At 34.2% G+C, this 54893-nt stretch carries 46 protein-coding genes; 22 read left to right on the top strand and 24 right to left on the bottom strand.

From position 1 onward, the window contains the following. The first annotated feature begins 123 nt into the window (after nt 1-123). Nucleotides 124-762 carry a hypothetical protein gene (locus B0E44_RS04090; RefSeq protein WP_077370928.1) on the top strand — a complete coding sequence of 213 codons (639 nt, stop codon included), beginning with the start codon at nt 124-126 and terminating at the stop codon, nt 760-762. 2 nt (nt 763-764) lie between these two features. On the opposite strand, the gene B0E44_RS04085 is transcribed toward B0E44_RS04090, so the two are convergent. Both B0E44_RS04085 and B0E44_RS04080 read right to left on the bottom strand, forming a co-directional pair. After that, the gene (locus B0E44_RS04085) at nt 765-1334 is read right to left on the bottom strand and encodes a GNAT family acetyltransferase (protein ID WP_077370927.1); all 570 of its coding nucleotides are present in this window, start codon (nt 1332-1334) and stop codon (nt 765-767) included. A 90-nt stretch (nt 1335-1424) separates the two neighbouring features. After that, nucleotides 1425-1817: a DUF2809 domain-containing protein gene (locus tag B0E44_RS04080; RefSeq protein ID WP_077370926.1), complete on the bottom strand. Its 393-nt coding sequence runs from the start codon at nt 1815-1817 to the stop codon at nt 1425-1427. 183 nt (nt 1818-2000) lie between these two features. On the opposite strand from B0E44_RS04080, the gene B0E44_RS04075 reads away from it, so the two are divergent. The 5 genes from B0E44_RS04075 (at nt 2001) to B0E44_RS04055 (ending at nt 6839) form a co-directional block, all read left to right on the top strand. Further along, the gene (locus B0E44_RS04075; RefSeq protein ID WP_077370925.1) at nt 2001-2678 is read left to right on the top strand and encodes an SDR family oxidoreductase; all 678 of its coding nucleotides are present in this window, start codon (nt 2001-2003) and stop codon (nt 2676-2678) included. A 77-nt stretch (nt 2679-2755) separates the two neighbouring features. Continuing rightward, a complete protein-coding gene (locus tag B0E44_RS04070; protein WP_077370924.1) occupies nt 2756-4009 on the top strand; it encodes a hypothetical protein in 1254 nt (417 codons plus the stop codon). A 93-nt stretch (nt 4010-4102) separates the two neighbouring features. Further along, entirely contained in the window at nt 4103-4702 is a 600-nt protein-coding gene (locus tag B0E44_RS04065; protein ID WP_077370923.1) for a SprT-like domain-containing protein, read from the top strand. 38 nt (nt 4703-4740) lie between these two features. After that, complete coding sequence (locus tag B0E44_RS04060) at nt 4741-5796, top strand: mannose-1-phosphate guanylyltransferase (RefSeq protein ID WP_077370922.1); 1056 nt, start codon at nt 4741-4743, stop codon at nt 5794-5796. A 119-nt stretch (nt 5797-5915) separates the two neighbouring features. Beyond that, a complete protein-coding gene (locus B0E44_RS04055) occupies nt 5916-6839 on the top strand; it encodes an EamA family transporter (protein WP_077370921.1) in 924 nt (307 codons plus the stop codon). Nucleotide 6840: 1 nt separating this feature from the next. Here the strand turns inward: B0E44_RS04055 and B0E44_RS04050 are convergent, their stop codons facing one another. The 7 genes from B0E44_RS04050 to gcvP all read right to left on the bottom strand — a co-directional run bounded on the left by B0E44_RS04050 (nt 6841) and on the right by gcvP (nt 15519). Further along, complete coding sequence (locus B0E44_RS04050) at nt 6841-7602, bottom strand: ABC transporter ATP-binding protein (protein WP_077370920.1); 762 nt, start codon at nt 7600-7602, stop codon at nt 6841-6843. Next, entirely contained in the window at nt 7599-8348 is a 750-nt protein-coding gene (locus B0E44_RS04045; protein WP_077370919.1) for an ABC transporter permease, read from the bottom strand. Before B0E44_RS04045 ends, B0E44_RS04050 begins: the two co-directional genes overlap by 4 nt. A gap of 115 nt (nt 8349-8463) precedes the next feature. Then, nucleotides 8464-9312 (bottom strand): glycosyltransferase family 2 protein, encoded by an 849-nt coding sequence (locus B0E44_RS04040; RefSeq protein ID WP_077370918.1) that lies wholly within the window; start codon nt 9310-9312, stop codon nt 8464-8466. 48 nt (nt 9313-9360) lie between these two features. Next, a complete protein-coding gene (locus B0E44_RS04035) occupies nt 9361-9885 on the bottom strand; it encodes a methyltransferase (RefSeq protein WP_077370917.1) in 525 nt (174 codons plus the stop codon). Nucleotides 9886-10091: 206 nt separating this feature from the next. Next, entirely contained in the window at nt 10092-11150 is a 1059-nt protein-coding gene (locus B0E44_RS04025) for a 3-oxoacyl-ACP synthase III family protein (RefSeq protein WP_077370915.1), read from the bottom strand. Nucleotides 11151-11678: 528 nt separating this feature from the next. Further along, nucleotides 11679-12344, bottom strand: coding sequence for a TonB-dependent receptor plug domain-containing protein (locus B0E44_RS04020; protein WP_077370914.1), 666 nt, complete (start codon nt 12342-12344; stop codon nt 11679-11681). 325 nt (nt 12345-12669) lie between these two features. After that, nucleotides 12670-15519, bottom strand: coding sequence for an aminomethyl-transferring glycine dehydrogenase (gene gcvP, locus B0E44_RS04015; RefSeq protein WP_077370913.1), 2850 nt, complete (start codon nt 15517-15519; stop codon nt 12670-12672). Nucleotides 15520-15755: 236 nt separating this feature from the next. On the opposite strand from gcvP, the gene B0E44_RS04010 reads away from it, so the two are divergent. Both B0E44_RS04010 and B0E44_RS04005 read left to right on the top strand, forming a co-directional pair. Beyond that, nucleotides 15756-16601, top strand: a complete 846-nt coding sequence (locus tag B0E44_RS04010; protein ID WP_077370912.1) for a hypothetical protein — start codon at nt 15756-15758, stop codon at nt 16599-16601. A gap of 153 nt (nt 16602-16754) precedes the next feature. Then, on the top strand, nt 16755-17678 hold the full coding sequence (locus B0E44_RS04005; RefSeq protein ID WP_077370911.1) for an alpha/beta hydrolase: 924 nt from the start codon (nt 16755-16757) through the stop codon (nt 17676-17678). A gap of 230 nt (nt 17679-17908) precedes the next feature. Here B0E44_RS04005 and B0E44_RS04000 read toward each other — a convergent pair whose 3' ends face one another. From B0E44_RS04000 to B0E44_RS03985, 4 genes are all read right to left on the bottom strand, one after another. After that, nucleotides 17909-19936, bottom strand: a complete 2028-nt coding sequence (locus tag B0E44_RS04000; protein WP_077370910.1) for a M3 family metallopeptidase — start codon at nt 19934-19936, stop codon at nt 17909-17911. A 305-nt stretch (nt 19937-20241) separates the two neighbouring features. Further along, on the bottom strand, nt 20242-20727 hold the full coding sequence (purE, locus tag B0E44_RS03995) for a 5-(carboxyamino)imidazole ribonucleotide mutase (RefSeq protein WP_077370909.1): 486 nt from the start codon (nt 20725-20727) through the stop codon (nt 20242-20244). Nucleotides 20728-20782: 55 nt separating this feature from the next. Continuing rightward, the gene (locus B0E44_RS03990) at nt 20783-21934 is read right to left on the bottom strand and encodes a 5-(carboxyamino)imidazole ribonucleotide synthase (RefSeq protein ID WP_077370908.1); all 1152 of its coding nucleotides are present in this window, start codon (nt 21932-21934) and stop codon (nt 20783-20785) included. Nucleotides 21935-22014: 80 nt separating this feature from the next. Continuing rightward, the gene (locus tag B0E44_RS03985; RefSeq protein ID WP_254423240.1) at nt 22015-22563 is read right to left on the bottom strand and encodes a hypothetical protein; all 549 of its coding nucleotides are present in this window, start codon (nt 22561-22563) and stop codon (nt 22015-22017) included. Between the two features lie 88 nt (nt 22564-22651). Here B0E44_RS03985 and hpt point away from each other — a divergent pair, with 88 nt between their 5' ends. The 5 genes from hpt (at nt 22652) to B0E44_RS03960 (ending at nt 28840) form a co-directional block, all read left to right on the top strand. Then, entirely contained in the window at nt 22652-23182 is a 531-nt protein-coding gene (gene hpt, locus B0E44_RS03980; protein WP_077370930.1) for a hypoxanthine phosphoribosyltransferase, read from the top strand. A gap of 31 nt (nt 23183-23213) precedes the next feature. Then, nucleotides 23214-23786: an adenylate kinase gene (locus B0E44_RS03975; protein WP_077370906.1), complete on the top strand. Its 573-nt coding sequence runs from the start codon at nt 23214-23216 to the stop codon at nt 23784-23786. A gap of 207 nt (nt 23787-23993) precedes the next feature. After that, entirely contained in the window at nt 23994-25268 is a 1275-nt protein-coding gene (locus B0E44_RS03970) for a hemolysin family protein (RefSeq protein WP_077370905.1), read from the top strand. A 162-nt stretch (nt 25269-25430) separates the two neighbouring features. Further along, nucleotides 25431-26432, top strand: coding sequence for a GTPase ObgE (gene obgE / locus B0E44_RS03965; protein ID WP_077370904.1), 1002 nt, complete (start codon nt 25431-25433; stop codon nt 26430-26432). Nucleotides 26433-26683: 251 nt separating this feature from the next. Next, a complete protein-coding gene (locus tag B0E44_RS03960; protein WP_077370903.1) occupies nt 26684-28840 on the top strand; it encodes a S46 family peptidase in 2157 nt (718 codons plus the stop codon). A gap of 91 nt (nt 28841-28931) precedes the next feature. On the opposite strand, the gene B0E44_RS03955 is transcribed toward B0E44_RS03960, so the two are convergent. From B0E44_RS03955 to B0E44_RS03945, 3 genes are all read right to left on the bottom strand, one after another. Then, nucleotides 28932-29921: a glycosyltransferase family protein gene (locus tag B0E44_RS03955; protein WP_077370902.1), complete on the bottom strand. Its 990-nt coding sequence runs from the start codon at nt 29919-29921 to the stop codon at nt 28932-28934. A 14-nt stretch (nt 29922-29935) separates the two neighbouring features. Further along, nucleotides 29936-30751, bottom strand: coding sequence for a UDP-2,3-diacylglucosamine diphosphatase (locus B0E44_RS03950; RefSeq protein ID WP_077370901.1), 816 nt, complete (start codon nt 30749-30751; stop codon nt 29936-29938). 129 nt (nt 30752-30880) lie between these two features. After that, entirely contained in the window at nt 30881-37369 is a 6489-nt protein-coding gene (locus B0E44_RS03945) for an alpha-2-macroglobulin family protein (RefSeq protein ID WP_077370900.1), read from the bottom strand. Between the two features lie 403 nt (nt 37370-37772). Between B0E44_RS03945 and B0E44_RS03940 the strand changes: the two genes are divergently transcribed. From B0E44_RS03940 to murC, 3 genes are all read left to right on the top strand, one after another. Then, nucleotides 37773-38951: a DUF1624 domain-containing protein gene (locus tag B0E44_RS03940; RefSeq protein ID WP_077370899.1), complete on the top strand. Its 1179-nt coding sequence runs from the start codon at nt 37773-37775 to the stop codon at nt 38949-38951. 161 nt (nt 38952-39112) lie between these two features. Then, nucleotides 39113-39802 (top strand): lipopolysaccharide assembly protein LapB, encoded by a 690-nt coding sequence (locus B0E44_RS03935; protein ID WP_077370898.1) that lies wholly within the window; start codon nt 39113-39115, stop codon nt 39800-39802. Between the two features lie 58 nt (nt 39803-39860). Beyond that, nucleotides 39861-41216, top strand: a complete 1356-nt coding sequence (murC, locus tag B0E44_RS03930; RefSeq protein ID WP_077370897.1) for a UDP-N-acetylmuramate--L-alanine ligase — start codon at nt 39861-39863, stop codon at nt 41214-41216. Nucleotides 41217-41277: 61 nt separating this feature from the next. Here murC and B0E44_RS03925 read toward each other — a convergent pair whose 3' ends face one another. After that, nucleotides 41278-41904: a DUF1287 domain-containing protein gene (locus B0E44_RS03925; protein WP_077370896.1), complete on the bottom strand. Its 627-nt coding sequence runs from the start codon at nt 41902-41904 to the stop codon at nt 41278-41280. A gap of 123 nt (nt 41905-42027) precedes the next feature. Between B0E44_RS03925 and radC the strand changes: the two genes are divergently transcribed. The 5 genes from radC to B0E44_RS03900 are packed head-to-tail and all read left to right on the top strand — an operon-like array spanning nt 42028 to nt 45210. After that, nucleotides 42028-42720 (top strand): DNA repair protein RadC, encoded by a 693-nt coding sequence (radC, locus tag B0E44_RS03920; protein ID WP_077370895.1) that lies wholly within the window; start codon nt 42028-42030, stop codon nt 42718-42720. A 55-nt stretch (nt 42721-42775) separates the two neighbouring features. Continuing rightward, nucleotides 42776-43279, top strand: coding sequence for an antitoxin Xre-like helix-turn-helix domain-containing protein (locus B0E44_RS03915; RefSeq protein WP_077370929.1), 504 nt, complete (start codon nt 42776-42778; stop codon nt 43277-43279). Next, entirely contained in the window at nt 43279-43737 is a 459-nt protein-coding gene (locus B0E44_RS03910; RefSeq protein ID WP_077370894.1) for an RES family NAD+ phosphorylase, read from the top strand. Before B0E44_RS03915 ends, B0E44_RS03910 begins: the two co-directional genes overlap by 1 nt. A gap of 9 nt (nt 43738-43746) precedes the next feature. Beyond that, nucleotides 43747-44436 (top strand): YjjG family noncanonical pyrimidine nucleotidase, encoded by a 690-nt coding sequence (locus tag B0E44_RS03905; RefSeq protein ID WP_077370893.1) that lies wholly within the window; start codon nt 43747-43749, stop codon nt 44434-44436. A 3-nt stretch (nt 44437-44439) separates the two neighbouring features. Beyond that, on the top strand, nt 44440-45210 hold the full coding sequence (locus B0E44_RS03900) for a hypothetical protein (RefSeq protein ID WP_077370892.1): 771 nt from the start codon (nt 44440-44442) through the stop codon (nt 45208-45210). Between the two features lie 97 nt (nt 45211-45307). Here the strand turns inward: B0E44_RS03900 and B0E44_RS03895 are convergent, their stop codons facing one another. Next, entirely contained in the window at nt 45308-46585 is a 1278-nt protein-coding gene (locus B0E44_RS03895; protein WP_077370891.1) for a replication-associated recombination protein A, read from the bottom strand. A 277-nt stretch (nt 46586-46862) separates the two neighbouring features. Between B0E44_RS03895 and B0E44_RS03890 the strand changes: the two genes are divergently transcribed. Beyond that, nucleotides 46863-47660 carry a rhomboid family intramembrane serine protease gene (locus B0E44_RS03890; protein ID WP_077370890.1) on the top strand — a complete coding sequence of 266 codons (798 nt, stop codon included), beginning with the start codon at nt 46863-46865 and terminating at the stop codon, nt 47658-47660. Nucleotides 47661-47740: 80 nt separating this feature from the next. Here B0E44_RS03890 and rlmB read toward each other — a convergent pair whose 3' ends face one another. From rlmB to B0E44_RS03860, 6 genes are all read right to left on the bottom strand, one after another. Further along, nucleotides 47741-48475 carry a 23S rRNA (guanosine(2251)-2'-O)-methyltransferase RlmB gene (gene rlmB / locus B0E44_RS03885; RefSeq protein ID WP_077370889.1) on the bottom strand — a complete coding sequence of 245 codons (735 nt, stop codon included), beginning with the start codon at nt 48473-48475 and terminating at the stop codon, nt 47741-47743. Between the two features lie 81 nt (nt 48476-48556). After that, nucleotides 48557-49066: a lipid-binding protein gene (locus B0E44_RS03880; protein ID WP_077370888.1), complete on the bottom strand. Its 510-nt coding sequence runs from the start codon at nt 49064-49066 to the stop codon at nt 48557-48559. 10 nt (nt 49067-49076) lie between these two features. Continuing rightward, nucleotides 49077-49814, bottom strand: coding sequence for an immunoglobulin-like domain-containing protein (locus B0E44_RS03875; RefSeq protein ID WP_124019273.1), 738 nt, complete (start codon nt 49812-49814; stop codon nt 49077-49079). A gap of 11 nt (nt 49815-49825) precedes the next feature. Further along, nucleotides 49826-51256, bottom strand: coding sequence for a SusD/RagB family nutrient-binding outer membrane lipoprotein (locus B0E44_RS03870; RefSeq protein WP_077370886.1), 1431 nt, complete (start codon nt 51254-51256; stop codon nt 49826-49828). Nucleotides 51257-51267: 11 nt separating this feature from the next. After that, entirely contained in the window at nt 51268-54456 is a 3189-nt protein-coding gene (locus B0E44_RS03865; protein ID WP_077370885.1) for a SusC/RagA family TonB-linked outer membrane protein, read from the bottom strand. A gap of 84 nt (nt 54457-54540) precedes the next feature. After that, nucleotides 54541-54893, bottom strand: a 353-nt coding sequence (locus tag B0E44_RS03860) for a BamA/TamA family outer membrane protein (RefSeq protein ID WP_165688764.1), incomplete at its 5' end; no start/stop codon positions are given.

The following is a 54893-nucleotide window of genomic DNA, read 5'->3' as shown; positions in this document are numbered from 1 at the left end:
CATAAATCCAAACTTGAATTTTCGAGTTTGGATTTATTATTTTTAGGAATATTTTTTTGAAAGAGACTTTTTTTAATTTTACTTGAATTGGCAATACAACTTAAAATTTTAAATTTCCGAAAGATGAAACCCTTTAGAAATATAACAGCTGGTTTTTTGGTGAGTTTTGTAGGTTCACTACCGCTAAGCTATTTGAATATTGTAGGAGTTGAGGTTTTTTCTAAATTCGGGATGAATCCTTTGGTTTCTTATTTGGTTGGAGTTGTTATTGTGCAGACTATAGTGGTTTATTGCACGGTGATTTTTGCCAATCAATTGGTAGGTAATAAGAAATTAATGAAAGGTATTGATTTTTTTGCTGTATTTTTTCTTTTGCTGTTAGCCTATTTATTTTATGCCCATTCAAATCAAACTGTCGAAGAACATAATTATTTGGAAGGATATGTTCGATACTCTCCTTTTCTTATAGGAATGATTTTGTGTGCACTTAATTTTCTTCAAATCCCATTCTGGATAGCTTGGAATCTGCATTTAATGAATGCCAATCACATATCCTTGCATTTTAAACTTAAATATCATTATATATTCGGAACCTTATTGGGGACTTTTTTCGGAATGTTGGGAGCAATCGTTGTGTTAGATTCTTTGTCTCAGACGACATTTCTTTTTTCAAAATACATAATGCCGATTGGTATTCCGTTATTTTTTGTGGTTTTGGCTTTCTTTCAAACTTTTAAAGTCTACAAAAAGTATATTAGATAGATTTATAATGACGATTGACCCATATCATAAGCCAAAATGAAATAATTATTGTTGTTGAATTGAAAATCTCCGATAACCGACCATTTTAATTTTTCAATATGTGCTTTCTGCGAAGGAAGATTGGTTTTGTTGATGAAAGTGATACTTACTGGAAATCTTTTCAAAAGATGGATTCGCATAAAGTCAAAGAAAGGATTGATCAAGCCTTTTCCTCTATAGCTTTTGTCAATGCAAATAGGGCCGTACTGAAAAGTATTGGTATCAGTCATTTTAAAGTCTTTGAACGAAAGACTAGGAAGCATAGGAGTCATGTGATTAAAAATTGCCCATTGGCTAAAATATTGCCAGCTGGCCGCAAAAATATAAGCTATGATTTTGTTATCGTCTTTAGCAATAAACAAGCCTTCTTGACGAATTACTTCCTGTAATTGTTCAACAGAAAAGGGTGTAGTTACAAATCCCGAAGCTTTTTCTTCTTCGGTCATATTGGATACCAAGTAAATGTCTTGCAAGGCCAATACGCCTTCTATGTCTGTGTTTTTTGCTACTTCAAATTGGACGTTTTCAATCATTTTGTAAGGGGTTGCATTTGCATTACTTTTTTCAAAAATATGTAAAAAAGTGTAGTTTCATTTTTAGATATTTAAAACGAATATAAACTCTCACTTTATTTTTAGTTTCTGATTATTTTTAAGCCAATATTTTTCGATAATTAATACGATTGTAATTCCAATAATATAAGTTAGTAGATCAATCCAAGAGAATGAAGTTCCAATGACTGTTCTGGCAGTTTTTGATTTTTCTAAACCTAGTTTTTCGACGATATTCAAAAATTGCAGAAATTCTATTGTGAAAGAGAAACCCAATACAGCTATCGCAGCAGTTAAAACCGGTAATTTGAGGAAGGATTTTAAAAAGCAATAGATTAGAATTACAACCAAAACATCCCCTAGATAAGGCCTGACAAAGCGGTCATTGATATAAAGTGCAATCAATACTTCAATAGAAAATAGTAGAATTGCAAAGCCAAAATAGTTTTTGTTAAATGTTAGCATAATATTGATTTACGAGAATATAAGGCAGTTTGTAATATTAAGTCTTTTTAAACTATTCTCCAGTTTTTCGGTTCTTGTTTTTATTTGTTGATTAAGATTTTTTGTCTATTTATTACAGGATAAAAATGTATTTTTTAAAATTTAAAATTACAGTTTTTTAACTGTTTTGACTATTTTTGCTTCATGAAGAATATTATTATTACAGGAACCAGTAGAGGAATAGGTTTGGAGTTGGCTTTGCAGTTTGCCAATGCAGGACATCAGGTGCTTGCTTTGTCTAGAAAAACAAATCAAGCCTTAATTTCCCATAAAAATATCACTTGTCTTTCGGTCGATTTGTCTAGCGAAGGAGAATTGCAACAAGTAACTGATTTTCTTTCCTCCACTTGGAATAGAATAGATGCCGTTGTCCATAATGCCGGGAGTTTGTTGCTAAGACCTTTTTCGGAAACGACGCAACATGATTTCGAAAATATATACAAAGTCAATGTTTTTGGCGTAGCCAATTTAACCCGAATCTGTTTGCCATATTTGCAGAGTGGCAGTCATGTGGTAACCATAAGTTCTATGGGAGGTGTGCAGGGAAGTTTGAAGTTTGCTGGATTGGCAGCTTACAGTTCCAGTAAAGGAGCCGTAATTACCTTATCCGAATTATTATCCGAAGAATATAAAGAACGAGGAATTTCTTTTAATGTTTTGGCTTTGGGTTCTGTTCAAACCGAAATGTTGCAAGAAGCATTTCCAGGCTATCAAGCACCACTTTCGGCTAGTGAAATGGCCAATTATATTTATGATTTTACGCTTACAGGAAATAAATATTTTAACGGTAAAGTATTGCCCGTTTCTTCCACGAATCCTTAAGTACCCACTTTCTTGAGTTTTTTTGTGTTTCATAAAGCATATTATTTTTGATTTTTTTTAATCTAACCAAACCTACCATGATTGTAACTATGCGTGTTTTTAAAATTGTATTATTTTGTTTTTTTGTAGCAACCAACTTAAATGCTCAATCTTATAAAAGTGACTATCAGACTTTTTATAGTTTCGGTTTTCCTGAAAAGTATATTACAAATGAGTATCAATCTTTTTGCATTAAATTGGATTTATCAGCTCAGCCGACTAAAGTTATTATTGATGGCGAAGCAATGCAATCAAGAACAAGATTGGAGTATAATACTTTTTTTCAAGAAGATCAGTTGATCAATGGATTATCCTCACTCATCAATTTGCGTTATGATAAAGATTGTAATAAAATGGACGGCAAATTTATAGCTGACATAAAGATTAAGGATATTACCTATTATGGAGAAATAAAACAAAGCAGTAGTGGAGAAACTCCTTACTATTTTGAAGTTTTTTATGGGTATAATGTAGTTTGCCAACTGAAGAACAGCATGACAAATCAAACTTTTTTGGAGAAAACAATTGTGGTTAAAAATTCACATTCAAAGCCTGGAGCTGATAAAAATACAGATGGTACTCCTAGAATTTATAATTTCAAAACTAAAGCTGAAGTAAAAAGCTATCTAAATAAATACATTGAGGAAAATTTAATTGTGAATGAGTTAATTCATTCAATCCAGAGTACTGTCGCCCCTGCATTATCTTCCTGGTTAGATGTACAGTATTTTCCCAATACCTATTTTTTTTCTAGGATGTCTAAAGAAGATAAACATCCATTTTATAAAAAAATTAATGAAGAGATTGATCTTTTTAAAAATTGGAAGAAAGCTAATTCTGAGATTCAAACCAATTTATTGACATTAGAAGAAAATTCAGAATTTGTTAAAAATCATAATTTGCAGATAAAAGGAGATAATGTTAATGCGTTTGTCGATAGTAAAGCAAAAGAACGTTATAATTATGTTGTTGCAAGTAAAAATTTCTTAGGTAATTTTATTTTAAAGATGGAAGCATATTCGAAAGAATTTGATGTAAATGATAAAAAACAAAAAGAGGCGGTATGGGCTTGTTATATGAATATTGCTTCTAGTTTTTTGTTTTTGAATGATTTTAAAAGTAGTTTGGAGTATGTAGAAAAAGCTAAAGTATTAGATATTAGTAAGTCTAAAGTTAGGGAAATAGAAGAAAAAAATCTTAGTCTTCAAAAAGATTACCTTAATTTTTTTGATGCCGATGGAAATTTGAAAAAGGATTTAAATAATGGGTATTTAAAATATTTTAATATTTAACATTAGAGCAGGTTTAAATTATTTTAAACCTGCTCTAACAATTATTGATCTGTATTCAGTTTAGAAATAATCACTTGTCAAAATCTCATATAATTGCCCGAAACACTTTTAAAATATTTGCCGGAACATGCCGTAAAGCCAGTTTTTGAACTGATTGTTACGCATCAGGTGCATCTCAAAATTGTAAATGAGAGACAAACGCGTCATGGAGATTACCGAAAAGGAATGAATGGGAAACATGAAATTACGGTGAATGCGAGTCTTAATAAATACAGGTTTTTGATTACTCTGATTCATGAAATTTCGCATTTGGTAGCTTTTGAAAAATTTGGACGACATATTAAACCCCATGGAGGAGAATGGAAGCATTCTTTTCAAAGGATGATGGTGCCATTTATCCGTCCAGAGATTTTTCCGAATCATTTATTGCCATTGTTGGCAAGACATTTTAGAAATCCGACAGCAAGTAGCGATACCGATACCACATTGGCATTGGCTCTAAAGCAGTATGATAAACCAAATGATAAAAACTATATCTTTGATATTCCTTACGGTAGCGTTTTTAGAATTTCAAATGGAAAGATTTTCAAGAAAATAGCAATACGAACCAAGCGATACGAATGTTTGGAAATAAGTTCTGGACGGTTGTATTTATTTAACCCAAATGCCGAGGTAGAGTTATTGCCTGGTTAAAATGATTAGCTATAAAGTAGCGAACGTAAAAAAATAAAATGAACAAAAATTATTACGCAATATTAATGGCAGGCGGAATCGGTTCGCGATTTTGGCCAGTGAGTACGAGAGAATTCCCGAAGCAATTTCATGATATGTTGGGTTCAGGAGAGACTTTAATTCAGAAAACATTTAGTCGATTATCTCAAATTATTCCGAAAGAGAATATTTTGATTCTGACACACGAAAGTTACAACGATTTGATTTTAGAGCAATTGCCAATGGTTAAACAAGAGCAAATTGTTTTGGAACCTGCCATGAGAAATACAGCTCCTTGTATTTTGTATGCCTCATTGAAAATTAAAAAGTTGAATCCAAATGCAGTGATGGTTGTCGCTCCAAGCGATCACTGGATCGAAGACGAAATGCAGTTTGTGGCCAATTTGCAACGCTCTTTTGATTTATGCGAAAGAGAAGAGTCTTTAATGACTTTAGGGATTTTACCTACGGCTCCCAACACAGGTTACGGTTATATTGAATTTGACAAGTTAGATAGTCGTTCCATAAAAAAAGTAATTCAGTTTCGAGAAAAACCAGATTCAAAAACAGCTAGACGATTTATACAAAGCAGAAATTATTTATGGAATGCCGGTATTTTTATTTGGAGCGTGCGATCTATTTTGAAAGCTTTTGAAGAATTTCAACCAGAGATGTTTGCACTTTTTATGGAGGGTTATGAAGTATATAATTCGGAAAAGGAAAGTGCTTTTATTCAGGAAAATTATCCAAAATCGGATAATATTTCCATAGATTATGCCATCATGGAAAATGCCAAAAATGTCTATGTTCTTCCAGCCACTTTTGATTGGAACGATCTCGGAACTTGGGGTTCACTACATGAAAAACTACCAAAAGATGATAATAATAATGCAGTTGTAAATGCAATCGTATTATTGCAAAACGCATCCAATAACATCATTAGAACCGCTATAGGAAAACAAGTGATTGTTGACGGGCTAGATGATTACATTATAGTAGATAAGGATTCTGTCTTGTTGATTTATCCAAAAAGTAAAGAACAAGAAATAAAAGGTATTGTTTCTCAGTTGAAATGAAATCTTAGTTAATATTTTTATTACTATTATATTTAAAAAGTGAATTCTTAAGAATTTTGGGGAAACTCAATTTTTAGAAAGAAATCATTTTTTTATTTTATAAAATTCCCCCAAATTATATGTCTAAAAATGAAAATCAATTTCTAATTTATCTTGCTTTCGCTGCTATTTTTATTATTTGGGGTAGTACTTATTTCTTTATTTTTTTGGGATTGGAAACGATTCCACCATTTATGTTGATGGGAATGCGATTTGTAATTGCGGGTTTGCTTTTATTGATTTTGATAAAAGCACAAGGGAATTTAAAAAAGCCAAGTAAGGAAGCCATAATCAAAAATTCAATTTACGGAACTCTCTTGCTTGTTGGAGGGACAGGATCTGTGATGTGGGCAGAGCAATATGTTCCTTCTGGGATAGCCTCGATAGTAGTTTGTAGTTTGCCTTTTTGTTTCTTAATCTTGGATTATCCAAAGTGGAAAGAAAACTTTTCAAATATTAGTTCGCTCTTGGGGTTGGTTATTGGCTTCGCAGGGGTTATAATCCTTTTTGATGTCAATGAATCTGTTTTTTCAGAGCATTTTGTTTTAGGGGTAATAGTAATTATTGCTGGAGGAATATCTTGGGCATTGGGTTCGTTATTTTCCAGATACTATCCTACTGATTTGCCTACCTTAATGAATGTCGCTTTGCAAATGATAAGTGCAGGGTTGTTTTGTTTGATCGTGTCTTATTTTACGAAAGAGACTGAAGGATTTGCTTTTAGCAATATATCTCTAACTTCTTGGTTGAGTTTGGGGTATCTTATTGTTTTTGGAATACTTGCCTTTGTCGCTTATTTATGGCTAATAACCAAGCGTTCCTTGATACAAGTTGGAACCTACGTATATGTAAACCCAGTTATTGCCGTTTTTTTAGGATGGTTATTTGCAAAAGAAACCATAAGTTCAAAACAAATAATCGCCTTAATTGTGATTCTAATTGGAGTTGTTTTAATCAACTGGGTTGGATATCGAAAGACTTTATTTGAAAAAAACAAAGCCTAATTTATCCTTTTAAATATGCTTCTCTAACTTTCTTAAACAATTCAGAAGAATAAACAAATTCTACTATAGCTTCATTCTCGGTAAGGAAAATTTCTTCTTTGTTTCCTTCCCAAGCTTTTACACCATTTTTTAGAAATAAAATATGATCTCCTATTTCCATCACGGAATTCATGTCATGGGTATTTACGACAGTTGTAATATTGTATTCTTCAGTAATTTCTCGGATAAGGTTATCAATCAGAATAGCGGTATTTGGGTCTAATCCTGAATTGGGTTCGTCACAAAATAAATACTTCGGATTATTCACTATAGCACGAGCAATAGCAACCCTTTTTTGCATTCCTCCAGAAATTTCAGAAGGTAATTTTTTGTGGGCACCAATTAGGTTTACTCTTTTTAAAACGAAATCTACACGATCTTGAATTTTAGAATTACTGTCATTGGTGAACATTTTTAAAGGAAAACCCACGTTTTCGGCAACAGTCATGCTGTCAAACAAAGCACTTCCTTGAAAAAGCATACCTATCTCAGTCCTGATTTCTCTTTTTTCATCCGCACTTAAATCAGAGTAAATACGTCCATCAAAAGAAATGGTTCCTACTTCTGGAGTATGAATTCCCAATAATGATTTTAATAAAACTGTTTTCCCAGATCCACTTTGACCAATAATCAAATTGGTTTTTCCTGCTTCAAAAACACAAGAAACTCCTTTAAGAATTTTGACACCGCCAAATGATTTTTCTATGTTTTTTATTTCTATCATTTTGTTAACAGTAATTGGGTAATAATATAATTTAGCAAGATGATGGTAACCGATGTCCATACAAAAGATACTGTACTGGCTTTACCAACCTCAAGCGCTCCACCTTTCATGTAAAAACCATGAAAAGAAGGAATAGTAGCTAAAAGCATACCAAAAATAAAAGTTTTGGTAAAAGCATAAACAATATGGAAAGAGATAAAATCTCTCTGAATTCCTTCAATAAAATCAATACTGGCACCAAAACCACCGTAAACAGTTGCGATATAACCTCCGGCTATGCCTAAAAACATTCCGATACCAATTAGGAAAGGATATAAAAGCAAAGCTATAATTTTTGGGAAAACCAAATAATTAAGAGAATTTACTCCCATTACTTCCAGTGCATCGATTTGTTCGGTAACGCGCATAGATCCTATACTGGATGTGATAAAAGATCCCATTTTTCCTGCCATAATGATAGACATGAAAGTTGGTGCAAATTCTAAAATAACCGATTGGCGCGTGGCATATCCGATTAGGTATTTTGGGATAAAAGAATTAGTTAGATTCAAAGCCGTTTGCATCGAAACAACTCCACCAACGAAGAAAGAAATGAAAGCAACAATTCCCAATGAATCAATAATTAAATCATCGACTTCTTTGAAAATTAAACCTTTCATAACAGACCATTTTGTTGGTTTTTTGAAGATTTCTTTCCACATTAAAAAATATTTCCCGATTTGAGAGGTATAGCGAATGAGCATCATTTTTTTAGAATTCAGTTTACAGGTTGCAGTATTCAGAAAAAGAATACGGGTACGCAAAAATACTGTATTTTGTTGGAATTTTAGATTTTGTTTTTAATTACAGCAGCGTAAAATATTAAAACAATTTCTCCTTCATTTTTTGTAAACGATACTTTTGAATGAATTTGGCTTGTTCATTGGAAACCAATAAAGGAGTTTTTGCTTTTTTTGCTTTCCAAAAACCTTTGATGTAATCGAAAAAAAGTAGTGGTTTTTTCTTCATCATTGCCAATTTTGCCGATGCAATTGCGGTAATCCAGAAACCGTATCCAAGAGTGTAAAAAGCTTCGCCTTGCTTGTAACGCGCTGTTTTGTTATAATTAGCACCCGTTGGTTTGAGGTGTTTTACGTGTAAAGTGGAATCGGTGACTACTTTCCAATTGTAGTATTTGCAAAGCAATTCGTCAACTGTGTCCCATCCCATTGCAGGTTTTAAGCCGCCAATTTGTTGAAAGGTTTCTTTTCGATAGGCTTTTAATGCGCCTCGAATATGATCTTTATCGGTTAGGTTTTCTAAAATCCAATCGCCATTTTTTTCTATGTAACAAAATCCGCCTGCCATTCCGATTGTTGAGTCGGATTGAAAATGTTTAATTACGGTTTCGAAATAATTGGAAGGGAAAATTAAATCGGCATCAATTTTTACGATTAAATCGTAATCTTTGTCCAATGTCTCAAATCCTTTCTGAAAAGCTTGAATTACCTTGCTTCCAGGTAAATGAACCGCACTTGAAGTTTTGTTTACCAAAGTAATAAACGGATTGTCTTTGGCGAAAGCCAAAACAATTTCGGCAGTTTTATCGGTCGAATTATCATTGACAACCACTACTTTTTTTGGCAAAACAGTTTGCGAAATCAAGGATTGCAAGGTCAAAGCGATAAAGGCTTCTTCGTTGTAGGTCGGAATTACGATGTAATATTTCATTTGTTTTGTTCAAAGCTTTGTCAAAGTTTAAAACTTTGACAAAGCTGTTTATTTTGCTTTTTCCGCGTAAACAATATAATATCTAGGAGTGAAAAATCGCAATAATGGGCGAAATCCAATTTTCTTAACAGGATGTGTAAATTTTTCTCTGTCGATGATTTTCCAGCCTGTTTTTTCTAGTAGCCAATCTAATTGCCAGTCTTCAAATTCGTGGTAATGTCTGTCCCACATATCTGTTTTACTACGATAGGCCGATGAAAACCAAAGACGCAAAGGAATTGAAATTAGTAGTTTGTCGCATTTTACGTTTTCTAATACGGTGTAAGGATTCAACAGATGTTCAAAGATTTCAAAAGCTGTAAAAACGGTATAATTTTCTTTTTGTAATGCTGTTTGATTGTTGTCTATGTCTTCGCCTGTAGTGTTTTTTACAGTATATCCATTTTCTTCCATAATTTTGGAAAAAGGATTTGGCACGCCTAAATCAAAAATGGTTTCTGAAGTAGAAATGTGTTTTTGTAAAAATTCTAAAGTATATTTGAATCTTTTATTGGGAAACGTTTTTTCGTACATGTTTTTACTATTTGACTATCGCTTTTGCTTTAGAGTTTGCAAATATAAAGATTCTGTTTCTTATACGGTTTGTAATTTCAAATTTGTCCAAGAATATCGGTTGATTTTTGAGATGTATTCTGTGTTTTTAATCTTGTTTTCAAAAAGAAAGCCCGCTGCACTAAAAAAAGTGAGTGGGCTTAAAATAAATAAGCGTACAGGTTAGTTTAATATCGATAAACAAAGGCATTGATGTTCATTCCTGCTCCAACAGAAGCAAAAAGCAATACGTCACCTTTTTTAATTTCTTGATTTTCTATTTTTCCTTGAATTAATAAGTCAAATAATGTGGGAACGGTGGCAACGCTACTGTTTCCCAGTTCGTGTATGCTCATAGGCATAACATCTTTTGGAGGTGTTTGTCCGTATAATTTGTAAAAACGCTGAATGATTGCTTCATCCATTTTCTCGTTGGCTTGGTGAATCAGGATCTTTTTAACATCATCGATTTCTAATCCACTTTGGTCCAAACAGCTTTTCATAGCTGCAGGAACTTGGCTTAAGGCAAATTCATAAATTTTTCGACCGTACATTTTGATGTATTTGGTATCGGGATCCAAATCTGGGTTGTATGATTTTCCAAAGTAAAGAAAGTTTGCTTCTTCTGCTGCATATGTAGCGCTTTCATAAGACAACATTCCAGTTTCGTCATCTGAGGCTTCAATAACTGAGGCACCAGCTCCATCTGAGTAAATCATGGAATCTCTATCGTGTGCATCTACCACACGGGACAATGTTTCCCCACCTATGACAAGACATTTTTTTGCCATACCCGATTTTATGAATGCATTGGCTTGCAATACGCCTTCAATCCAACCTGGGCATCCAAAAAGAATATCGTAAGCAACGCATTTTGGGTTTTTTATTTGTAATTGATGTTTAACTCTAGTTGCCAAACTTGGGATAATATCCGATTGGGTTGTGCCAAATTTTACATCACCAAAGTTGTGTGCAAAAATGATATAATCAAGTGTTTCAGGATCTATTCCTGCATTCTCTATTGCTTTTTGGGAAGCAAAAAAAGCTAGGTCTGAAGCAGTATAGCTATCCTCAGCATAACGTCTTTTTTCGATACCCGTGATTCCTTTAAATTTATTAATTACGACTTCGTTTGGATAAGCAAAAGGAGAACCATCTTCATTTAAAAAAACATGTTCGCTAAAATCGGTGTTGCTAATCTTTTTCTCAGGAATATAGCTTCCTATACCAGTTATTTTTATTTTCATTTTGATATTTTCCAGAATAAATTTCGGCTAAATTAATTATAATAAATGTACAAAGGGTAAATTATTTACTATGCATGCATATAATTACGGAATATTAAATATATGGCAAAATTATTGAATATATTTTATTGAAAATTATTAAATGATGCATTTTATTCTTGGAATCACTATAAATAACAAAGCCAGTGTTTTTTGTTAAAAAATTAATTCTTTGTTTTAAAAGGATAAATGTCATTTGATTTTAAATAAAAATTTTTAAGGTTAAGAGATTGATTATGTTTAGGATTGGAAAGGTTTTTTGGGAAGATATTTTATGAAAATGAAATGTGTTGAATAGCCCTGATGGGAGCGGCATCCCATCTCGTTTTTTCTACGAGATGGATATAGCAGACAGCAGGAGAAATGCTGATGAAGAATGGAAAACATCTGCTCCTAAATTTTTCTTCAGAATTCTTATAAATGAAAAACCCTTTCAGTTTTAATACTGAAAGGGGGTGCTCATTCTTTTAAATTTAGACCTAATGAAAATTATTGTTTTGTTGTTATTACTAAGGCTCCGGCAGACCCTCGAGATCCGTAAATAGAAGCCTCAGCATCTTTCAAAACCTCTATTGATTTTATATTATTTGGAATAAGAAAATCAATATTTGTGACTACCATTCCATTAACAACAAATAATGGAGGACCAGTATATTTTATTGAATTAAATCCACGAATAGTTATTTTGTTATCATTTGAAACGGACACTCCTGCCACTTTACCTCTTATCATATCATAAACAGTGTTGTAAATCCGCTTATCAGTTGAGGCATTTGTTGTGTTTGATTCAGAAACAACATATTTTTGATTTGTTTCTGAATATGCTATTGAAACATGACTCTTTTTTTTATTTTTTTTTGATTGATCAGTCTCTAAAAATACAAAACTCATCTTCTCTTCATTATTATATTTTGAGGATAATAATCCGTATTCATGAGAGTAAACATTAATTGTGCTCACATTTGCAGTAACCGAAACTTCAAAATCGCCACTCTTATTTGTTACCACTTTGGAGTATATGGAATCTAAATATATTTTAGCTTTTGCTACGGGTTTATTGTTAAAATCGACAACCTTTCCTGTTAGTTTATTTTGACCATACCCAAAAAGCACAAATGACAAGCAAATAGTGAGTAACATCTTTGAAATTTGCATAATGAAATTATTTAGTTAAGATTTGTGAGTTAAGTTAATTAAAAAAAAATGAATATATCATTTAATGTATTAAAAGTTTTATCAATTTGCACTACTAACATGAATTTGCTTTGTTTGTTCGTTGATGCTAGGTTGCAATCTGTGCGTTCGGGTTTTAGAAAGATGTTTTTATGAAAAACAAAATAGCTACTCCTTATTCTTTTTATGATTCTGATAAAAATAAGAAACCCTTTCAGCTAAAATAACTGAAAGGGTTTTGTATATAATCTGCAATCTAAAATGCTTCGCCAGTTTGCTATCGCCCGGGGTCAGCAGTCTGTAATTTCTAGCTCTCCATGTAAGCCTCAATAGGCGCACAGCTACATACTAGGTTTCTGTCTCCGTAAGCGTCATCGGCTCTACGAACGGTAGGCCAGAATTTGTTTTCGGCGATGTAATCCAGTGGGAAAGCAGCTTGCTCTCTGCTGTATGGGAAATCCCAAGTTTCGGCAGTAAGCATTGCCAATGTATGAGGAGAATTTTTCAATACGTTGTTGCTGTCTTCGATGGTTGCTGCTTCGATTTCTTTACGAATGGCAATCATGGCATCACAAAAACGGTCTAATTCTTCTAGGTTTTCACTTTCGGTTGGTTCGATCATCAAGGTTCCTGCCACTGGGAAAGAAACGGTTGGTGCGTGGAAACCATAATCCATTAAACGTTTTGCGATATCGGTAACTTCGATTCCTTTTTGTTTGAAAGGACGACATTCCAAAATCATTTCGTGAGCCGCACGACCCATTTCACCAGAGTATAAAGTGTCGTAGTGACCGTTTAATTTTTCTTTGATGTAATTGGCGTTCAAGATAGCGTGTTCTGTAGCTTCTTTCAATCCATCGGCGCCTAACATTGTGATGTAACCGTAAGAGATTAAACATACCAATGCCGATCCCCAAGGGGCTGCAGAAATACCTGTAATGGCATTGCTTCCGCCAGTTGGGATAACTGGGTTTGATGGTAAGAAAGGAACTAAATGCTCAGCCACGCAAATTGGTCCAACACCTGGTCCACCACCACCGTGAGGGATGGCGAATGTTTTGTGAAGGTTCAAGTGGCAAACGTCAGCTCCAATAGTTGCTGGGTTGGTCAAACCAACTTGTGCGTTCATATTGGCACCGTCCATATAAACCTGTCCTCCGTTTTCGTGGATGATTCTTGTGATTTCGATAATAGCGCTCTCAAAAACCCCGTGAGTCGATGGGTAAGTAACCATCAAACAAGAAAGGTCATCTTTGTGTTCAATTGCTTTTTGACGCAAATCTTCTACGTCAATATTTCCGTTTTCCAATGTTTTGGTAACGATTACTTTCATACCCGCCATAGCTGCAGATGCCGGATTGGTTCCGTGAGCCGATGATGGAATTAAAGCAATATTTCTGTGGTGATCGCCACGCGATTGGTGGTACGCACGAATTACCATTAATCCTGCATATTCTCCTTGTGCACCTGAGTTAGGTTGCAAAGTAGTTCCTGCAAAACCGGTAATTACGTTTAATTGTTGTTCTAGTTTAGACAACATTTCTTGGTATCCTTGTGCTTGGTCTAGCGGTGCAAAAGGGTGAATGTTGTTCCAAAGTGCATTGCTTAATGGCAACATCTCTGAAGCTGCATTCAGTTTCATGGTACAAGATCCTAGAGAAATCATTGAGTGATTCAATGATAAATCTTTACGCTCCAACATTTTGATGTAACGCATCATCGCTGATTCTGAGTGGAATTTGTTGAAAACATCGTGTTGTAAGAAAGATGATGTTCTGTTTAAATCTTCAGGGAAATGATTTGCCTCTGATAAAGTTTCGATTGTTGCTGCTTGCTTGCCATTTGCGGAAGCGAAAATACCAGCAATTTTATTGATATCGGCAATACTTGTAGTTTCATTCAAAGAGATAGAAACTGTATTGTTGTCGATGTAGTAGAAGTTTACTTCGTTTTGTTCTGCAATAGTGCGAACTTTTTGAGCATCTGCTTTGATAACGATTGTATCGAAGAAAGCAGTATTGGTTTGTTGTAAACCTAGTTTTTCCAATTCGTTAGACAAAGTTGCAGCCAAAGCGTGAACTTTATCAGCGATATATTGCAAACCTTTTGGTCCGTGATATACAGCGTACATTCCAGCCATTACAGAAAGCAAAACTTGGGCAGTACAAATATTTGAAGTCGCTTTGTCACGTTTGATGTGTTGCTCACGAGTTTGCAAAGCCATACGCAAGGCACGATTCCCGTTAGTATCAACAGTTACCCCGATGATTCTTCCTGGCATAGAACGTTTGTACTCGTCTTTGGTAGCAAAATAAGCAGCGTGTGGCCCACCATAACCCAACGGAATTCCGAAACGTTGTGTAGTTCCAACTACTACTGCAGCTCCCATTTCTCCTGGAGGCGTTAGTTTTGTTAAACTCAAAATATCAGCTGCAACGGCTACTTTAATTTCGTTAGCTGCTGCTTTTGCAATAAATGAAGTATAGTCGTTTACTTGACCATATTTTCCAGGATATTGAAGGATTGCTCCGAAAAAGTCTGATGAGAAATCAAAAGTTTCGTGGTTTCCAACAACCAATTCTATTCCGATTGGAGTAGAACGAGTTTCTAAAACCGATAAAGTTTGAGGTAATATTTCTTCAGAAACGAAGAATTTATTGATGTTGTTTTTCTTTTGATCGCGAGTTCTTACATCAAAAAGTAAAGCCATTGCTTCGGCAGCTGCAGTAGCTTCGTCCAATAAAGAAGCGTTTGCGATTTCCATTCCGGTAAGTTCAACTACCATAGTTTGGAAATTCAAAATAGCTTCCAAACGACCTTGTGCAATTTCGGCTTGGTAAGGAGTGTATGCAGTGTACCATCCTGGGTTTTCAAAAATATTTCTTTGAATAACCGCAGGAACAATAGCTTGATTGTATCCTAAACCGATGTACGATTGAAACATTTTGTTTTTGCTTCCCAACTGTGCGATATGATTGGAATATTCATATTCGGTCATTGCTGGGTCTAAAGCAAGAGGTGCTTTTAGACGAATATCATCCGGGAGTGTTTCATAAACCAGTCGCTCTATGGAGTCAACTCCTATGGTTTTCAACATGTGTTGTAAATCTGTTTCTCTCGGGCCAATGTGTCTTAAAGCAAAAGAATCTGTTTTCATATTATGTAGCTACTTTATATTTTTTTAAGTCTAAAGGAAAAGCGGGATTGTTTAAAGATTCATTTATATTTGAATTTCAGTCCAATCCAGACTATTTAGTGTAGAAATAAAAGTGTTGTGTTTTTTGTGGTGCAAAAATAAATATTAATCTCTTAATAAAGCCCTTTTTTAACTTGATTTTATAGGGATTTTTCAACTAATGGACTGATTTATTAACAATTGATTAAATTTGTTTAATGAAGATTTTAAAAAGCATTCTCCAATTTTATATAAACAGTAGCATACACGTTGCTTTGTCCTGTTTTGCATTGGTGCAAATGACTAATTTTATGTTCAATATTCCAGAGGATAAGCCGATTGCAAATTTCGCTTTTTTTGGAACTATTGTGGGCTATAATTTTGTGAAGTACGATAGCTTCGCCCGTACCCATAAAGTAAAAATGCGAACTAGTTTGAAACTTATTATTTTGTTTAGTGTTCTTTCTTTTCTAGCAGTTGGTTTTTACTTTTTTCAATTGCAACGCATAACCCAAATTGTTTCAGTAGGCGTTTTATCCTTGACTTTGTTGTACACATTACCATTTTTTCCAAACCGAAAAAATGCCAGAAATTGGGCTGGTATCAAAATTTATATTGTGTCTTTGTGTTGGGTAGGAGTGACTTTAGTATTGCCAATTCTGGATGCAGGAATTGCAATAACCTCGGATTTCTATCTAAAAAGTATTCAGCGGTTTATATTGGTTTTTGTGCTGATTCTTATTTTTGAAATTATTGATTTGGCCAATGATGATCCTCACTTGAAAACCGTTCCTCAGCAAATAGGAGTGAGGCGAACTAAAAATCTGGGATATGTTTTATTGATGATTTTTTGTTTTTTGGAATTGTTTAACAGTGATTTCAATACTAATAATTTTAATTCAAGTATTCAATTTTTGTCATTGAAATTGATTTTTGCTATTGTTATTGTTATTGCTTTGTTTTTGGCTTTCGCCAATGAAAAACGCAGCAAATATTACACTTCATTTTGGGTTGAAAGTGTGCCTATTGTTTGGTGGTTATTTATATGTATAACTGTTCAATGAGAAATATTCTGAATTTTTAAAAACCATTTTTGTTGATAAGTAAATCATTGTTAAAACAGAAAAAGCACTACTTGTTTTTAATTTAGCATTTTAAAAATCAACTTAAGGAACAATTTTAAAGTTCCATTTTTTTATCCTCAACACAATCTAGTTATGAAAAGACATATCGTATTCTTTATATTAATTCTTACCTTATTTACCAATTTGTTATTTGGTCAAAACACTATTGAAGCTAAGGACAAAGTACTTGTTATGGATTTTGAGTCTGCTTATGTTAAAGCAAGAAAAGTTCAAATTTATTTACCTAAGGAATACGAAGAAAACCCGTCCAAGCATTTTCCAGTTTTGTATATGCAGGATGGACAAAATTTGTTTGACCCTCAAACTGCATATAAAGGTAGGGCTTGGGAATTAGACAAAAGTAGCCGTAATGCAATCAAAAATAATGAAATAAGTCCTTGTATTATTGTAGGGATCTCAAATGTTGATACTCGTTTTTTTGAATATTTTCCTCAAAAAGCCACTGTTTATTTAACCAAAGAGGACTATGTATTGATGGAACAAGGGGGCTTAGAACAAGCTAGTGACACTTCTAATTATTTGGCAGATAACTACCTTAAATTTTTAGTTAATGAATTAAAACCATTTATAGACAAAAATTATCGTACTAAAACAGAAGCAGCTTCAACAGCCATTGGCGGTAGTTCTTCGGGTGCGCTTATTTCATTGTATGCAATTTGCGAATATCCACAAATTTTCGGTAAAGCTGCTTGTATATCAACACATTGGTCTGTGTTGTTTGATAACGAGTTTATCTCTCCATCAGAGTCTATACGTACCTATTTAAAACACAATTTACCAGACCCTAAAACGCACCGAATTTACTTTGACTATGGTACTTTGGCCATTGATCGTTTTTACGAAGTGCATCAAATAAAGGTAGACCAATTAATGCTTGAGAAAGGATATATAAAAGGGAAAAACTGGGAAACTTTAAAATTTGAAGGAGCTACTCATAGTGAGGATTCATGGAAAAAAAGATCAAATGTATTTTTGCAATTTTTATTCAAAGCTTAAATAATAGTCTTCCTCTTTATTTTATAATACTATGATAATATCATTTTTCAATTTACAGTATTGTTTTGACATTGCTGTTGTCATGGCTTTGTTTTTGTTTTTTGCAAATAAAAAAGACGTCTAAGTATTACACTTCTTTTTGGGTATAGAGTGTGCCTATTTTTTGGGGTTGCTTATGGTTTTGGTTCAATAAAAAAACCGAAGCTCTAAAACTTCGGTTTGTATTATTTTTACAACAACCCTGCTCTTTTCAACAAAGCATCTGGTTTAGGCTCTTGTCCTCTAAAACGTTTGTACAAAATCATCGGGTGTTCGGTTCCACCTTTCGAAAGTACATGTTCTTTAAATTTTTCTGCTACTTCAGTGTTAAAAATTCCTTCTTCTAAGAAATAATCAAATGCATCAGCATCAAGAACTTCAGCCCATTTGTAGCTGTAATATCCTGAGGAATATCCGCCTTGAAAAATATGCGAAAATGCAGTACTCATTGCATTTTCTTTTACATCTGGATACAATTGCGTAGAAGCAAATTGTTCGGTTTCAAAAGCTTTGATATCAGTAATATTCGTTGGATCTTGTCCGTGCCACCCCATGTCCAATAATCCAAAACTCAATTGGCGATTAGTTGCCATTCCTTGCTGAAAACTTGCACTTTCTTTGATTTTTTCAACATATTCTTGCGGTATAACTTCGCCGGTTTCATAATGGTGTGCAAACAAAGCCAAAGCTTCTGGTTCGTAGCACCAGTTTTCCATAATCTGACTTGGTAATTCCACAAAGTCCCAATAAACTGATGTTCCCGAGAGATTTGGGTATGTTGTATTTGCCAACATTCCGTGTAATCCGTGTCCAAATTCGTGAAATAAGGTCGTCACTTCGTTAAATGTCAAAAGCGACGGTTTGGTTTCGGTAGGTTTTGTAAAGTTGCAAACATTCGAAATGTGTGGTCTTTCGTTTTTGCCGTCTTTGATGTATTGTGATTTGAAAGAAGTCATCCAAGCGCCATTTCGTTTTCCTTTTCTTGGAAAGAAATCGGCGTAGAAAACAGCAACTAATTCTTTGTTTTTATCTGTTACTTCATAGGTGGTTACTTCTTCGTGGTATTTATCAATATCAAAAACCTCTGTAAAAGTAAGTCCATATAGTTTTTCGGCAATAGTGAAAGCGCCATTCAATACTTTCTCTAATTGGAAGTACGGTTTCAATTTCTCATCATCCAAATTGAATAATTGTTGTTTCAATTTTTCCGAATAATAAGCGCCATCCCATTTTTCAAGTTGCTCAATACCATCCAATTCTTTAGCGAAAGCTGATAATTGTTCAAATTCTTTTTGTGCAGCCAGTTTGGCTTTAGCTAATAAATCATTTGAAAAGGATAATACTTTCTCTGGACTTTCGGCCATGCGCTCTTCAAGTACAAAATGAGCGTGAGTTTTATAACCCAAAAGATTGGCTCTTTCGAAGCGCAGTTTGGCAATTTTTAAAACAATCTCCTGATTATTGAATTCGTTATTTTGGAAACATCTGGCTCCAAAAGCAATCGCAATTTTTTTGCGCAATTCACGGTTGTCAGCATAAGTTACAAACGGAATGTAACTAGGATGATCTAAGGTGAAAATCCAACCTTCTTTTTCCTGGGCTTTCGCCAATGAACGAGCCGCTTCAATAGTTCCTTCCGGTAAACCTGCCAAATCCTTTTCATCTATAAGATGCAATTCGAAAGCATTGGTTTCAGCCAATACATTTTCGCCAAATTGCAAACTCAATTTCGATAGTTCTTTGTCGATTTCTCGTAACTGATTTTTCTTGTCTTCTGGTAAATTTGCTCCATTTCTGGAAAAGCTTTTGTATTGTTTATCAAGAAGTGTTGTTTGTTCCGGATTTAAGTTCAAAGATTCTCTTTGATCATAAACGGTTTTTACTTTGGCAAATAAAGCGGCATTCAAGCGAACATCATTTCCAAATTCAGATAATAAAGGTGAAACGTCTTGAGCGATTTTTTGCATTTCGTCACTCGTTTCAGCCGAATTTAAATTGAAAAAGATACTTGAAATTCGATCCAAGGTGTCTCCACTAAATGATAAAGCCTCAATTGTGTTTTGAAAAGTAGGGTTTTCTGTATTGTTCACAATTGCGTCAATTTCGGCTTTGGCCAAATCAATTGCTTCCTGAAAAGCAGGAATGTAATCTTCATTTTTTATTTTAGAAAATGGCGCGGTGTCTAGCTTGGTGCCAAATTTTTGAAGTAGTATATTCATAATTCTATATTCTATTTTTTTACAAACAAGTGGTTGTTATCGTTTTATATTTTTATCCTTTAAAAACAAAAAAGAAGAAAATTGTGTTAAATTTTTCAATCGAGGTGTATTTTGTCGATTATTTGTGTACTTTTGTCGAGTAATTAGTTAACACATGAACTAATTCAGTCGAGAATTATAAGCTCTTTTTGTCCCAAATCAAAAAAAATTATATAATTAAATACCACACACATTATTGATAAAATTAAATTCCCCCAAATTTAAATTTTACAATACCAAAAAAGCTCCTTTTTTAGGAGCTTTTTTTATTTATTCAAGTTTTCAGAAGATTTGTAAACCGCTTCTTTAAGACCTTCTTTATAGGTGATGATTTTATCTAAAATAGTTGCGTCAGCACTTCCTATTATTTGTGCAGCGAGGATTCCGGCATTTTTTGCTCCGTTTAAAGCGACTGTTGCTACAGGAACGCCACCAGGCATTTGTAAAATGGATAAAACACTGTCCCAACCATCAATAGAGTTGCTTGATTTTACAGGAACTCCAATCACGGGTAGCGGGGACATAGAAGCCACCATTCCTGGTAAATGTGCAGCACCACCAGCTCCGGCAATAATCACCGAAATACCACGGGTATGAGCATTTTTACTAAAATCAAATAACTTTTCAGGAGTTCTGTGTGCCGATACAATATCGACTTCTACAGCTATGTCAAATCCTTTTAAAATGTCTATGGCATCTTGCATTACCGGCATATCCGAAATGCTTCCCATTATTATGGCTACTTTGCTCATTGTTTTTATGTTGAGTTTTGAATTATAAATTATAATTCAACATTTATAATTATTTTTAACTAATCACTCTTATCGTATTCTTTACATCCTCAGCAATTCTTCTCGCTTCATTAATGTCTTCATTGACAATTGTTACATGTCCCATTTTTCTGAAAGGGCGGGTTTGTTTCTTACCGTAAATGTGTGGTGTAACACCATTCCATCCTAATATTTTCTCTATATTTTCGTAAACGACATCTCCAGAAAAGCCTTCTGCGCCAGTAAGATTAACCATAATTCCGGCCACTTTACTTTCAGTATTCCCTAAAGGCAAATCAAGAATTGCACGTAAATGGTTTTCAAATTGTGAAGTATAACTGGCTTCAATGGAATAATGACCGGAATTGTGTGGGCGAGGTGCGACTTCGTTTACTAGAATTTCGTCGTCTTCGGTTTGAAACATTTCCACTGCCAAAAGGCCTACGTGATTGAATTGCTTAGAAACATTCAAGGCAATTGCTCTTGCTTTTTCGGCTACTTTTTCATCAATTCGGGCAGGGCAAATTACATACTCCACTTGGTTGGCTTCAGGATGAAATTCCATTTCTACTACTGGGTATGTTTTTATTTCTCCCTGTGGATTGCGGCAAACAATAACGGCCAATTCATTTTTGAAAGGCACCATTGTTTCTGCAATACATTCGACGTTGGGTAAATTTTCTAAATCAGAAGTTTGTCTGATGACTTTCACACCGTTTCCGTCATATCCAAATTCGGTACACTTCCAAACAAAAGGAAGTTGGATATTAGAATCCACTAAATCAACCACCAAATCTTTTAAAGTTGCAAAACGTTTAAAAGGAGCTGTTGGAATATTATTCTCTATATAAAAGGCTTTCTGAATGCCTTTGTTTTGTATCAGTTTCAGTGTTTTTGGAGAAGGATATACTTTTAAACCTTCGTTTTCCAATTTTTCCAAAGCATCTAGATTTACCAATTCAATTTCAAAAGTCAAAACATCTACTTGTTTTCCAAAATTGTAAACCGTTTCAAAATCCATCAAGTCACCTTGAAAAAAATGATTACACGCAATTTTGCATGGTGCTTCGTCACTAGGATCAAGAACATAAGTTTGTATGTCAAATTTTCTCGTGTCAAACAACAGCATTTTGCCTAATTGTCCTCCACCTAATATTCCTAATTTAAAATCAGAAGAAAAATAATTCATTGTGATTGGTATTTACTTTGTCTGTTTGGCATTTGCCTTGAGTATGCAAAGATACTTTTTCCTAATCGAATAGGAAAATGCTATTTTATTTTCTTCAAAACTTCTTTGGCGACAGCCTTATAAGCTGCAGTATGATTTGGAAAATCTTTTGTAATTATAATTTTCAATTCAGGATGTATCCAATCATAATGTTGTCCTAAAATATATAAGGTACGCATCGAATAGGCTTTTGACGCCACTTTTATATCGTTAATCAACCAATCAAAACTATTTTCTATGATTTCCTCCAAATGTTTTTCTGAAAGCTGCACCTCTTTTTTCTTATAATGGGAAAGGACCAAAAGTTGGCAGATTTTTGCTACTGGCCGTATGGCGCTTTCGTCTTTAAGATTTTTGATATTAGAACAGAAAAAATCCAAATGGTTTTCAAGCCACTCTAATTTTTGGTAGCATACAAATTCCAGAATCCAACAGGCTTTGGACGAATTCTTGTTCGAAATCTGAAAACACAGTTGTATTAACTCAGGGAATAGTTCTCGATTATCCAGAACTTCATCCGCATATTTTTGTCTGTTGGCTCGATGTCCAGTTACATAATCTAAGTTTTTTTGGAATTCGGTGACCATCATTGGTGTTTTTGGTTTAAAAGTACAAATCAATTGACAATTGTCAAAAGTGAAATCCCTATCTTTGCCAAAGATTTTAAAATATAAAACTGTGATACAACTACACGATAAACAATTTGTTCCGTTTATTTCAGCCCAAGAGATAAACTTTGCTATTGAAAAAATGGTAGCGCAAATAGAAGATGATTTTTTTGATGAGACACCAATTTTTATTGGAGTATTGAATGGCTCTTTTATGGTAGTTTCCGATTTTTTAAAATTATACAAGAAACCTTGTGAAGTGTCTTTTATCAAACTAGCTTCTTACGAAGGAACTTCCTCTACAGAATCGGTTAAGCAATTAATAGGTTTAAACCAAGATTTAACGGGGAGAACCGTTATTGTTATTGAGGATATTATAGATACAGGAAACACTTTGGAAGAATTGAAAAAGTTGTTTAAGAGTCAAAATGTAAAACATTTTAAAATCGCAACACTTTTCTTCAAACCGGATGCTTTCAAAAAAGACCTAAAAATTGACTATGTGGGTATTCGTATTCCCAACAAATTCATCGTTGGTTTTGGTTTGGATTACGATGGTTTGGGCAGGAATTTACCCGAAGTTTATCAATTAAAGGAATAACAAAATAGTAAAAATCATATATAAAAAAGGAATGATCAATATAGTTTTATTTGGAAAGCCAGGAGCAGGAAAAGGAACTCAGGCAGAATTTTTAAAAGAAAAATACAAATTAACACACATTTCAACTGGAGATGTTTTTCGTTACAACTTGAAAAACGACACTCCATTAGGTAAAGAAGCAAGAGTGTATATGGATGCCGGAGATTTGGTTCCAGACGAGTTGACTACCAAAATGCTTATTGATGAGGTAAACAAACACTTGGATTCAAACGGAATTTTATTCGACGGATATCCAAGAACTATTGCACAAGCTGAAGCATTGGATGCATTTTTGCCTACAATTGGTTCATCTGTAGCTGCAACAGTTGCTCTTGAGGCTGACGACAATATTCTGGTGGCTAGATTATTGGAAAGAGGAAAAACCAGCGGAAGAGTTGACGATCAAGATGAAGACAAAATCAGAAATCGTTACCAAGAATATAATGAAAAAACGGCTCCATTAATGGGGTATTATAAAGCACAAAATAAGTTTCACGCTGTAAATGGAATAGGATCTATTCAAGAAATTACAGAGAGATTAACAGCGGTTATCGATAATTTGTAGAAGCAATTTCCAGCTGTACGTTTCAAGTCCGCGTCCCGTTGTTTATTTTTCTAAAGCGCCCCATAAGCTTCTTTCAGTCGCTTTTGTGTCACTCATAAAAATTAAACAACGGGACTGTGGGCTTTTCACTTCCATCTGGGCTATTAAAATAAGATTACGCAACAACAAGATTCTAAGAATCAAAAATATAAACGAATTATCTAAACATTGGAAATAGTAATAATATTTTTTCTGATACTCTTAAATGGGGTTTTCTCTATGTCTGAAATTGCATTGATTTCGGCCAGAAAAAACAGATTGGAAACCGCAGCAAAAAAGGGAAACAAAAGTGCCCAAATCGCTTTGGATTTAGCCAATTCGCCAAATAAGTTTCTGTCAACAGTACAAATAGGAATAACGCTTATCGGAATACTTACAGGTATTTACAGTGGGGACAAAATCACTGTAGATGTCGAGTTATTTGTAAAAGGATTTCATGTATTGATTCCGTTTGCGCATTCAATCGCTGTTGGAATTGTAGTTGTAATATTGACGTTCTTTTCGTTGGTACTGGGAGAGTTATTGCCCAAAAGAATTGGATTGAACCATCCGGAAGCTATTGCCAAAGCCGTGGCGTTACCGATGAAAATTGTTTCTATAATTACGGCTCCTTTTATATGGTTGCTAACCACTTCAACAGAATTTTTATTGGATGTACTGCGTATAAAGCCTACCGCTGACGGAAAAGTTACTGAAGAAGAGATAAAAGCAATCATCAAAGAAGGAACCGAAGGTGGTGAGGTTCAGGAAATAGAACAAGATATCGTAGAGCGTGTTTTTCATATTGGAGATCGAAAAATCAATTCGTTGATGACGCACAGAAAATCGGTTATGCTCTTGCCTTTGCATGCAAATAAGAATCAGGTAAAGGAATTTATGCTAAAAGAATTGCATTCCATTTATCCTGTGTATGGTGAAAATCATGATGATATTGTAGGAGTTGTAAATTTGAAAAATATCTTTGCCCATTTTGAAAACGAAAGTTTCAATTTGGCCGAAATTATGACCGAAGCCCCTTTTATGATGGAGCAAACGACAGCATATAAAGCACTGGAACAGTTCAAGGAAACAGGAATTCATTATGCATTGGTTTCGGATGAATATGGAGTTTTTCAAGGGGTAATTACTTTGAATGATATTCTTGAAGCACTAGTTGGTAATGCATCCGATTTTTATAAAGATGATTTCCAATTAATCGAGAGAGAGGATGGAACCTGGATGGTAGATGGACATTATTCGCTGCACGATTTCCTGACGTATTTCGAGTTGGATGATTTGATAAATGATTATGAAGTGACCACTGTGAGTGGATTAATAATGACCGAATTGTCCCGTATTCCAAAAGAAGGAGAAAAGTTGATTTGGCAAAAATTTGAGTTAGAGGTCATCGATATGGATGGCGTGAAGATTGATAAAGTAATGGTTAAAGCCTTAAAGGTTTAAAAAATTGATTTAAAAGTTTAATCAGTTTAAAGTAGATTAAAGTAGTTTAAAAGTGTTCAAAGTAGTTTAAAGTTAGTCGAAAATTAGCTAACCCATAACCCTTAAGCCTTTAAACTCTTAAACCTTTAAACCCTTAAGCCTTTAAATCTTAAACAAGAAGATATGACAGAAGGGAATTTTGTAGATTACGTAAAAATTTATGTTTCTTCAGGAAAAGGAGGAAAGGGATCTACGCATTTGCATAGAGAAAAATTTATTGAAAAAGGCGGACCAGACGGTGGTGATGGTGGACGAGGGGGACACGTATATTTAGTGGGAAACAAAGGACTTTGGACTTTATTTCACTTGAAATTTGCACGTCATATTAAAGCGGGTAATGGTGGTGATGGAAGTGGAGATAGAAGTACTGGTGCTGATGGAGATGATAAATACATCGAAGTTCCGTTGGGTACAGTCGTAAAAGATAAAGAAACTGGAGAAACTCTTTTTGAAATTACCGAAGACGGAGAGAAACAAATTCTTTCTCGCGGAGGTAAAGGAGGGTTAGGGAACTGGCACTTTAGAAGCTCAACGAATCAAACACCGAGATATTCTCAACCAGGTTTGCCGGGTGTGGAAATGGACGTGATTTTGGAACTTAAAGTATTGGCCGATGTAGGTTTGGTAGGTTTTCCTAATGCAGGAAAATCAACGCTACTGTCTGTGTTGACTTCTGCAAAACCAAAAATTGCCGATTATCCTTTTACAACATTGAAACCAAATCTTGGAATTGTGGCTTACAGAGATTTTCAATCTTTTGTAATTGCCGATATTCCGGGAATTATTGAAGGTGCTGCTGAAGGAAAAGGATTAGGTCACTATTTCTTGCGTCATATCGAGCGTAATTCGACCTTATTGTTCTTGGTTCCTGTTGATACACCAAACATCAAGGAAGAATATGATATTTTGGTGAATGAATTGACCAAATACAATCCGGAAATGTTGGATAAAGAACGTTTATTGGTAATTTCAAAATGTGATATGCTGGATGATGAACTGAAAGCCGAATTGAAAGTTGAACTTGACGTTGCATTCAAAGACATTCCGTATATGTTTATCTCATCAGTTGCCCAACAAGGTTTGACTGAATTGAAAGACAAATTATGGAAAATGCTGAATGACTAAAAGTCAGTATTTTATATTAAAAAGGTGTTCTAGCAATAGAACACCTTTTTTATTTGAATTACACAATCCCTAAAATTAAGTTAATAATCAATGACTTGTTTTTGATTTTAAATGAACAATTAGTTTTTAGTTGCGAAAATGATTTATATTCGCAGCACTTAAAAATTATTCAAATATGAGGTTGCAAAACTTAAATTAGCGAAAACTAATTAGTAAAGTAACCTCATATTTAAAACTTAAAAAAACTATTTATGAAAAAAATTATTTTATTCCTGACGATGTGCCTTATGGCTTTTCCTGTTAGAGCAGATGAAGGAATGTGGTTTTTGATGTTTATCGAAAGACTGAACCATAGAGATATGGAAAAAATGGGCTTGCAATTGACAGCCGAAGAAATTTACAGTATCAATCATCATAGTTTGAAGGATGCTATCGTTCAATTCAACGGAGGCTGTACGGCCGAAATCGTTTCCAAAGAAGGTTTGGTATTAACCAACCACCACTGTGGATACGATGCAATTGCTGAACTTTCAACTGAAGAACAAAACTATTTAAAAAATGGGTTTTGGGCTAAAAGCAAAAGCGAAGAATTAAAACCAAAATCATTGTATGTTCGTTTTTTCGTACGTATGGATGATGTTTCCAAAAGAATTTTATCAAAAGTAAATGATAAAATGACCGAAGCGGAACGCAATAAAGTGATTCAACAAGAAATAGCTTTGATCGAAAAAGAAAACAATGAAGGTGGGAAATACACTGTATCTGTTCGTCCTTTCTTTCAAGGAAATGAATACTATTATTTTGTATACCAAGATTATAAAGACGTTCGTTTAGTAGGAACGCCTACAGAAAGTCTTGGAAAATTTGGTGGAGATACCGATAACTGGGAATGGCCACGCCATACTGCAGATTTCTCTATGTTTAGAGTTTATGCAGATAAAGACGGAAACCCTGCAGAATATTCCAAAGAGAATGTGCCTTTGCAACCGAAACACCATTTGCCAATAAATATTACTGGAGCAAAAGAAAATGATTTTGCGATGATTTTGGGTTATCCAGGAAGAACAAACCGTTGGATGCCATCTGGAGGAATAGCACAAAATGTTACATATGCTTATCCGGCACATGTTGAAGGTGCAAAAACCGGAATGGATAACATGAAAAAGTTCATGAGTAAAGATGAAAGCGTAAACTTGAAATATGCTTCTAAATATGCTTCAACAGCCAATTATTGGAAAAACCGTCAAGGGATGATTGATGCATTGACTAAAGCAAAAACTGCTGCTGCAAAATCAAATGAAGAAGCTAAATTCAATGCTTGGGCGAATAAGCCAGAGAACAAAGAAAAATACGGAAATGTTATTGCTACAATAAACGATTATTACGCAAAAACAAATTTGAAATCACGTCACGATAATTATCTTTCACAATTGGTGCGAACAGCTTCTTATGGTGTTGCTCCATATATATTGGGGAATGCATTGATTGCTTATTACAAAGAAAATGACGCTAAAAGAGCTGAAATGCTTCCTAAGATAACTGGTTTAATTGATAACTATTATGGTGATTTTTATGCTCCTTTGGAAAAAGAAGTTTTGACTGCTCAGCTTAATTTGTACGCTGCTAAAGCATCAGAATATGGTTTGGCTCCAGTTGTGGCTAAAATGAAAGAAACCAATAAAGGTAGTTTTGCTGCTGATGTGGATAAAGCAATTACGGGAAGTATTTTTGCCAGTAAAGAATCGGTTGAGGCTTTTATGAAAGATCCAAAAGCGGAACTAATTGCTACAGATGCTTTGTATGTTATTTCAAATGATTTGGTAACAAAAGTTAGAGCCAAATCTGATGAACAATCTAAAGCAGATGATGATTTTGCTATTGCTTACCGCAAATTAGTGGAAGGTTTAAGAGAATCAAAATTGAATACTATTCAGTATCCAGATGCCAATTCTACTTTGCGTTTAACTTATGGTAAAGTTCGTGCTTTACCTGCAGACAAACGCAATGACGCCAAAATTAATAACTATACAACAATGACCGGAATGGTTAATAAGTATAAAGCAGGTGATGCCGAATTTGATTTACCAGCTCGTTTGTTGGAATTAAACAAAGCAAAAGATTTTGGTCAATATGCTGACAAAGCTGGATATATGCCTGTGAATTTCTTAACTGATAATGATATTACTGGTGGAAACTCAGGTTCTCCTGTATTGAATGGAAAAGGTGAATTAATCGGTGTGGCTTTTGATGGAAATATCGAAGCTATGGCAGGTGATGTTATTTTTGACAAAAAACTGCAACGTACCATCAATCTTGATATTCGTTTCGTGCTTTGGGTTATTGATAAATATGCTGGAGCTCAAAACATTATTGATGAAATGACAATTGTGAAGGAAGCGCAACCTTAAAACATACCGTTATTGAATATTAAACCCCGTCTTGTTATTAAAAACAGACGGGGTTTCTTTTTCAGGACTAGACAGCTAGACAAAAATATATTTAATCATAATACGTGTCAAATAAAACCTCCAAGGTTTCTTTAATATTATTTGCTTTCATGGTAGGGTATTTTATGCGGGAATCAAGCCAATTTTCGATTATTAAATCAAAATTGTCTTCGACATCATACAGTACGGGAACACCTAGTTTTTTAAGAGCGGCTGCATTGCATTCTTGTTCATAATGCTTGCGGATAGGAATCGAAAGTATTTTTTTGCCTAGATACAAGGCTTCGGCGGGCGTTTCAAATCCTCCTCCAGTAATAATTCCTTCGCAGTTAATGAGGCTTTTATTGAATTGCTGTTGGTTAACTGGGAAATAAGTAACATTCTTAATTGTGTGCTTGGCTTCTATGCCACTCAAAAACCAGTGAAATTTTAAATTAGGAAGTTTATTGAATGCTTTTTCCAAGCAGTCTTGTTGGAAGGAGGGTAAATAAATAGTAATGTGTCCGGAGTTTTTAGGTTCTGAATGTATGATTTCGTCTTTGATAATGGGAGGATAAATAAAATCATCGTATTTGTCAAAATGTAATCCAATGTTTTTTGGAGAAGGAGCATAATGTTTTAAGATCATTTCCCCCATAATGCTTTTCTTTTCGGGTCTCGGCGTTTTAGGAGAAATGAAACTGGCTTGATGTCCAAATTGTATCGAATGCACTTTTTGTAATTTACAGGCCAAGGAAGTAATCGAGTCGAAATCGTTGATAACTACATCGTAGTTTTTTAGAGGTAAAGCATTGGCATCTTTATAGATTTGTTTGGGTTTGATGTTTTTGGCAATATCCCAATAATTCAAACCGCCGCAGGTACTGTAATGCAAACTGCAGCCTTCGCTTTTGAATTTTACAGGTAAATTAATGTCCAGACTGGCATTGTTACCACTTAAGAAAAAATCAACCTCACCAAATTTTTGCAGATAAGGATATAATTGCACCGCCCTGCTGATGTGTCCGTTGCCTGTTGCCTGTATGGCGTAAAATATTTTCATTGCTGTATATTTTTTTAGGAAAGAATTTTATTGACAATGTCATTGACCACTTTTTCCTCATTGTTATCAGAATCCGTGTAATGCTCCTTTTTATAATGATAAAGACTCCATTTTTGTTTTTTATATTCTAATGCAGTCAGATTTTCAATCCAATCGCCACTATTGAGATACAATACTTTTCCATATTCATTTTCTACTTCCTTCATTTGGGGTTTGTGAATGTGTCCACAAACTACGTAGCTACATTTTTTTTGAATAGCAACATCGGCAGCGGTAGTTTCAAAATTGGATATAAAGGAAGCCGCTTTCTTGACGCTGTCTTTTATCATTTTGGAGTAGCTTCTTTTTTCTTTGCCCAAAACAGTCAAAAACCAATTGATCAAACTGTTAATCAGAATCAACAAATCATAGCCTTTTCCGCCTAGTTTCGCTAGTATTTTAGCATAGCCTTTGGTTGAGGAATCAAAAACATCACCATGAAATATCCACGTTTTTTTGCCATCCAAATCTAATGTCAACTTGTCAACCAACTCAAAATTGCCTAAAATAAAATCAGAATATTTGCGTAAAGCTTCATCGTGATTTCCTGTAATGTAAATAACTCGTGTCCCCAGATTGGACATTTTTATAATTTGTCTTAATACATTCATGTGGGCAGCTGGAAAGTAGCTTTTGGTGAAACTCCACATATCGATAATGTCGCCATTAAGGACTAATGTTTGTGGGTTTATTGATTTTAAATACTGCAGTAATTCTTTGGCGTGGCAACCATAAGTTCCTAAATGGACATCACTTATAACCACTAATGGAATTTTTCTTTTCCTTTTCATTTTTAGTTTTTACGAAAGTAAGATCGATATGTTATCCCAATGTGTTCTGAGTATTATTTGTATATAAAAAAAAACCGTCGAGTTACTGAGACAAGACGGTTGGTATTAAATCTGTTTTTCTTTTTTTGATTATTGAATTGTCTTCACTCGAATTCCCTTAGTGTGACTTGTATATTCTGGAGCATACATACTTTCGATAGTTGAAATTCCGTTAGAGAAATTACCAGTATTGTTTACTCGAATGTCATATTCCAGCACATAAGTTCCTTTGTTTATTCGATCAAAAAAGAAATGTGTTGCTGCGTCTTTGGTGCTTTTATAAAATCCTAAACCAGCTTTATATTCGTATCCAGATAATACATCTACGGGTTCAAAACAAGAAGCGCGCATATCTTTTAAGTGAATAAATTCTATATCTTCTTTGGCTGAAAGGAGTAGGCGGATGGTAACTAAATCTCCAATTTTCAGCACATTCGAAGCTGTTATTTTTTGTAATTCAGGGCCTTTGTCTGTGTTTTTCTTGATATACAGTTCTTTTGCAATAGATAAATTAGTTCCCGAATTTGTTTTTATTTTATCCAAATCTTCAAAATACTGCCAATAAATACCGCCATATCCTGGTATTTTCGATTTATTGGTAAGGGTTATTGTCGCCATTTCTTTTTTAATTTCATTGGCTTTCCAGTTGAGTTTGATGTAGCCTGTCTCGGATTCTTTTTCATTTTCGGATAGTTTTTTGCTGACTATTTTCTGATCTCCAATTTGGAATATTGTATTGTCTTTTACACTCAGCCAATCAGAACCCTGCATTAGTAACGCATACACGGCTTCGGTGGTTGCTTTTGTGGTAGGCCAGTTTTTGGTTTGCTTGTTTTTGAGAAGCCAAACTTTCATCGCATCGATAGATTTGGTGTCGTTCGTAATTTCGGCGAAAGCCTCAATTAATAAAGCTTGGGTCTCAATAGGAGCCTGATACCAATACCAGCCTGATTTGTTTGCAATCCAGTACATACCCCAATCTTCGTTGTTGGAAGCGGTTTCTTTTAGACTTTCGAGGATTGTTTTTGCCATTGCTTTTTCTCCAAAACGATTCAATACCAAAGCTGTCATTCCTTTTTCATACAAAGTATAGTTTAGCCAATTTTCCTTGGCAGTTACTAAATAGCGTTTGGTTACTTTCTTTAAAGTATCGGAAAGTGGATAATCGGTTAAATAAAAACTTCGGGTATAGAGATAATGCAAATCAGAATTGGGATTTATCCAAATTAATTTGTCTGTTGCTTTAAGGTTTTGGGTTCTGATTTTATGATATTCTAAAAATTTGCTGTCAAGAAACGGAATTCCTTTTTCGGAAATTTGATCTATTTTTTCAATGGTTTTGTCATCAGTATTTAATTTTGCCAAATGCCCTAAGCCTGCCAAAATATGTCGGGTAATGTATTCGCTTTCATCGCTTCCGTCAAACCAAGAAAATCCTCCAGACGGTTTTTGTTTTTGCTTTAATTTTTCAAAAGTAACTTGTTGCGAAGTTTTCATTTTTTCTAAATCAAAAAGCAAGGCCAGATTCTTTTTCTTTTCATCTTCACTTTGGGCATCGTTAAGCCAAGGCGTTTCGGCAAGAATAATCGATTTTAGTTCTTCGTTTTCTTCCAGTTTGGAATTCAATTTTCCATTTTTTCTCCAAGTTTCAAAAAGGGTGGCAATTTTTGGAATACTGGAAATGATTTCCGAAGCCAAAGCATTAGCATAAAAACGAGCGAAAGTTTGTTCGGCACATTCGTGTTCGTATTCTATCAAATAAGGAAGCGATTGAATGGCAGTCCAAGAAGGATTTGAGGTATATTCTAAAGTAAACTGATGATTTTTTAAAGTGGTTGAATTGTTGTTTTTTAGATTTTCAAACGTATATTCTTTCTTTGAATTTTCCCGCACCCAAATCGGAATACTTTCGGTGACTAACATATTATTGGTTAAAACTGGCAAGATGTTTTCTTCTCCATCTGAGAAATTTCCAGCCTTTGCCAAAATTTTATATTGAACGCCCTGAAGTCCTTCTGGAATGACAATTGTCCAACTCGCAGTTGTATTACCAAATGCATCAATAGTAAAGTTTTTGACATTTTTTGTATTCAGCATTTTGGCATCTATTGGTTGCATCGTTGTTGCATCGAAAAATTGTAAAATAGCAATTCCGGTTTTGGCATCTTTGGTGACATTGGCAATTTTTGCGGTTATCACAATAGTATCTTTTTCCCTAAAGAACCTTGGAAAATTTGGTGTTACCATTAGCTCTTTTTGGGTAATTACACTTTTTTCCAAATAGCCTGTTACGGCATCTTTGTTGTGTGCCATTAATCGGAGTTTCCAAGCGGTCAATGCTTCTGGAGAGGTGAAATTAAAACTTACTTTTCCTTTGGTATCTGTTTTTAAATTCGGAAAAAAGAAAGCAGTTTCAGATAGATTTTTTCTTGCTTTAACTTGGGTTAAAGCTTCTAATGATTTTTTAGTAGTGATGATGATGACTCCGTTTTTCCCTTTTTCTCCGTATGAAGCGGTTGCTTTTCCATCTTTTAAAATATCTATTGAAATAATGTCTGCTGGAACGATTAATTGTACTTGTTCAAAAGTCATTGGCTCTCCATCTACAATGTACAGCGGATTAACATTTTTTCCATTAATTGTAGTGCCTCTGATTGTGATTCCAGGTGCTTTCTCCCCAAGCTTAATTTCTATGCCGGCTAAACTATGAACAGAATTATCATATTCAACTACTTCAACAGCAGTAGCTAGACTTTTCTTTTTCATTGCCCCATAACCTGTAACAACAACTTCTTGTAATGAAGAACTCTCTTCTTCCAGTTGAATGTCTAATTGATTGGAATTAATGCTAATGGTTTGTGTTTTAAGGCCTATATAGGAAATTTTTAACATCTCTCCAATTGCGGCTTCTATTTCATAATAACCATCAAAATCGGTTGAAGTGATTCTTTGTGTTCCGTCTATTGAGAGATATACTCCAGGCAAGGGAAGTCCTTTATTGTCTGTAATAACACCCGAAATTAATTTGGCATTAAGTGGCTTTTTAATTTTTTTGGTGAGTTGTTTTTGGTATTCCCTTTGTTGGGACACCGAATAAGTTTCATTAAAGTCAAATCCGAACCAAATCAATTTTGTGGTTTCATTATCGAGTTCGACTCTTTTTATATAAGGATTGAGATTGCGGATTGATGAATTGGTTTTGTCAAATCCTAAAGAGGTTCTATTATTCAAACCATTATGCATATAATAGTCAAAATACAAAGAAGGCCAATTCTCTTTCGTAAATTGATCCAAAGAACTGTCATACATTGATGCAAGTATTTCGGATTCTTTTGAAGTGTTGGTTGCATTCAATTTAAAAGACCAATTTTCAGCACTTCCAGGCTGTATTTTGTTTCTGAAACTTTCTATGCTAAAATCTAATTTAGGTTCTTCTTCTTCTTCTTTTAAAGTTAAAACTAAATTTTGTGTAAAAGTTTGGTTTTCGAAAACACTTTCAAAACCTATATTTACGAAATTTTTAAATTCATTCCCCAGCGGAACTTTTACAATGGCTTGATTGTTTTTTAAAATTATGTTTTCTTCAAAAAACAATTTGCTATCATAATTTCCAGTTGTGGTGATGAAAAGTTCGGGAATGGCAGATTTAAGTTGTACCAATACAAATCCGTCTTTTTTAGGGTCATCATTGAGTTGCTTTAAAGTAATCAGTTTGCTTTGGTTTAAAGTATCTTTACTTTGGGCAATTTCAAAAAATGTACTGACTGTAATTGGATTATCAAATTTATCTTTTGCCGTAAAATCTACTCTGTAATTTCCAGATTTGTAATTAGAAATAAAATCAAGAGGGAAGGATTTCTCTTTTTCAGTATTTACTGATTTAGTATAAACCAAAGTTCCTTTCTCTAATTGGTAGTCTGTTCGTTCATTAATTTCATAAGGGAAAAGACGATTAAAATCTTGATCGGAAATACTTTTGATATCGGGAATTCCCCAAACTCTTGGTTTGAATTTTGAATTATTTTCTTTTAGTAGATACAATTTTATTTCTCCTTTGGCCGCTACAAATTGGTCATTTAGATTAGTGCTATTGAGCAGGATTTCATTTTCATTTTTAGTTTCTATTTTTCGGGGAATTGTAGTTTTTAGTATCAAGGCATGATATCCTATGTTAACTTCAATATGGTTTGAATGAGTTTCTCCGTTCAAATCAGTTACATCTGCTTGTATTCTATAAGCAAAAATAGGTAGTGTTTCTTTATTCACTCTGTCATCTGGAATGGCATTAAAGTTAATGTGGAATTTACCTGAGGCATCCGTTTTAGTCTCCCCAGTAGCGATAGTAGTCGAAAGCCCTTGCCAAGAATAATAATTGCCATTTGAAGTGTTTGTTTCTCGAATTATGCGATAATTTACTTTGGCATCTGTGATGTTGCTTCCTGCAAAAGCTTTTGCATTTCCATTTATAGTAATCATCTGGTTTACTTTATAGCTTTCCTTACTTGGGTCAAATGTAACTTCAAACTTTGGACGCTTGAATTCTTCCACTTTGAATCCTTGTCTTGAGGACTCAAAATCTACATTGTCCCAAAATGGATTTTCATCTTTAGTTTTAATCAGGATAAGGTAATTTTCTGGTTCCGTTGCTTCAATACTGAAACTTCCTGTCAGCCCCGTTTTTGGTAAAGCAAATTCTCCCCAAAACGAGCCAAAGTCATTGGTTGTAACGTTGACGGTTTTAATTTCTTTGTAGTTGGCATCTTTTAATGTAATCTTAAAATCGGTTTTTGGGACGATAACTGTTGTATTTTGTTTTTTTTGAATAGCAACTCCTTTGAAAAAAACCGTTTGGCCTGGACGATAAATGGCACGATCCAAGTAGAATTCTACTTTGCCTTTAAAGTTGTCATCTTCGTTGTTTTTATAATAATCAGTGCCGTTTGCTACATAGTTTTTGTTAATTAAAATGGTGTCGTTCTCTGTGGTTAATAGAGTAGGGAAATTATTGTAATAGTTGTTAGTACTCACTTTTGATTTATAGGTTGCCAAGCCGTCAGCATTGGTTTTCATGTCAAAATAGGTTGACTTTAAAGTGACATTTTCCATCGGTTTACCTGTTTTCCTGTCGAGAACAGTGTAGTATTCGGTATCAGTTTTTGCATTTGCTAAAACTGAGATATTCGATACTGTGATGGTTTCATAAGCAAATGCTTTTTTATCTTTTAAATCAGTTTCACTTTCAAAATAAACTAAATAACTGCCGGTTTCTAACTGTGGTAAAACAACTTCGGTGGTATATTCAAAATAATCTTTCTTGTCAATGAGTTCGTAATTTTTCGTGATTAAAGGTTTTTTATTTGTTACAATTTGGGAAGCCAAACTGTCAAGTTTATGCGGGATGTTATGAAATTCGGCAATTTTGCTGTAATTTATTTTAAAAATAGAAATCGTTAAATTATTGGTGTTTTTATAATGAATAAATGCCCTAGTGTTTTCTTTATTGTAAATGTATTTTTGAAGTTGAATTTGAAGCGTTTTGGTATTGATTTCCTGTTTTTTCTGTTGAGCTAATTTGTATGCGTTCGAATGATTGGAAATAGCTAGAATACTGTCAATTATAGTAATGGCTTTTATATTGTACTCAGGATGTGTTTCTTTTGAAGCTTCTTTGGTATAAATTACCGCTTTTGCCAACTGAATTTTTTGCAACAATATTTCATCTTTGGCGTTTTTTTGTAAATGATTCAAAGTGTGTAAAAACTCTGTATCTAACTTTAAAAGATAATCATTGCAAAAAGTAATCCTATCCAGCTGATTGTCTGTAGAAGGATGATTGGTCTCTTGTTTTTGATACAAAAAAAGAACTTTTTTTAGAATGGTATCTTTTACAAAGTCCAATTTTTGCTCAGTAAAATCATTAGAATCTCCTAAAAGAGTTTTTTTATATTCCTTAAAATCTTTTGGTTGAAAACTCCATGGACTTATTTTTTTAGCATAAAAAGAAATATTTTCTCTTATCATATAATCAAAAATATTTTCTTTTTTGAGTTTTTCTAAAGTTAGAAAATCAAAAATGGCTTCGTAACTAAGTAGCGGAGTGTTTTTTAAAACAGCTTCGTTTTCAAGTGTTTTTTCAAAAGCTAAATTAATTTGGGTGTTAAAATCGTTTTGGCTCCAAGTCAAAAAATCATCATCCAGAATAGTTGTATTTGTCCTGCTTCGAATATTGTAGCCATATTTGTCAAAATACTCACTTAAACATTTTCCGTATACCAAATTCAAAATCGCTTGAGAAGGAATGCTTACTTGTTTGATTTGCGCTTTTAAATTATTTAAAATTTTCGTTTGAGCATTTTCATCCACAACTTGTAAATACTTGGACGAATAGAAAAAACATTTAATAATTTGCACTTCTTCTTTTTTTGCAACAGCTTTTTTATAGATTTTGGCAACAATTTCATTGGCAGTTTTCATTTTGCCTTCATTTTCGTTTTTGATAACCTTATTCCAATCCTTTTCGTATTGTTGTGCAAATAGTGAAGTTGATATAAAAAGAAGGGCTAAATAAAATTTTTTCATAATAGTTGTAGTACGGTGTTATGTCAAAAATAATTGTCGTACAAAATACTGAATTTTTCTTATAAATTTATTATAAGTTTTGTGTTTTCTTATTTTTAAAACAAAATAATCTTCGCTTGTTTTGGGTTAAATAATCCATAATATTGTGGAATAGTATTGTGAAGAAACCATTAATGCAGTTTATTTGTGATGAGTATCTGCATAAATTAAAAGATAAATTATTGCGTTTACAGATCGAGTAGCTAAAACAGGAATTTGAGAGGTTTTGGTAAATCCAAAAATAAGGATTAATTTAGAGTCAAATTACTGTTAAAAAGCATGTTGCGTTTAATTTTGTTTAGGTATTCTAACATAGTAATACATATGTTTTTTTATTAATTTTAACTGTCTAATAAGCTAATTTATGGCATTAACTTTACCTGTCAATACCCGAATTGAATCCATTGACTTACTGAAAGGATTAGTTATGGTTTTAATGGCACTCGACCATGTGAGAGATTATTTCCATTATTCTTCTTTCTTTTTTGATCCATCAGATCCTCTTCAGACTACTTTGCCTATTTTTTTTACGAGATGGATTACTCATTTTTGTGCACCAACCTTTAGTTTTCTAGCAGGAGTCTCCGCATATATGGCAAGTAAAAGAAGAACTCATAATGAGTTGTCGAGTTTTTTATTAAAACGTGGAATTTGGCTAATTTTTGTAGAGCTGACAATAGTCGGTTTTGCATGGTCTTTTAATGTCGATTTTAGTTCTTTTGGTTTACGTGTGATATGGTCATTGGGAATTAGTATGATTTTTTTATCGGCCTTGATTCATTTGCCAAGAATAGCTATTCTTATCTTTAGTTTGTTGCTTGTTTGCTGTCACAACTTGTTTGATAATGTTCATTATGCAGATAATTTTTGGTGGGATATTGTTCATGAACAAATGGTTTATCAGCTTACAGACAGTACCCAATTAGTGATTGGATATCCAATTGTTCCATGGATAGCGATAATGGCATTAGGATATTATTTTGGGGGATTTTATGCTCCAACTTATGATGCTAGTAAACGAATAAAAATATTTAATTACATAGGAGGAATTGCTATTGCTGTTTTTGTTTTGTTAAGATTGACAAACCTCTATGGAGATTCAAAACCATTTATACAGTTTGATACTTTTTCTCAAAGCCTGATTTCTTTTTTAAATCCAACTAAGTATCCACCGTCATTTTTGTATATATTGATGACCTTGGGCTTGTCTTTCTTGTTTTTGGCCAACACCGAAAAACTCAAAGGAAAAGTTGTGGATTACTTTTGCACCTTCGGCAGGGCTCCTTTCTTTTATTATATTTTGCATCTCTATATAATTCATTTGCTAGCCTTGATTTTTGCTGAACTATCTGGATTTGGTTGGCAGAAAATGATTTTGTCAACTTGGGTTGGATTTGAAACAAATTTGAAAGGCTATGGCTTTGACCTTTGGGTGGTTTATGTTGTTTGGATTGGAGTCATTTTGATGCTTTATCCATTATGTAAAAAGTTTGATGGATATAAACGAGCGCACAAAGAAAAATGGTGGTTGAGTTATTTGTAAAAAAGAAATTAGAATGTTTTCATCTAATAGTAAATAAATGACTTTATGAATCCTAAAGTTGATTGTGAAATCTTTTTCTAGTGCTTAATTTCCGTTCAATTATCTTTCCTTTTTTAAATTAAAAGGCTTCTATTCTTTTAGAAATTCTTTATTTTTGGAGGATGAAATTACTGCTAGGCTTCTTTTTGATATTTCCACTGTTTTTGTTTTCCCAATCTTTTGAAAAAGGGGAGAAATTATACATTGATAAGAAATACGATCAAGCGCAGCCTATTTTGGAAAATTACTTAAAAAGCAATCCAAGTCATCTCAAAACAATAGAATACTTAGGCGATATTGCTGGTCAGGATAAATCGTGGGACAAATGTATTGGCTATTATAAAAAGCTGAAAACTTTGAAACCCAATGAGGCTAATTATTACTATAAATACGGAGGCGCTCTGGGGATGAAATCTTTGGAAGTTAATAAATTCAAAGCTTTAGGGATGATTGGAGAAGTGCGGTCTTCTTTTGAAAAAGCCATTGCTTTAAATCCAAAACACATCGAAGCACGTTGGGCATTAATAGAACTGAATCTGCAACTGCCCGGAATTGTGGGCGGAAGCGAATCCAAAGCCATCAAATATTCAACCGAATTGCGTGAATTGTCACCAGTTGATGGATATTTGTCTCGCGGCTATATCGAGGAATATTTCAAGCGATACGCTAGTGCCGAACAGCAGTATAAAAGAGCCATTTTGATAGGCGAATCAAAAGTTTGTTATCAAAAATTAGCCGATTTGTATAAAAATAAAATGAAACAGCCCGAAAAAGCCAATAAGGTTTGGGAAGATTATAAAAATAAAAAATAACGGTTACTCGACAGCATTTTTCGATTAAACCTACTAACGAATAAACGGATAAATATAAATGAAAACACATTTCATTGCCATAGGCGGAAGCGCAATGCACAACTTAGCATTGGCATTACATAACAAAGGATATCAGGTTACGGGAAGTGACGACGCGATTTTTGAACCATCGAAATCCCGTTTGGAAAAGAAAGGAATTCTGCCTGCTGAGTTAGGCTGGTTTCCGGAGAAAATCACTTTCGATATTGAAGCTGTAATCCTTGGAATGCACGCTAAAGCCGATAATCCTGAACTTTTGAAAGCGCAGGAATTGGGACTTAAAATTTATTCGTATCCTGAGTTTTTATACGAGCAGTCCAAAAACAAAACTCGAGTGGTTATTGGCGGTTCACACGGGAAAACGACTATAACTTCAATGATTTTGCACGTAATGCATTACCACAATATTGAAGTAGATTATATGGTTGGCGCTCAATTGGAAGGTTTTGATACAATGGTTCATCTTACCGAAGAAAATGATTTTATGGTTTTGGAAGGCGATGAGTATTTGTCTTCGCCAATTGACAGAAGGCCTAAGTTTCATTTATACCAACCAAATATTGCCTTGATTTCCGGAATTGCCTGGGATCATATTAATGTTTTTCCGACCTATGATTTTTACGTAGAGCAGTTTGAAATTTTTATTGATAAAATTACAAATGGTGGAATCTTGGTTTACAATGAAGATGATTCAGAAGTAAAACGTGTTGCCGAAAAAGCGACTAATCCAATTCGTAAAATTCCTTATACTACTCCAAAGTACGAAGTAAAAGACGGCGTTACATTATTAGAAACTCCTGAAGGCCCTATGCCTATTGAAGTTTTTGGTGCGCATAATTTAAATAATTTGGCAGGAGCCAAATGGATTTGCCAAAATATGGGAGTTGATGAAGCCGATTTTTATGAAGCGATTGCCAGTTTCAAAGGGGCTTCGAAACGTTTGGAAAAAATTGCCGAAAGCAAAACCAAAGTTGCATATAAAGATTTCGCCCATTCGCCAAGCAAAGTGGCTGCAACCACTAAAGCCGTGAAAGAGCAATACCCAAACCGTACCGTTGTGGCTTGTTTGGAACTTCATACTTACAGTAGTTTGAATGCCGAGTTCCTGAAAGAATATGAAGGAGCACTTGAATATGCTGATGTTGCTGTGGTTTTCTATTCACCAGATGCTGTGAAAATTAAACAATTGGAAGAAGTGACTTATGAACAGATTGCCAAAGCTTTCAATAGAGAAGATTTGATTATTTACACCAACCCAACAGCTTTCAAAGAATATTTATTTAACCTAAATCTAGAAAATTCAGCTTTATTATTGATGAGTTCAGGTAATTACGGTGGATTGAATTTTGATGAGGTAAAAGGATTAGTTGAATAAACTAACTGTTTTGTTTATAATATTTAATGTGCCAATTGCAATTTTGTAATTGGCACATTTTTTATTTTACATATTTAAAGTGTCCAACAATTTCATAGCTGAACAGACAATCCTCCAAAACCTGTCCGTAGCCAACGTTGTGAACGATAAGATTTCGCTTGCCATCTGCTGATTTTTTGTTGGTAATAATTCCAATGTGTGGTAACTTTTCGTTAATCATCCAAGTTACAATTTCACCAGTTTTATAATCTTCTGCGTTTTTTGATACAGCTAATTTTATTCCTTTTCTTTCGAAGAAAACTTCAAGGTTTGGAACTCTTCGATGATCAATATTTGTGTCCGTTTTCGTCATTCCCCATTTTTTCAAATTTGGATATGACGAAAAATTAGCCTTCATATCTTCGTGAACTTCTTTTTGTAAATCAATACCAAGTTTTCGGTAAGCCCTTATCACTACATCAGTGCAAACCCCTTTGTTTTTTGGAACATCACCATTTGGATATTTTATAGAAATATAAGCTGGGTCATAATCTATGGTAGGATCAATTATGGAGATTGCTGCTCTGGATAGTTTTTCTTCAAAAGTTGTGGTTGAAGCTTCAGTAGTTACTGCTTGAAGTTTATTTTTTTCTTTTTGGCTGCAGCCATAAAATAATATTGCTATTAATAAGACAATTATTGATTTCATATTTTTTGTTTTAAAGTTACTCTTTAAACAATAAAAAAAATAATTTTAACTGTATGATTTTTCTCTACTATCTGTTAATAAATAAGGATTATGATTACATTAGCATAACTGTAAAAAAGTAAAATGGAACAAAACAATATACCAATCACCAATTGGTCAGAAGACGATAAGCCTCGTGAAAAGTTAATGCTCAAAGGGAAAAGCGTTTTGAGTGATGCCGAATTGATTGCGATACTTATTGGTTCTGGAAGTCGAAACGAATCGGCTGTGGATTTGAGTAAACGAATTTTGGCAAGTGTCGATCATAATTTAAATGCTTTAGGGAAGCTATCTATTGCGCAATTAATGAATTTTAAAGGAATTGGCGAAGCCAAAGCGATTTCTATAATTGCCGCTATGGAGTTGGGAAGAAGAAGGCGAAGCGAAGATGCAGTTGAGTTAGCAAAAATAACATCAAGTAAAGCAGTTTTCGAAGTTATGCAACCGATAATAGGAGAGTTGCCACACGAAGAATTTTGGGTTTTGTTTTTGAATAATTCAAATAAAATACTTTTCAAAACACAGTTGAGCAAAGGTGGAATGACTGGAACAATGGTCGATGTTCGAATTGTTTTTAAAATAGCATTTGAGCAAAATGCAACCGCAATTATTTTGGTGCACAATCATCCTTCCGGAAAACTGCAGGCCAGTGATGCCGATATTCAAATAACAAAAAAGATTAAAACTGCTGGGCAACAATTAGATATCCCTGTTTTAGATCATATAATTATCACAGAATCTGGTTATTATAGTTTTGTTGATGAAGGAATATTTTAAAAAACTTGCTTAAATAAGACATTTGTCTTATATTTACAGACAAATGTATTTTTTTATGGAAGCGATTAAATTAAAACCAAGAGAAGCTATTGATAAAGCTGTTAGAGTTTTAGTCAATAGAGTGGAGCAGGAGAGAGGATATAAGCTTTTGAATAAAAAGATCACTTATGATGAGTTTTTGAAAAATAGAATGCTAATTGTGCATGCTATTCGCGAAGGAATTCCGTATGAACTTTTTAATTTGATAAAAGAAATAACTCCTTTTAATGAAGAGGATTGGGCTTCTTTTTTGGGGATTTCCACAAAATCACTGCAACGAAATAAAATTAAAGAGGATTTTATTTTTAAGCCTTTGCAATCGGAAAAAATTTTAGAATTGGCTGAGGTAACTTCCTTGGGGAATACTGTTTTTGATACCGAAACACAATTTTATATGTGGCTGAAAACACCTTCGTTTGCACTTGGGAACCTCCAGCCTATTGAATTGCTTAGAGATTCTTATGGAAAAGAAATGGTTGTAAATGAGTTGAATAAAATTGACCAGGGGATTTTTGTATAATGGAAGTTTTTCGATTAGCAAGAAAAAAGTATCCGATAGAATTATCTGGAAAAGGAGCTTCGATTTCGGGAGCACGTTGGAATTCAAAAGGAACAGAAATTATTTATTGTGCCCAAAACAGGGCTTTGGCAATGGCCGAAGTTTTGGTTCATCTTTCATTAGCCACATTGCCCAATGATTTTGTGATGTTAACAATTGATATTCCAGATGATATTTTCATTGAAGCATTAGATTTTAAAAAACTAAATATAGATTGGAATGTTTTTCCTTGTACCTTTGAGACACCGCTTTTGGGAGACGATTTCATAAGGAGAAATGAAGCCTGTGTATTGAAAGTGCCGTCAGCGGTAGTGAAAGGAGATTTTAATTTTTTGATTAATCCGTATCATGCAGATTTTTATGAAATTAAAATCATAGAACAGGTTGATTTTCCTTTTGATAAACGAATTTTTAAATAATTGCATTACATGTTATCTTCTAAAATAACCGATATTTTCTTTGATTTAGATCATACGCTTTGGGATTTTGATGCCAATTCGAGTTTGGCTTTTGAAACTATTTTTAAGAAAGACCATCCCACAATTCAAATAGCCGATTTTATAGAAAAATATATTCCTATCAATCAGGCGTGTTGGAAATTGTACCAGTACGATAAAATTACCCACGCGGAATTACGTTATAATCGTCTTAAGCATACTTTTGATGCATTAGAATACTTTGTTTCCGATGCCCAAATTGAAAGTATCGCTCATGATTACATTCAGCTTTTGCCCGAAAACAACCATTTGTTCGATGGAACGATTGAAGTGCTGGAATATCTAGAAAAAAAGTATAAATTGCATATTATTACCAACGGCTTTGCCGATGTGCAATACAAAAAAATTAGAAATTCGAATATTGCGGGATTTTTTAAGACAATTACCAATTCTGAAATGGCAGGCGTTAAGAAACCCAATCCCATTATTTTTGAGCATGCCCTTAATTTGGCGAAGGCCAAAAAAGAAAACAGTCTCATGATTGGGGATTGCCTCGACGCTGATGTGCAGGGCGCATTAAATGCAGGATTGGATGCTATTTTTTTTAATGATAAAAACATTGAAGTAAAACAAAACATTAAACAAGTAACACATTTATTAGAACTAAAAAAATATTTATAATACATGAAAACTAAATTTCTATTCCTATTGCTGCTTGTTTCAAGCTATGGTTTTTCTCAATCGGTTAATGATTATGCGGGAGTAATTATTCCTTTAAAATATGATTTTCTTAAGTCCGAAAACCAGTATCGTCTGTGTACCTTAACTAAGGTTAATTTAAAAAAAGCAGGATTTGAAGCTTTTTATGCAAATGAAACCTTTCCTGGCGGATACAATGACAGATGTAGTTTGTTAAATGTGGATTTAATAAAGGATAATGCATTTTTGGTAACAAAACTCTACGTGGTTTTCAAAGATTGTAACGGTAAAGTCGTTTATAAATCGGAAGTAGGAAAAAGCAAAGAGAAAGATTATGAAGTAGCTTATTCTGAAGCATTGAATATGGCTTTCACCTCTGTTTATGCACTGAATTATAAATATAACGGCACGTTACCTGCAAATAATGCAAATACAGCAGTGGCATCTCCTTCGGTTGCATCTGTTGCTTCAGTTGCCGTTCCGGCTACAGTAGTGGCTGTAGCAGTGAATGTGCCTAGCAGTAGTACCGAGCCTGATGGTTCAGTCTTGTTTGCACAGCCTATTAAAAACGGGTTTCAATTAGTAGACAGTACACCAAAAGTGGTTCTGAAAGCTTTTAAAACTACCAATCCATCCATTTATTTAGCCTCTAAAGAAGGCATACAAGGTGTTTTGATCCTAAAAGAAAACCAATGGTTTTTTGAATATTACGAAAAAGATACTTTAATGTCGGAGAAAATTAAAGTGAAGTTTTAATCTTTTAAGTTTTAAAATCATTTAGGAAATTGTTCCCAACAAAACCTCGGTGTCTGCTCCGGGGTTATATTTTAAATTTGCATTCTGCAATCTAACATCAATATCCGTATTTATCCTTCCAGCGATTTTTCAGGAATTCACGAGTAGTATTTTCTCTGGAATTTGCGCCGGGAACATAAATAGGTGTATTACTTAAAGCTTCTGGCAAGAATTCCTGTTCTGCAAAATTATTGGCATAATCATGCGAATATTTATAATCTTCGCCATATCCTAACTCTTTCATTAATTTGGTTGGAGCATTACGCAAATGGATTGGTACAGGTAAGTCACCTGTTTGTTTTACTAGTTGTTGAGCTGTGCCAATAGCTAAATAAGACGCATTGCTTTTAGGAGAAGTGGCAAGATAAATAGCGCACTGACTCAGAATAATTCGGCTTTCGGGATAACCAATGGTCGATACCGCCTGAAAAGCATTATTAGCCATTATAAAAGCCGTCGGATTTGCATTTCCAATATCTTCGCTTGATAAAATCAGCATTCTTCTGGCAATGAATTTCACATCTTCACCGCCTTCAATCATTCTGGCTAACCAATAAACGGCACCGTTCGGATCACTTCCCCGAATTGATTTTATAAAAGCCGAAACGATGTCATAATGTTGTTCACCAGTTTTGTCATATAAAACCGTATTTTGCTGTACCAATTCAAAAACTCGGTTATTGGTAATCAAAATTTCATCTGCAGCCGAGGCATTTACGACCAATTCAAAAATATTTAATAGTTTGCGTCCATCGCCGCCGGAAAGACGCAATAGCGCTTCTGTTTCTTGCAGTTCGATCTTTTTTGTGGTTAAATAAGTATCCGTTTTCATCGCTCTTTGCAATAAATGTTCTAAATCTGCCTTAGAGAACGCATTCAAAACATACACTTGGCATCGGGACAATAGCGCAGGAATAACTTCAAAACTTGGGTTTTCGGTCGTAGCACCTATGAGTGTAATCCATCCTTTTTCAACAGCCGCTAGTAAGGAATCCTGTTGCGATTTACTAAAACGATGAATTTCATCAATAAACAAGATAGGATTTTTGGCGGTAAATAACCCGCCGCTTTGTTTTGCTTTTTCAATTACATCCCTAATATCTTTGACTCCAGAATTAATTGCACTTAATATATAAAATGGACGATTAGACTCTTGTGCAATAATTTGAGCCAAAGTCGTTTTTCCCGTTCCCGGAGGTCCCCAAAATATTAAGGATGGGATAATTCCTTTCGCAATTTGTTGCGTCAGCGAGCCATTAGGTCCAACCAAATGCAGCTGACTAATATAATCTTCTAGTTTTTGCGGGCGTATACGTTCTGCTAAAGGTGCTTCCATTTTGTAAAAATACGGAATTTTCAGTTTTTACAAGTATATTTTTCAGGAGCTGTTTACTTCGTCAGTTCGCTTCGCTCGTGTCCTGCTGTCCACTATATCTTTTGTGTCTCGTTGAAAAAACGGGACACAAAAGGATGCCGTTTCCATCAGGGCTTGGGCATTCGTTTACATGACGAAATTATTTTATATGACAAAATAGCACTAAATTGCTTTTGGATACATTTTTGATTTGTTTTAAGAGTCTGTAAAATAATCTAACAATTTAGCGGTCTGAATAATGGAAGAAAATCATTTTAAATTCACCAATGCTGTTTTAGGAGTGCCGCTTTTTTTCGTGCTGTTCCTTTGGTTTGTCTATTGGTTAGAAATTCGGTTTGGATTTGATTTTGATGAAAACGGAATTTTGCCGAGGACTTTTTCTGGATTGCAGGGTGTTATTTTTAGCCCATTCATTCATTCGAATATAGAACACCTCTATAATAATTCCATACCATTAGTTGTGCTTTTAGCGGCACTTTTCTTTTTTTACAGTAAAGAAGCAATAGAAATATTGGTGTATGGAATCCTACTTTCCGGAGGTTTAACTTGGATCATCGGAAGAGAAAATTATCATATTGGAGCGAGTAGCTTAATTTATGTATTGGTTTCTTTTATTTTTTTTAAAGGCTTACAAACCCAATATTATCGGCTGGTAGCCTTGTCTCTCACCGTGATTATTCTTTATGGTGGAATGGTTTGGTATGTTTTTCCAAAAATTGATGAAACCATTTCTTGGGAAGGTCATTTGTCAGGATTAATTGCAGGTTTTGTACTTACTTTTTTATATAAAAAGCCAGAATTCAAAAAAGTGATAAAATATGATTGGGAGCGACCTGATTATGACCCGTCCGAAGATAAATTTATGCAACGTTTTGACGAAAATGGTAATTTTGTCAATCCACCGAAACCCGAAATTATTGAAGAAAATGAAATTGAAGTCAATCCTTTTTTTCAATCGAGTTCTAATGTCGTTTATGATTTTATCGAAAATCAAAACGATATAAACGAAAAAAATGAATCAAAACCAGAGTCTTGATTCATTTTGTGTTTATCTATATTTTATATTTTGCAATCTAATAATCAAAGTTTTTTCTTTGGCACTGCAATCTAAAATTGTTAGCTTCTCTGTCTAACTGCTTCATATAAAAAAGCGCCACAAGCTACGGATACGTTTAATGATCCAATAGATCCAAACATTGGAAGTTTTGCTTTGTCATCTACGATTTTAAGTACTGATGGGTTTACTCCTCGATCTTCTGAACCCATAATGATGGCTACAGGTTCATTCAGTGAAATATCATAAATATTTTGGTCTGTTTTTTCGGTTGCGGCAACAGTTTTAATACCGCTTGCCTGCAAAAGGAAAATAGCATCTTTTATGTGCTCTACCTTACAAATTGGAATATTAAATACCGCACCTGCTGATGTTTTTACTGTATCACCATTTACAGGAGCCGAACCCGCTTTTTGTACGATAATCCCGTTAACACCAGTGCACTCTGCAGTTCTGATTATTGCGCCAAAATTACGCGCATCCGATATCTGGTCTAGAATTAAAAATAAAGGTTTTTTACCGTTTTCAATAACGGTTTCTATCAAGGTTTCCAAATCATAAAATGAGATAGGGGAGACTGTGGCTACTGCACCTTGGTGATTATTGGGAGTCAATCGGTTAAGTTTTTCAACAGGCACATAGGAGAAATTGATATTTCCTCTTTTCATTACTTTCATCAAGTCTTTCATTAGTTCGCTGCTCGCTTCCTTCTGAATATATACTTTATCTACTGTTGCGCCCGCCTGAATGGCTTCAATTATCGCTCTTATTCCAAAAATTTGATGCTCTTTTTCCATGGTGCAAAGTTAAGCAAAAGGTTTGTATAAAAAAAACCACCCCAAATGATGGGATGGTTTAATTTTAACATAGTTAAAATACTAGTATTCGTCTTCTTTGAAACCAGTTCTTTTATGACCTTCATAGGTAATTATGGTACCTGGATCATAACTAAATTCAGCTTTAAACGAAATCTTATCAACTTTATGTCCTCCTTTAGATTCCGCTGCTCCTTTTTCTATTTTACCCTCTGTAATTGTGACTGTGCTTTGTGGTTTACCAGTTGCATCTAAATCCAATAAGTTAGGAGAAGCAGTAGCACTAAAAGTACCATCACTATTAATAGTCATTTTACATTTTATTTCATAACCATCTCCGTGATCATCAATCCACATGGTGTTGTCATTAGCAGCAGTGTTATATGTGTAATGATGAACATGCTGAGCAAGTATTCCTGATGCATCAGAAATGTCGATATACCAATCACCTGCAAATTGCTCAGTTGTTGTTCCTCCTGGATTTGGATCACCTCCTTCATCACAAGAAGAGAATGAAGTCATTATAAGAATACCAAAAAGGACTTTTATAATATTATTTTTTAGTTTGTTCATTTTGTTATAATTAAGGTTGAACTTGAGTTAGTGTTGCTACAAATGTGTATGCAGTTGGAGCTAGCCAAGTAGTTGTAAATACTATTGTTTTAGTTGCTGCGTTAACAGTCATTTCAGTCATGTTTGCAACTCCTCCAAAACCAGTATTTGTTAATGGATTCCCAGGGAATGTAAATGTGTTTGTTGCAATGTTTACAGCATTAATTTTTCCACCTGGTGTAATGTATCCTATGCCTAAAGCTCTTCCATATTGATACCACCCGCCAAATGCATCAGATACTTCATAAGTACCGTCAGTATTTTTCCAGATATAGATATATTTAATATCTCTGTATGCATTACTTGGAATTGCTCCATTTCTACTGATAGTACAAGTATATACACCTTCAATACTGTTTACTAAATCTCCAGTTTTATATACAATAACTCTTCTTACTGCACTTGCTTTAAATCCATCTTTATTAGTGGCAGTGTAAGTTTGGCTGTATTCATCCATAATATTAGTGTCAATAGAAGAACCTCCTCTGAAATTACCAGATCCAGTACTTGTAAAAGGAATTGGTTGTCCGTTTTCTGTAGCGACACATCCAGGGTCTGCATACGTTCCGCCTAGAGGAACAAATATTGGGTCACTACCTTTAAGTGAAATTAAAGGATAATTGGTTACTGATGATACATTTGCTGTATCATCAGTACTACAAGCCATAAATAATAGACCTGTAAGTATAAGTGTGATTATTTTTTTCATATCGTATGTTTTTAATTCCACCAGATTTTAGTTGTTATTGGTACTAAAGCAGGCGCGTTAGGGTTTGCATTTCTTTCAGTAAGAGGATATGCCATTCTTTTTGGGAATAAACCATTTGTAATTCCTCCTTTTGAATAAACAATTTGACCAGCTATATATCCAGCGTTATCTTGGTAAACAGCAGAAGTTTTTGGATATCCAGTTCTGTTTGTTTCAAAAAAGGCTTCAAAACCATTTCCAGGGAAACTAGCAATCCATTTTTGAGTAATAATAGCTTCCAATTTTTGATCAAAAGTACCTGCGGTTGGGTATGCATAACCACCACCAGCAGCAACAAAAGTAGCTCCGTTTAAACTATATCTAGCAAAATTTGCTAGAACAGCTGCGTCATATTTAGCTTTCCCAGATTGACTGTTTCTTTCTAATGCTTCAGCTTGAAGTAATAGACTTTCTTCTCTTGTCATCAAATAAGCAGGGGTAGTAGCTTTTAAAGTTACGATTGCAAATGTTGCGGAACCTGCAGGATTATTTAAATCTCCTTGATTAAGAGAATTTCCAGCACCGTAATACTTCCCTTTTCTTGGGTCAACTTTTGCGTCAAATAATGAGGCTAAAGTTGTACTCATTCTTAAGTTAGTGGCTGTATTTAGTTTTCTGTTGTTATATTCGTACAACGGATTACTTTGGTCTGGTGCATCAATAAATTGAGTCATTCCAGCGTCAACATCTAAAAACTCAGCTCCAGAACTTAATAATTGAGTAATTCCAGCGTCAGCAATTGCTTTTCTTGAACTGTTAGTCTGTCTCATGTAGATTTTTAGTTTCAGCGTATTGGCTAACTTTGTCCAATTGCTCATATTACCAGCAAAAATGAAATCATCTTTTCCTGGATTAGTTCCTTTTGAGTCATCTAAGTTTTTAGATAGCGCTAAGTTTAAATCATTAATTAAGAAGTCGTAAACTTCTATGCCAGTATTGAATTTTGGAGTCAATATATTAACGTTATTTGCTTCAGTGTAAGGAATATCGCCATACATATCTGTTAATACTTGAGAAGCTTGTACTTCTAAAGTTGTTGCAATTAAGTAATATTTCCAATTTTCTTCAGCTAATGCTCTACGTTTAACATTTCTGATGTCTCCCAATGCGTCATACATTCCGTTCCATACAACATTATAATCTGACGTTCCTATTGCGTATGTGTCAATGTCTTTATATTGATTGGCAGCATTACTTTGTGTCCAATATTGAGACCACATACCTCCAATAATAGCTAATGAGGCTCCTTCTGCTCCAATAAGTCCACTTATTCCTGCTGGTAATTGAGCTGAAAGAGGGGCGCTGTTTGGGTCTAATAGGTCTGGGTCTCTATTGATATCTAAATCGCTACATCCTATAAGTGTAGTTGTTAGGATGAATATACTTAATATTACTTTTTTCATTTTTCTTTAATTTAGAATGTTAATTTAAGAGATGCTCCATAAGAAACTTGAGCTGGATTTGTTCCAAATTCTCCTTGTTCGCTTAATAAGCCAGAACCAAAAGTTGATAATTCTGGGTCAATGTAGGCGTTTCCGTCTGGTGTCCATAAAGCTAAATTCTTTCCATAGATGCTTAAAGAAGCATTAACTAATCCCATTTTTTTAGAAAAATCTGATGGGGCGTTATATGTTAAGGAAATATCTCTTAGTCTAACAAATGTTTTGTCAATTACATGAGTGTTCTCAATTGCAGCATTGTTGGATGTGTTGTAGAAATCTGTTATGCTTTCAAAAGACACTGCAGTACTGTTCTCAGTGTAACCAGTAACGTTTCCTGAAGCATCAAAAACTTCATTTACAGAATTAGGTATTACGAATGTGTTTCTGTCATTGTAAGCAGTTTCAATACCATTTCCTGTAAAATGTGATAATCTTTTTGTATAAGAATACATTTCACCGCCTTCTTTCCAATCAATACCAAAAGCTAAAACCAAATTTTTATATGTGAATTTGTTTTTGAAACCCATAACAAAATCTCTTTGAGCATTTCCGATGCTTTGTTCGTCAGCTGTAACTTCGTAGTATCCTGTAGCTGCATTTACAATATATTGTCCGTCATCATTTTTTCTTGGAACAAAATTTTGGAAATCTCCAAGAGGTTGGCCTTTTACAGCATTAAATGATACGCCATAATTTGAAGCTAGTAATAATTTATTAACACCACCTACGATATCAGTAACCTCATTCATGTTTTTAGTGAAAGTGGTAGCAAAATCCCATTTAAAATCTTCATTTTGAATAACAGCAATGTTTAATGCAGCTTCGATACCTTTATTTTCTATGTCTACAATATTTGCAGTTTGAGAAGTGTATCCAGTTGATGTAGGTAAAGGTCTTGCGAATAAAACTCCTTCAGTATCCTTTTTATAAATGGAAACATCAAGATTAACTCTTTTAGAAAACAGAGCAGTTTCAAATCCAACCTCAAATTCGTTAGTTATCTCTGGTTTTAATTCTGAATTACCTAAATTTCCAGAATATTCATAACCGTTAACACCACCAATTGGAAGAGTTATTGTTCCAAATCCTAATCCAGCAACTCCTTGAGCTAATGAAGATTCTGTTTGGTATGGCGCTGTGTCATTTGCAATTTGAGCATAACCAGCTCTAAGTTTTAAGAAATATTCAGGGCTGTCTAAAACGATACCACTTAATGCTACAGAAGGGTAGAAGTAAGAGTTATTTCCTTGTGGCAAGGTAGAAGTCCAATCGTTTCTTCCAGTTACAGTCATGTAAAGTATGTTTTTGTATGATGCCTCTAATGATCCATATACTGCGTAAGATTTTCTGATTGAGTTTCCTTGTGCAACCACTGGTTTTAATGATGAATTTGATAATTCATAAAAGTTTGGGATATCCAAATTTGTTATGGCTGCCTGTAAAAAGGATTGCTTTCTTTCGTTTGAATTAAACCCTAAAAGAGCATTAATACCAAAATCGTCATTAATTTTAGTGTTATAGTTTAAGTTTAAGTTATTGTCCCACTCTGTGTTTTCGTTTGTGGATTCTGTAACTCCTCCTACAACTGGAATTGTAGATGCTAAAGCTTGTGCAGATCCTGGTTCAAAATTTACAATCGCACCATATGATTTAATTGTTTCTACACGGTAGTCACCTCCTCCTTGGTAACTTGCTGAAAGTTTATCATTAATCTTATATGTAAAATTAACATTTCCGAATAATCTGTTACCATCTATCTTGGTGCTGTTTTCATTTACTGACCAATAAGGATTAGAAGCATAAGGAGTAAAGAAATTACTATTGTTGTTGAACGGATTATTTGTGTAATCTTTAAGGTCAACAATACTGATATCTCTTGGCATTTGCAATAATTCTTGGCTCAAAGTGTTTCCTTCTCCAGAGGCTTGTCCTTGACCTGTGTTTACTGCATTTTGATCCTTTCTAATATAGTTAATGCTTGTTTTAATGCTGAATCGGTTATCTGTGATACCTGCATTTAATCCAAAAGTTTTTCTTTTGTATGCGTCAGCGTCGGTTGGAATAATACCATCTGCATTAACATCAGAATAGCTTAATGAGAAATTTGAGTTCTCTCCACCACCACTAATTCTTACACTGTTTGAAAAAGTTGTTCCTCTGTCATAAAAATCTTTAAGGTTGTCCTCAAGAACCACGTAAGGCTTTATTTGTTGAGAATTATCAACGATAGAACCCCAAGGCCTAATTTCTCCATTAAAAGCTGGTCCCCAAGATCCATTTTCGTTACTTGCATTATTTCCTGGTTGATTGTTTGACCACGATTTTCCAGCCCATCCTTGTCCAAATTCATTTTGGAAGTGTGGAATTCTTCCTACTTCAGAAAAATCTGAAGATGATACTACATCTACAGTAATTTTAGATTTGTTTTTGGCAGACTTGGTAGTAATAAGTATTACTCCGTTCGCAGCTCTAGATCCATACAAGGCTGATGCTGCTGCTCCTTTAAGGATTGACATGCTTTCTATGTTGTTAGGATCTAAATCACTCACCCCATTACCTGCGTCAAACGATCTGTTGTTACCAGTAGCGCCATTTGAACTATTGTTAATTGGAGTTCCATCAACAACATATAAAGGGCTGCTACTAGTAAGTGAGTTAAAACCTCTAATGATTACTTTTGAAGAAGCACCTGGCTGTGCTGGAGCTGTAATATCGACCCCTGCAACTTTACCCGATAGAGATTCGAAAACGTTAACGTTTGCCACCTCAGTAAGATCTTTTGCTCCTACGTTTGCAGTTGCGTAACCTAAAGATCTTTTTTGTTTTTTGATACCTAAAGCCGTAACTACAACACTTTCTAATTGAGTTGCATCACTAGCTAATTTTACATTTACTGTTGTTGAGCTTGCAGATTTCTCTGAAGATTTCATACCAACATAACTGAACACCAATACGTCACTTGGTGCTGCTTTGATAGAGTATTTTCCATCAAAATCTGATTGAGTTCCATTTTTTGTTCCCTTCACTAATACACTCACACCTGGTAAAGGCATGCCTGCATTGTCGGAAACAATTCCTGAAACAGATCTTTCTTGCGCAAAAGTTAGTTGCGCCACTAGTACTACTAGGAGTACTAAGAATCCATTGAACTTTAGTTTCATTTTTAAATATTTTGAATTAGTGAGGCAAAAATCATAATAATTTGTTAACTATCCTAATATCTCAAACTCTTTTTTTTGTTAAAGCTAAAATTTAACATTATAACTTAACGTTATGTTTGTGTTATAAAATTTTATTTCTTCGTTTTTTGTCTTTCCGTTTGTGATTGCAAATTTCAATAAACCATTAGCGGTTTGTACGCCTAAACCTATTCCAATCCCTAGAAGTTTTTCATTTATGTTTTCTTTTAGTGTTATTGTTTGGTCTTCATAATAACTATAATCTAGTATGGAATTGAAGTACAAATTTTGGGAAATTAAATATCGATATTCTGTCATTAGAACGATCAGAAAATTGGCTTGTAAGCTATTTTCTGCAAATCCTCTTATTGAGTTGGTTCCTCCAAAACGGTATAATTCGTTTGTTAGGTATTTTTTAC

This window comes from Flavobacterium sp. A45 (genome assembly GCF_002001005.1).
Taxonomy (GTDB): domain Bacteria; phylum Bacteroidota; class Bacteroidia; order Flavobacteriales; family Flavobacteriaceae; genus Flavobacterium.
The sequence above is the reverse complement of the archived record's forward strand: the minus strand, read 5'-3'. Positions and strand labels throughout refer to the sequence as shown.

Excerpts from the sequence above, each read along its gene's own strand:
- B0E44_RS04040 (WP_077370918.1), bottom strand. The coding sequence starts at position 9,312 with ATGAAATATTACATCGTAATTCCGACCTACAACGAAGAAGCCTTTATC.
- B0E44_RS03895 (WP_077370891.1), bottom strand. The coding sequence starts at position 46,585 with ATGGAAGCACCTTTAGCAGAACGTATACGCCCGCAAAAACTAGAAGAT.
- B0E44_RS04055 (WP_077370921.1), top strand. The coding sequence starts at position 5,916 with ATGTCTAAAAATGAAAATCAATTTCTAATTTATCTTGCTTTCGCTGCT.
- B0E44_RS04060 (WP_077370922.1), top strand. The coding sequence starts at position 4,741 with ATGAACAAAAATTATTACGCAATATTAATGGCAGGCGGAATCGGTTCG.
- B0E44_RS03985 (WP_254423240.1), bottom strand. The coding sequence starts at position 22,563 with ATGATGGTCACCGAATTCCAAAAAAACTTAGATTATGTAACTGGACAT.
- B0E44_RS03955 (WP_077370902.1), bottom strand. The coding sequence starts at position 29,921 with ATGAAAATATTTTACGCCATACAGGCAACAGGCAACGGACACATCAGC.
- B0E44_RS04045 (WP_077370919.1), bottom strand. The coding sequence starts at position 8,348 with ATGATGCTCATTCGCTATACCTCTCAAATCGGGAAATATTTTTTAATG.
- radC (WP_077370895.1), top strand. The coding sequence starts at position 42,028 with ATGGAACAAAACAATATACCAATCACCAATTGGTCAGAAGACGATAAG.
- B0E44_RS04080 (WP_077370926.1), bottom strand. The coding sequence starts at position 1,817 with ATGCTAACATTTAACAAAAACTATTTTGGCTTTGCAATTCTACTATTT.
- B0E44_RS03935 (WP_077370898.1), top strand. The coding sequence starts at position 39,113 with ATGAAATTACTGCTAGGCTTCTTTTTGATATTTCCACTGTTTTTGTTT.
- B0E44_RS04075 (WP_077370925.1), top strand. The coding sequence starts at position 2,001 with ATGAAGAATATTATTATTACAGGAACCAGTAGAGGAATAGGTTTGGAG.
- B0E44_RS03940 (WP_077370899.1), top strand. The coding sequence starts at position 37,773 with ATGGCATTAACTTTACCTGTCAATACCCGAATTGAATCCATTGACTTA.
- B0E44_RS03990 (WP_077370908.1), bottom strand. The coding sequence starts at position 21,934 with ATGAATTATTTTTCTTCTGATTTTAAATTAGGAATATTAGGTGGAGGA.
- B0E44_RS03945 (WP_077370900.1), bottom strand. The coding sequence starts at position 37,369 with ATGAAAAAATTTTATTTAGCCCTTCTTTTTATATCAACTTCACTATTT.
- rlmB (WP_077370889.1), bottom strand. The coding sequence starts at position 48,475 with ATGGAAAAAGAGCATCAAATTTTTGGAATAAGAGCGATAATTGAAGCC.
- B0E44_RS03910 (WP_077370894.1), top strand. The coding sequence starts at position 43,279 with ATGGAAGTTTTTCGATTAGCAAGAAAAAAGTATCCGATAGAATTATCT.
- B0E44_RS03870 (WP_077370886.1), bottom strand. The coding sequence starts at position 51,256 with ATGAAAAAAGTAATATTAAGTATATTCATCCTAACAACTACACTTATA.
- B0E44_RS03950 (WP_077370901.1), bottom strand. The coding sequence starts at position 30,751 with ATGAAAAGGAAAAGAAAAATTCCATTAGTGGTTATAAGTGATGTCCAT.
- B0E44_RS03975 (WP_077370906.1), top strand. The coding sequence starts at position 23,214 with ATGATCAATATAGTTTTATTTGGAAAGCCAGGAGCAGGAAAAGGAACT.
- B0E44_RS04050 (WP_077370920.1), bottom strand. The coding sequence starts at position 7,602 with ATGATAGAAATAAAAAACATAGAAAAATCATTTGGCGGTGTCAAAATT.
- B0E44_RS03900 (WP_077370892.1), top strand. The coding sequence starts at position 44,440 with ATGAAAACTAAATTTCTATTCCTATTGCTGCTTGTTTCAAGCTATGGT.
- B0E44_RS03925 (WP_077370896.1), bottom strand. The coding sequence starts at position 41,904 with ATGAAATCAATAATTGTCTTATTAATAGCAATATTATTTTATGGCTGC.
- B0E44_RS03915 (WP_077370929.1), top strand. The coding sequence starts at position 42,776 with ATGGAAGCGATTAAATTAAAACCAAGAGAAGCTATTGATAAAGCTGTT.
- B0E44_RS04085 (WP_077370927.1), bottom strand. The coding sequence starts at position 1,334 with ATGATTGAAAACGTCCAATTTGAAGTAGCAAAAAACACAGACATAGAA.
- B0E44_RS04070 (WP_077370924.1), top strand. The coding sequence starts at position 2,756 with ATGATTGTAACTATGCGTGTTTTTAAAATTGTATTATTTTGTTTTTTT.
- B0E44_RS03905 (WP_077370893.1), top strand. The coding sequence starts at position 43,747 with ATGTTATCTTCTAAAATAACCGATATTTTCTTTGATTTAGATCATACG.
- B0E44_RS04090 (WP_077370928.1), top strand. The coding sequence starts at position 124 with ATGAAACCCTTTAGAAATATAACAGCTGGTTTTTTGGTGAGTTTTGTA.
- B0E44_RS04010 (WP_077370912.1), top strand. The coding sequence starts at position 15,756 with ATGAAGATTTTAAAAAGCATTCTCCAATTTTATATAAACAGTAGCATA.
- murC (WP_077370897.1), top strand. The coding sequence starts at position 39,861 with ATGAAAACACATTTCATTGCCATAGGCGGAAGCGCAATGCACAACTTA.
- purE (WP_077370909.1), bottom strand. The coding sequence starts at position 20,727 with ATGAGCAAAGTAGCCATAATAATGGGAAGCATTTCGGATATGCCGGTA.
- obgE (WP_077370904.1), top strand. The coding sequence starts at position 25,431 with ATGACAGAAGGGAATTTTGTAGATTACGTAAAAATTTATGTTTCTTCA.
- B0E44_RS03875 (WP_124019273.1), bottom strand. The coding sequence starts at position 49,814 with ATGAAAAAAATAATCACACTTATACTTACAGGTCTATTATTTATGGCT.
- B0E44_RS04020 (WP_077370914.1), bottom strand. The coding sequence starts at position 12,344 with ATGCAAATTTCAAAGATGTTACTCACTATTTGCTTGTCATTTGTGCTT.
- B0E44_RS04000 (WP_077370910.1), bottom strand. The coding sequence starts at position 19,936 with ATGAATATACTACTTCAAAAATTTGGCACCAAGCTAGACACCGCGCCA.
- B0E44_RS04005 (WP_077370911.1), top strand. The coding sequence starts at position 16,755 with ATGAAAAGACATATCGTATTCTTTATATTAATTCTTACCTTATTTACC.
- B0E44_RS03890 (WP_077370890.1), top strand. The coding sequence starts at position 46,863 with ATGGAAGAAAATCATTTTAAATTCACCAATGCTGTTTTAGGAGTGCCG.
- B0E44_RS03960 (WP_077370903.1), top strand. The coding sequence starts at position 26,684 with ATGAAAAAAATTATTTTATTCCTGACGATGTGCCTTATGGCTTTTCCT.
- B0E44_RS03865 (WP_077370885.1), bottom strand. The coding sequence starts at position 54,456 with ATGAAACTAAAGTTCAATGGATTCTTAGTACTCCTAGTAGTACTAGTG.
- B0E44_RS04025 (WP_077370915.1), bottom strand. The coding sequence starts at position 11,150 with ATGAAAATAAAAATAACTGGTATAGGAAGCTATATTCCTGAGAAAAAG.
- gcvP (WP_077370913.1), bottom strand. The coding sequence starts at position 15,519 with ATGAAAACAGATTCTTTTGCTTTAAGACACATTGGCCCGAGAGAAACA.
- B0E44_RS04035 (WP_077370917.1), bottom strand. The coding sequence starts at position 9,885 with ATGTACGAAAAAACGTTTCCCAATAAAAGATTCAAATATACTTTAGAA.
- B0E44_RS03880 (WP_077370888.1), bottom strand. The coding sequence starts at position 49,066 with ATGAACAAACTAAAAAATAATATTATAAAAGTCCTTTTTGGTATTCTT.